Source organism: Neorhizobium alkalisoli (assembly GCF_007829835.1).
Classification (GTDB): Bacteria; Pseudomonadota; Alphaproteobacteria; order Rhizobiales; family Rhizobiaceae; genus Neorhizobium.
The window spans coordinates 220,173-277,843 of record NZ_VIWP01000002.1; the positions used below are offsets into that span (position 1 = coordinate 220,173).

At 60.7% G+C, this 57,671-nt stretch carries 47 protein-coding genes and 3 tRNA genes (2 of these 50 cut by a window edge); 14 read left to right on the plus strand and 36 right to left on the minus strand.

The window, feature by feature from the left end:
* From topA to FHW37_RS06940, 7 genes are all read left to right on the plus strand, one after another.
* Positions 1–1,902, plus strand: partial view of a type I DNA topoisomerase gene (topA, locus tag FHW37_RS06910; RefSeq protein WP_145634314.1) — the 3' portion only. The gene continues 801 nt to the left of window position 1, outside the view; 1,902 of the gene's 2,703 nt are visible here — the last part of the coding sequence; the start codon falls outside the window, past its left edge; its stop codon occupies positions 1,900–1,902.
* A gap of 65 nt (positions 1,903–1,967) precedes the next feature.
* The gene (gene rnr, locus FHW37_RS06915) at positions 1,968–4,250 is read left to right on the plus strand and encodes a ribonuclease R (RefSeq protein ID WP_246690725.1); all 2,283 of its coding nucleotides are present in this window, start codon (positions 1,968–1,970) and stop codon (positions 4,248–4,250) included.
* Between the two features lie 2 nt (positions 4,251–4,252).
* Positions 4,253–4,714 carry a DUF983 domain-containing protein gene (locus FHW37_RS06920; protein ID WP_145634319.1) on the plus strand — a complete coding sequence of 154 codons (462 nt, stop codon included), beginning with the start codon at positions 4,253–4,255 and terminating at the stop codon, positions 4,712–4,714.
* A complete protein-coding gene (locus tag FHW37_RS06925; protein ID WP_145634321.1) occupies positions 4,711–5,406 on the plus strand; it encodes an NUDIX hydrolase in 696 nt (231 codons plus the stop codon). Before FHW37_RS06920 ends, FHW37_RS06925 begins: the two co-directional genes overlap by 4 nt.
* 10 nt (positions 5,407–5,416) lie before the next feature.
* Entirely contained in the window at positions 5,417–6,601 is a 1,185-nt protein-coding gene (locus FHW37_RS06930) for an MFS transporter (RefSeq protein ID WP_145634323.1), read from the plus strand.
* Between the two features lie 89 nt (positions 6,602–6,690).
* Complete coding sequence (rpmG, locus tag FHW37_RS06935; RefSeq protein WP_003547442.1) at positions 6,691–6,858, plus strand: 50S ribosomal protein L33; 168 nt, start codon at positions 6,691–6,693, stop codon at positions 6,856–6,858.
* 224 nt (positions 6,859–7,082) lie between these two features.
* The gene (locus FHW37_RS06940) at positions 7,083–7,376 is read left to right on the plus strand and encodes a hypothetical protein (protein ID WP_145634325.1); all 294 of its coding nucleotides are present in this window, start codon (positions 7,083–7,085) and stop codon (positions 7,374–7,376) included.
* 354 nt (positions 7,377–7,730) lie between these two features.
* On the opposite strand, the gene FHW37_RS06945 is transcribed toward FHW37_RS06940, so the two are convergent.
* Positions 7,731–9,101, minus strand: coding sequence for a PleD family two-component system response regulator (locus tag FHW37_RS06945; protein WP_145634327.1), 1,371 nt, complete (start codon positions 9,099–9,101; stop codon positions 7,731–7,733).
* Positions 9,102–9,116: 15 nt separating this feature from the next.
* Positions 9,117–9,488 (minus strand): response regulator, encoded by a 372-nt coding sequence (locus FHW37_RS06950; RefSeq protein ID WP_145634329.1) that lies wholly within the window; start codon positions 9,486–9,488, stop codon positions 9,117–9,119.
* 132 nt (positions 9,489–9,620) lie between these two features.
* Between FHW37_RS06950 and FHW37_RS06955 the strand changes: the two genes are divergently transcribed.
* A complete protein-coding gene (locus FHW37_RS06955; protein ID WP_145634332.1) occupies positions 9,621–9,929 on the plus strand; it encodes a DUF3572 domain-containing protein in 309 nt (102 codons plus the stop codon).
* 18 nt (positions 9,930–9,947) lie between these two features.
* Entirely contained in the window at positions 9,948–10,601 is a 654-nt protein-coding gene (locus FHW37_RS06960; RefSeq protein ID WP_145634334.1) for a hypothetical protein, read from the plus strand.
* Here the strand turns inward: FHW37_RS06960 and FHW37_RS06965 are convergent.
* Positions 10,593–11,198, minus strand: a complete 606-nt coding sequence (locus FHW37_RS06965; RefSeq protein ID WP_145634336.1) for a GNAT family N-acetyltransferase — start codon at positions 11,196–11,198, stop codon at positions 10,593–10,595. The genes FHW37_RS06960 and FHW37_RS06965 overlap by 9 nt on opposite strands.
* 66 nt (positions 11,199–11,264) lie before the next feature.
* On the opposite strand from FHW37_RS06965, the gene FHW37_RS06970 reads away from it, so the two are divergent.
* Both FHW37_RS06970 and FHW37_RS06975 read left to right on the plus strand, forming a co-directional pair.
* Positions 11,265–12,554, plus strand: a complete 1,290-nt coding sequence (locus tag FHW37_RS06970; protein ID WP_145634338.1) for a DNA polymerase IV — start codon at positions 11,265–11,267, stop codon at positions 12,552–12,554.
* A gap of 141 nt (positions 12,555–12,695) precedes the next feature.
* Positions 12,696–14,084, plus strand: coding sequence for a L,D-transpeptidase (locus tag FHW37_RS06975; protein ID WP_145634340.1), 1,389 nt, complete (start codon positions 12,696–12,698; stop codon positions 14,082–14,084).
* Between the two features lie 242 nt (positions 14,085–14,326).
* On the opposite strand, the gene dnaE is transcribed toward FHW37_RS06975, so the two are convergent.
* Positions 14,327–17,800, minus strand: coding sequence for a DNA polymerase III subunit alpha (dnaE, locus tag FHW37_RS06980; RefSeq protein ID WP_432442831.1), 3,474 nt, complete (start codon positions 17,798–17,800; stop codon positions 14,327–14,329).
* Positions 17,801–19,061: 1,261 nt separating this feature from the next.
* Here dnaE and FHW37_RS06990 point away from each other — a divergent pair.
* Positions 19,062–19,628: a manganese efflux pump MntP gene (locus tag FHW37_RS06990; RefSeq protein ID WP_145635932.1), complete on the plus strand. Its 567-nt coding sequence runs from the start codon at positions 19,062–19,064 to the stop codon at positions 19,626–19,628.
* An 83-nt stretch (positions 19,629–19,711) separates the two neighbouring features.
* Here the strand turns inward: FHW37_RS06990 and FHW37_RS06995 are convergent, their stop codons facing one another.
* The 26 genes from FHW37_RS06995 to FHW37_RS07120 form a co-directional block, all read right to left on the minus strand.
* On the minus strand, positions 19,712–20,395 hold the full coding sequence (locus tag FHW37_RS06995; protein WP_145634345.1) for an ABC transporter ATP-binding protein: 684 nt from the start codon (positions 20,393–20,395) through the stop codon (positions 19,712–19,714).
* 12 nt (positions 20,396–20,407) lie between these two features.
* Entirely contained in the window at positions 20,408–21,715 is a 1,308-nt protein-coding gene (locus FHW37_RS07000; protein ID WP_145634347.1) for a lipoprotein-releasing ABC transporter permease subunit, read from the minus strand.
* Positions 21,716–21,889: 174 nt separating this feature from the next.
* Positions 21,890–23,212 carry a proline--tRNA ligase gene (gene proS / locus FHW37_RS07005; RefSeq protein ID WP_145634349.1) on the minus strand — a complete coding sequence of 441 codons (1,323 nt, stop codon included), beginning with the start codon at positions 23,210–23,212 and terminating at the stop codon, positions 21,890–21,892.
* 581 nt (positions 23,213–23,793) lie between these two features.
* Positions 23,794–24,066: a DUF1467 family protein gene (locus FHW37_RS07010; RefSeq protein ID WP_145634351.1), complete on the minus strand. Its 273-nt coding sequence runs from the start codon at positions 24,064–24,066 to the stop codon at positions 23,794–23,796.
* 130 nt (positions 24,067–24,196) lie between these two features.
* Positions 24,197–24,604: a methylmalonyl-CoA epimerase gene (mce, locus tag FHW37_RS07015; RefSeq protein WP_145634353.1), complete on the minus strand. Its 408-nt coding sequence runs from the start codon at positions 24,602–24,604 to the stop codon at positions 24,197–24,199.
* A gap of 208 nt (positions 24,605–24,812) precedes the next feature.
* The gene (locus tag FHW37_RS07020; RefSeq protein ID WP_145634355.1) at positions 24,813–26,480 is read right to left on the minus strand and encodes a ribonuclease J; all 1,668 of its coding nucleotides are present in this window, start codon (positions 26,478–26,480) and stop codon (positions 24,813–24,815) included.
* An 8-nt stretch (positions 26,481–26,488) separates the two neighbouring features.
* Positions 26,489–27,259 carry a biotin--[acetyl-CoA-carboxylase] ligase gene (locus tag FHW37_RS07025; RefSeq protein ID WP_145634358.1) on the minus strand — a complete coding sequence of 257 codons (771 nt, stop codon included), beginning with the start codon at positions 27,257–27,259 and terminating at the stop codon, positions 26,489–26,491.
* A gap of 2 nt (positions 27,260–27,261) precedes the next feature.
* Positions 27,262–28,704: an NADH-quinone oxidoreductase subunit NuoN gene (nuoN, locus tag FHW37_RS07030; protein ID WP_145634360.1), complete on the minus strand. Its 1,443-nt coding sequence runs from the start codon at positions 28,702–28,704 to the stop codon at positions 27,262–27,264.
* A gap of 18 nt (positions 28,705–28,722) precedes the next feature.
* Complete coding sequence (locus tag FHW37_RS07035; protein ID WP_145634362.1) at positions 28,723–30,234, minus strand: NADH-quinone oxidoreductase subunit M; 1,512 nt, start codon at positions 30,232–30,234, stop codon at positions 28,723–28,725.
* Positions 30,234–32,234, minus strand: a complete 2,001-nt coding sequence (nuoL, locus tag FHW37_RS07040; protein WP_145634364.1) for an NADH-quinone oxidoreductase subunit L — start codon at positions 32,232–32,234, stop codon at positions 30,234–30,236. The genes FHW37_RS07035 and nuoL overlap by 1 nt, the downstream gene beginning before the upstream one ends.
* Before the next feature lie 7 nt (positions 32,235–32,241).
* A complete protein-coding gene (gene nuoK, locus FHW37_RS07045) occupies positions 32,242–32,550 on the minus strand; it encodes an NADH-quinone oxidoreductase subunit NuoK (RefSeq protein ID WP_093003032.1) in 309 nt (102 codons plus the stop codon).
* Between the two features lie 22 nt (positions 32,551–32,572).
* Positions 32,573–33,187 carry an NADH-quinone oxidoreductase subunit J gene (locus FHW37_RS07050; RefSeq protein WP_145634366.1) on the minus strand — a complete coding sequence of 205 codons (615 nt, stop codon included), beginning with the start codon at positions 33,185–33,187 and terminating at the stop codon, positions 32,573–32,575.
* A 128-nt stretch (positions 33,188–33,315) separates the two neighbouring features.
* Complete coding sequence (gene nuoI / locus FHW37_RS07055; protein WP_145634368.1) at positions 33,316–33,804, minus strand: NADH-quinone oxidoreductase subunit NuoI; 489 nt, start codon at positions 33,802–33,804, stop codon at positions 33,316–33,318.
* 39 nt (positions 33,805–33,843) lie between these two features.
* Complete coding sequence (gene nuoH / locus FHW37_RS07060) at positions 33,844–34,887, minus strand: NADH-quinone oxidoreductase subunit NuoH (RefSeq protein WP_145634371.1); 1,044 nt, start codon at positions 34,885–34,887, stop codon at positions 33,844–33,846.
* A 7-nt stretch (positions 34,888–34,894) separates the two neighbouring features.
* Entirely contained in the window at positions 34,895–36,976 is a 2,082-nt protein-coding gene (nuoG, locus tag FHW37_RS07065; RefSeq protein ID WP_145634372.1) for an NADH-quinone oxidoreductase subunit NuoG, read from the minus strand.
* A gap of 58 nt (positions 36,977–37,034) precedes the next feature.
* Positions 37,035–37,694: a helix-hairpin-helix domain-containing protein gene (locus FHW37_RS07070; RefSeq protein ID WP_145634374.1), complete on the minus strand. Its 660-nt coding sequence runs from the start codon at positions 37,692–37,694 to the stop codon at positions 37,035–37,037.
* Positions 37,695–37,699: 5 nt separating this feature from the next.
* Complete coding sequence (gene nuoF, locus FHW37_RS07075; protein WP_145634376.1) at positions 37,700–39,004, minus strand: NADH-quinone oxidoreductase subunit NuoF; 1,305 nt, start codon at positions 39,002–39,004, stop codon at positions 37,700–37,702.
* 3 nt (positions 39,005–39,007) lie between these two features.
* Positions 39,008–39,283, minus strand: a complete 276-nt coding sequence (locus tag FHW37_RS07080; protein ID WP_145634378.1) for a hypothetical protein — start codon at positions 39,281–39,283, stop codon at positions 39,008–39,010.
* Positions 39,284–39,293: 10 nt separating this feature from the next.
* Positions 39,294–40,424, minus strand: coding sequence for an NADH-quinone oxidoreductase subunit E (locus tag FHW37_RS07085; protein ID WP_145634381.1), 1,131 nt, complete (start codon positions 40,422–40,424; stop codon positions 39,294–39,296).
* A gap of 16 nt (positions 40,425–40,440) precedes the next feature.
* Positions 40,441–40,707: a hypothetical protein gene (locus FHW37_RS07090; RefSeq protein WP_145634383.1), complete on the minus strand. Its 267-nt coding sequence runs from the start codon at positions 40,705–40,707 to the stop codon at positions 40,441–40,443.
* Positions 40,707–41,897: an NADH-quinone oxidoreductase subunit D gene (locus FHW37_RS07095; protein WP_145634385.1), complete on the minus strand. Its 1,191-nt coding sequence runs from the start codon at positions 41,895–41,897 to the stop codon at positions 40,707–40,709. The genes FHW37_RS07090 and FHW37_RS07095 overlap by 1 nt, the downstream gene beginning before the upstream one ends.
* A gap of 344 nt (positions 41,898–42,241) precedes the next feature.
* Positions 42,242–42,844 carry an NADH-quinone oxidoreductase subunit C gene (locus FHW37_RS07100; RefSeq protein WP_145634387.1) on the minus strand — a complete coding sequence of 201 codons (603 nt, stop codon included), beginning with the start codon at positions 42,842–42,844 and terminating at the stop codon, positions 42,242–42,244.
* Positions 42,845–42,862: 18 nt separating this feature from the next.
* Entirely contained in the window at positions 42,863–43,444 is a 582-nt protein-coding gene (locus FHW37_RS07105; RefSeq protein WP_145634390.1) for a NuoB/complex I 20 kDa subunit family protein, read from the minus strand.
* Positions 43,435–43,800 carry an NADH-quinone oxidoreductase subunit A gene (locus FHW37_RS07110; protein ID WP_145634392.1) on the minus strand — a complete coding sequence of 122 codons (366 nt, stop codon included), beginning with the start codon at positions 43,798–43,800 and terminating at the stop codon, positions 43,435–43,437. The genes FHW37_RS07105 and FHW37_RS07110 overlap by 10 nt, the downstream gene beginning before the upstream one ends.
* Before the next feature lie 351 nt (positions 43,801–44,151).
* Positions 44,152–44,228, minus strand: a tRNA-Asp gene (locus FHW37_RS07115).
* A 66-nt stretch (positions 44,229–44,294) separates the two neighbouring features.
* Positions 44,295–44,371 (minus strand) — tRNA-Asp (locus tag FHW37_RS07120).
* Between the two features lie 264 nt (positions 44,372–44,635).
* Between FHW37_RS07120 and FHW37_RS07125 the strand changes: the two genes are divergently transcribed.
* Positions 44,636–44,711: transfer RNA gene (locus FHW37_RS07125), tRNA-Val, on the plus strand.
* Positions 44,712–44,798: 87 nt separating this feature from the next.
* On the opposite strand, the gene FHW37_RS07130 is transcribed toward FHW37_RS07125, so the two are convergent.
* The 3 genes from FHW37_RS07130 to gmd all read right to left on the minus strand — a co-directional run bounded on the left by FHW37_RS07130 (position 44,799) and on the right by gmd (position 47,888).
* Positions 44,799–45,719, minus strand: a complete 921-nt coding sequence (locus FHW37_RS07130) for a calcium-binding protein (protein ID WP_145634395.1) — start codon at positions 45,717–45,719, stop codon at positions 44,799–44,801.
* Between the two features lie 77 nt (positions 45,720–45,796).
* Complete coding sequence (gene fcl, locus FHW37_RS07135) at positions 45,797–46,768, minus strand: GDP-L-fucose synthase (RefSeq protein WP_145634397.1); 972 nt, start codon at positions 46,766–46,768, stop codon at positions 45,797–45,799.
* Positions 46,761–47,888: a GDP-mannose 4,6-dehydratase gene (gmd, locus tag FHW37_RS07140; protein ID WP_145634399.1), complete on the minus strand. Its 1,128-nt coding sequence runs from the start codon at positions 47,886–47,888 to the stop codon at positions 46,761–46,763. The genes fcl and gmd overlap by 8 nt, the downstream gene beginning before the upstream one ends.
* 372 nt (positions 47,889–48,260) lie before the next feature.
* Between gmd and FHW37_RS07145 the strand changes: the two genes are divergently transcribed.
* Positions 48,261–49,049, plus strand: a complete 789-nt coding sequence (locus FHW37_RS07145) for a metallophosphoesterase family protein (protein ID WP_145634401.1) — start codon at positions 48,261–48,263, stop codon at positions 49,047–49,049.
* Positions 49,050–49,052: 3 nt separating this feature from the next.
* Here FHW37_RS07145 and FHW37_RS07150 read toward each other — a convergent pair whose 3' ends face one another.
* The 3 genes in view from FHW37_RS07150 to FHW37_RS07160 are tightly spaced (at most 38 nt apart) and all read right to left on the minus strand, a layout consistent with a single transcriptional unit that may run on beyond the window.
* On the minus strand, positions 49,053–49,841 hold the full coding sequence (locus FHW37_RS07150) for an SDR family oxidoreductase (RefSeq protein WP_145634403.1): 789 nt from the start codon (positions 49,839–49,841) through the stop codon (positions 49,053–49,055).
* A gap of 16 nt (positions 49,842–49,857) precedes the next feature.
* Positions 49,858–51,246, minus strand: a complete 1,389-nt coding sequence (locus FHW37_RS07155) for an aminotransferase class I/II-fold pyridoxal phosphate-dependent enzyme (RefSeq protein ID WP_145635935.1) — start codon at positions 51,244–51,246, stop codon at positions 49,858–49,860.
* Positions 51,247–51,284: 38 nt separating this feature from the next.
* A protein-coding gene (locus tag FHW37_RS07160; RefSeq protein ID WP_145634406.1) for a type I polyketide synthase crosses the window boundary here: on the minus strand, positions 51,285–57,671 show its 3' portion. It continues 1,053 nt past the right edge of the window; only the last 6,387 of its 7,440 coding nucleotides appear in the window; its start codon lies beyond the right edge, outside the window; its stop codon occupies positions 51,285–51,287.

The window sequence follows — 57,671 nt, forward strand, 5'->3', positions numbered from 1 at the left end:
GCCGCCTCCTCCAATATCGGCTTCAATGCCTCTCGCACCATGCAGGTGGCGCAAAAGCTGTATGAAGGTGTCGATATCGGCGGCGAGACGGTCGGTCTCATCACCTATATGCGTACCGACGGCGTGCAGATGGCACCGGAGGCGATCGAGGCTGCCCGTGCGGCCATCGTCGACCAGTTCGGCAATCGCTACCTGCCGGAAAAGCCGCGCTTCTATTCCACCAAGGCCAAGAACGCCCAGGAAGCGCACGAAGCGATCCGCCCGACCGATTTCAACCGCACCCCGGATCAGGTCCGCAAATTCCTCGATGCCGACCAGGCGCGTCTTTATGAGCTGATCTGGAAGCGCGGCATCGCCAGCCAGATGGCATCCGCCGAAATGGAACGCACGACGGTCGAGATCCTCGCCAGCAATGGTGCGGAAAAGGCCGGCCTGCGCGCCGTCGGTTCGGTCGTGCGTTTCGACGGCTTCCTTGGCGCCTATATGGACCGCCGCGACGAGGACGACAAATCCGAGGACGATGAAGAAGATGGCCGTCTGCCGGAAATCATTGCCCGCGAAAAGCTCGACAAACAGAAGGTGAATGCCAGCCAGCACTTCACCGAGCCGCCGCCGCGTTATTCGGAAGCATCGCTGATCAAGAAGATGGAAGAGCTCGGCATCGGCCGTCCTTCCACTTATGCCGCAACGCTGAAGACGCTGTCCGACCGCGAATATGTTGTGACCGAGAAGCGCAAGCTGATCCCGCATTCCAAGGGGCGGCTGGTAACGGCCTTCCTCGAAAACTTCTTCACGAAGTATGTGGAATACGATTTCACCGCCGATCTCGAGGAAAAGCTCGACCGGATTTCCGCCGGCGAACTCGACTGGAAACAGGTTCTGCGCGATTTCTGGCAGGATTTCTTTGCCCAGATCGAGGACACGAAGGAACTGCGGGTCACCAATGTTCTCGACGCCCTCAACGAAGCTCTGGCGCCGCTCGTCTTCCCGAAGCGCGAGGACGGTTCGGATCCGCGCATCTGCCAGGTCTGCGGCACCGGCAACCTGTCGCTGAAGCTCGGCAAATATGGCGCCTTTGTCGGCTGCTCGAACTATCCGGAATGCAACTTTACCCGCCAACTGTCGTCCGAAGGCGGCGCGGATGCGGAAGCATCCGGTCTCAGCGAACCGAAGGCGCTCGGCAACGATCCGCATACGGGCGAGCCGCTGACGCTGCGGTCGGGCCGTTTCGGACCCTATATCCAGCGCGGCGACGGCAAGGATGCAAAACGCTCCTCGCTGCCGAAGGGCTGGAAGCCGGAAGATATCGACCATGAAAAGGCGCTGGCTCTGATCAGTCTGCCGCGCGATGTCGGCCAGCATCCGGAGACGGGCAAGATGATTTCGGCAGGGCTTGGCCGTTACGGACCCTTCCTGCTGCATGACGGCTCCTACGCCAATCTGGAATCGATCGAGGACGTGTTTTCGATCGGTCTCAACCGCGCCGTGACCGTGCTTGCCGAAAAGAAGGAAAAGGGTGCCGCAGGCGGTCGTGGCCGCGGCACGCCGGCAGCCCTCAAGGATCTTGGCGAGCATCCGGATGGCGGCTCGATCACCGTGCGTGACGGCCGTTATGGTCCCTATGTCAACTGGGGCAAGATCAACGCGACGCTGCCCAAGGGCATGGATCCGCAGGGCGTGACCATGGAACAGGCGATGGCGCTGATCATCGAAAAGGGTGGCAAGACGCCGGCCAAGGCAGCTAAGGCCAAGTCTTCCGCGGCAAAGACCAAAAAGGCTGCCGCCAAGTCGGATGACGATACGACGGCATCCGCTCCCAAAAAGGCTGCGGCAAAGAAGGCTGCACCGAAGAAAGCTGCGGCCAAGAAGCCGGCCGCCAAGGCGAAGAAGACGGACACGTGAGAGAAACGCGCGAAAGATCGGGACGTCAGCAGAAGCGGGCTGAAAGAGCCGAACGTGGCGGCAAGATCGCCGGCGACAAGCCGGTGATCGTCCAGGGTGTGGTGCCGCCGCGCGACGTGCTGCTCGCTTTCATTGCCGACAATCCCGACAAGGGTTCGAAGCGCGAGATCGCCAAGGCTTTCGGCCTGAAGGGTGAAGCGCGCGTCGAACTCAAGGATCTTTTGCGCACTCTGGAAGAAGACGGGCTCTTGAAGAAGAGCCGCAAGTCGCTGACGCGGCCGGGCGCTCTTCCCCCTGTCACGGTTCTCGACATTACCACCCGCGACAAGGATGGCGACCTGATCGGCCGTCCGGCGGAATGGCCGGATGATGCCGGCGCGGCACCGGCCGTGCTGATCCGCCAGAATTCCGACAACCGGTCGAAGAGCAAGGCGCCTTCCGCCGGCATCAACGACCGGATCCTGGCAAAGATTTTTCCGAACAAGGATCGCTCCGGTCCCGCCTATACGGCGCGTGTGCTGAAAGTTCTCGACAAGCGCCAGAATTCCTCGCTCGGCGTGATCAAAACGATCGCCAACGGAGAAATCCGTCTTCTACCGACCGACCGGCGCGGCGAGGAAATGGTGATCGAGCCCACCGATATCGGCGAGGCCAAGGACGGCGACCTGGTCGAGACGGAAATCGTCCGTTCCGGCCGTTACGGTCTGCCGCGGGCCAAGGTTCTGTCGGTCGTCGGTTCGGTTGCCTCCGAAAAGGCGATCTCGATGATCGCCATCTATGCCCACGGCATTCCGCACATCTTCCCGAAGGACGTGATGGAGGCTGCGGAAGCGGCCAAGCCCGCGACGATGTCGCATCGCGAGGACTGGCGCAAAATACCGCTGATCACCATCGATCCGGCCGATGCGAAAGACCATGACGACGCGGTTTATGCCGAACTCGACCCCTCGCCCGACAATCCGGATGGCGTCATCGTCACCGTCGCGATTGCCGATGTCTCCTGGTATATCCGGCCGGGTGCTGCACTCGACCGCGAAGCCCTGAAGCGCGGCAATTCCGTCTATTTCCCCGACCGCGTCGTGCCGATGCTGCCGGAGCGGATTTCCAACGATCTCTGCTCGCTGCGCGAGCGCGAAGACCGCCCGGCGCTTGCCGTGCGCATGGTGTTTTCCAAGGAAGGCCGCAAGGTCGGCCACACGTTTCATCGCGTCATGATGAAGAGTGCCGCAAAGCTCTCCTACCAGCAGGCGCAGGCGGCGATCGACGGCAAGACCGACGACAAGACCGGACCGCTGCTCGAACCGATCCTGAAGCCGCTCTGGCATGCCTATGCGGTGATGAAGATCGGTCGCGACCGTCGCCAGCCGCTCGAGCTCGACATGCCGGAGCGCAAGATCCTTTTGAAGTCCGACGGCACCGTCGACCGGGTTTTCGTGCCGGATCGGCTCGATGCCCACAAGCTCATCGAAGAGATGATGATCCAGGCGAACGTTGCTGCCGCAGAGACGCTGGAAAAGAAGCGCCAGCCGCTGATCTACCGCATCCACGATGCACCGTCGCTTGCCAAGCAGGAGACCTTGCGCGAATTCCTGTCGACGCTCGGCATTCCGCTTGCCAAGGGTGGCCAAGTGCGCGCCAATTCGTTCAACGGCATTCTGGCCAAGGCGCATGGCACCGCGCATCAGGTCATGGTCAACGAGATGGTGCTGCGTTCGCAGAGCCAGGCGATCTACAGCCCGGAAAATATCGGCCATTTCGGCCTCAACCTGATGAAATACGCGCATTTCACCTCGCCGATCCGCCGTTATGCCGACCTGATCGTGCATCGCGCACTGGTCGGTTCGCTGGGTCTCGGCGAAGGCGGCATCAAGCCGGAGGAAGAGGCGCAGCTCGACGATATCGCAGCGGAAATCTCGACCTTCGAACGCCGCGCCATGGCAGCCGAGCGCGATACGATCAACCGCCTGATCGCGCATCATCTGGCAGGCCGCATCGGCGAGGAATTCCAGGGCCGCATTTCCGGCGTCACCAAGGCCGGCCTCTTCGTGCAGCTGCCGACCTATGGCGCCGACGGCTTCATTCCGGTCTCGACGATCGGCAATGACTATTACATCTATGACGAGGCGCATCAGGCGCTGTCGGGCGAAAAGACCGGACTTGGCTTCCAGATCGGCGATTCGGTGGAGGTGCGGCTGAAGGATGCCGTGCCGCTGGCCGGCGCCCTGCTGTTCGAAATGCTGAGCGAGGGCAAGAAATTGCCGACCGCGACCCGCTCCTTCCACAAGGCGGGGCGGCGTGGCCGCTCGACACCGGGCACAAGGCCACCGCGCGGCAACCGCAGGAGATAGGCATGCGAAGCGATGCGGGCGAGACGGTTTCCTATGGCGGCTCTCCGCAGGCGGAGCGTCCGCTTGGCCGTTCTATCCAGCGCGGTCTTCTCTGCCGCTGCCCGAATTGCGGCACCGGAAAGCTGTTCCGGGCCTTTCTGAAACCGGTCGATCATTGCGCCGCCTGCGGCGAGGATTTTTCGCACCAGCGCGCCGACGACCTGCCGGCCTATCTCGTCATCGTCGTGGTCGGCCATGTGCTGATGGGCGGCTATATGCTGACCGACATGGTCTGGCGAGTGTCTCCGTGGATCCATCTGGCCATCTGGGCACCGCTTGCGGTTCTGGCCGCCATCCTCACCATCCAGCCGATCAAGGGCGGCGTGATCGGCCTGCAATGGGCGACCCGCATGCATGGTTTTGGCGGCGAGGACGATACGTTCGATCCCAAGAATGATCCCGGTCGAGGTGGCCCGATCGCATGACCTTGGCCGACGAGAAAGACGCCACCTCCGCTCTCGATGCGAAGGCACATCGGCCCGTCACGGGTATCAGGCCACGGGATGCCGCTTCGATCATCCTGATCGACTGTTCCGGCGGCACGCCGAAGGTGCTGATGGGCCGGCGCGGCAGCGGCCATGTCTTCATGCCTGACGTCTATGTCTTTCCCGGCGGCAAGCGTGACGCGCGCGACCATGCCCTGCCCTTTGCCGCCGATCTCGATCCGGCCGTGATGGAAAGGCTGTGCCTCGGCCCCGCCGCGCCGATCGCCCCCAGCCGTGCAAGAGCGCTGGCGCTCGCGGCCATGCGCGAACTCTGCGAGGAGACCGGCGCAACCTTCGGCGGAGCGGACGGGCTGCCCGACCTTTCGCGACTGCGCTATGTGGCCCGCGCCATCACGCCGCCCGGCAATGTGCGGCGTTACGATACACGGTTCTTTCTTGCCTTTTGTCAGGAAACCCCCATCGACCTGACGCATTTGGCAGATACGCAGGAACTTCAGGACATTCGCTGGCTTGACATCGGTGCGCTTTCAGGTCTGAAACTGCCGCGCATCACGCAGACGGTGCTGGAGGACGTGAGCGAACTAATGGCTGCTTATCCGGACTTACCTTTCGGAACCCCTGTCTCCTTCTATCTCATGCGTCATGGACGTTTCGTCCGCAGCCGACTGTAAGGAATTTGGAATGCCTCAGCCGACGACAGACGCCAACGGCCATGTTGAAGAGATACATTGGCCGTCGCTGATCGCCGCGATTTCCGCAATCAGTGCCGTCGGGATAGCGATGGGCCTCGGCCTGCCACTTCTCAGCATCATTCTTGAAAAACGGGGCATAGCCTCGACGCTGATCGGTCTCAATGCCGCCATGGCCGGCGTCGCATCGATGATCGCAGCCCCCGTGACGACCATGATCGCCCATCGGTTCGGCGTTGCCAGGACGATGATGCTGGCGATCGTCGTCGCTGCTGCCAGCGCCATCTGCTTCTATTACGCGACCGACTTCTGGATGTGGTTCCCGCTGCGCTTCACCTTCCATGGCGCAACGACGACGATGTTCATCCTGTCGGAATTCTGGATCAACGAGGCAGCACCACCGCGTCGCCGCGGGCTGGTACTGGGCATCTATGCAACGGTTCTGGCGATCGGCTTTGCCATGGGACCGCTGCTCTTTTCCGCGCTCGGCAGCGATGGCATCCTGCCCTTCCTGGTCGGCGCAGCCATCATTCTGCTGGCGATCATCCCGATCTTTATCGCCCGCAACGAAAGCCCGGCGCTGGACGAAAAGCCGGACCGGCATTTCTTCCATTATATCTTTCTCGTGCCGACCGCGACGGCAGCCGTCTTCGCCTTCGGCGCCGTTTCTGCCGGCGGCCTGTCGCTATTTCCGATCTATGCCTTGCGTTCGGCCCTCAGCGAGGCGCAGGCGGCCATTCTGCTCACCGTCATGGGTTTCGGCAACATGGCCTTCCAAATCCCGCTCGGCATGATCTCCGACCGGATGCATGACCGCAGGCCGCTTCTGACAGGCATGGCGGTACTGGGCGTCATCGGTTCGCTCACCCTGCCCTTCCTGGTGCAGAACTGGATGATGATGGCGGTGGTGCTGTTCTTCTGGGGCGGCTGCGTCTCCGGTCTCTACACGATCGGGCTTGCGCATCTCGGCGCGCGACTCAGCGGCGCCGACCTTGCGGCGGCCAATGCAGCCTTCATCTTCTGTTATGCGGTCGGCACGGTTGCCGGTCCACAGGGGATCGGGGCTGCCATCGACATTGCCGGCAATGACGGTTTTGCCTGGGCATTGGCCGGATTCTTTGCATTCTATGTGCTTGTTTCGGCCGCTCGCGTGCTTTTCCGTTCGAAACAGAGTTGACATTTTGATCGCGATTTGTAATTTCGCGCCAGATTTTGCCGTGGGCCCTCCGCGTCCGCGGCTTCATTTTTCTTAGAGGCAGAACAACCATGGCGAAAGCTACGACCATCAAGATCAAGCTGCTGTCGACGGCTGACACCGGTTTCTTCTACGTCACGACGAAGAACAGCCGCACGATGACCGACAAGATGACCAAGACCAAGTACGACCCGGTCGCGAAGAAGCATGTCGAATTCAAGGAAACCAAGATCAAGTAAGATCTGGTTTTCTGTCTATCAGAAGGGCGCCGGCCTCATAGGTCAGGCGCCCTTTCTTTTGCCCGCGATTCAACGGCGATCGCACTGGACGATCCCGGCTCGGCGGTTTTCACTTTTGTGGAATAAGGCTCAAAACGAAAAGCGCCACCGCCCTGTCCGGACGATGGCGCTTCGCAATTGGGGGTCGATCGGCTTGCAATCACGGCACGAGGAACCGCTTTGGCATGCTTGCCGATCGACCGACCCCACGACCCAGGAGATGCGGCGGACCTGAGCATCATGGGGTATCGGCGTCCCTTGCGGGAACCTTTGTTTTCGTTGAGGCCAAAATTGCGCAAAACGAAAAGAAAATCAACACATTCTTAACCGGAGCCACAACTCCACTTGTTTATTGGTTAAAATTCGCCACGAAAGCATTCGCGTTCTCTTCTTTTTCAATGTTGTTTTTAAAGAACTCCCTCATCAAAGGGATTTTCAACTTGCCAAAACGCAATTTTACGCCAAGAAACGCGAAATAATATTTGCGGACATCGCCCGATCACGGCACCGACGAAGCTGACTTAGCTTCACCTTCAACTCACATGCGCCCTGCAAGTAACCGCATTCGACTTCCGACTTGTTTGCAAGATTTGCCAGGAAAGGCTGTCATGGAACTTTTTTATTTCGGATCACCACAAAATCATACCTGTGAAAAGTGATCCTGCGGTGTCAGAAATGAATGGGTGCACAGGCATGCAAGGCGCTCCGCAGCCAAAAATCCCGACACAATATTAGAAATCTTAAATGATTCTTTTTTACGTCACTCGGGCGAAGAGCCCGGAACGTTGCGAAAACCAACAATCCGCCAACTTGGTTTCGATGCCGGACAGCACTCAGGCCGCGGCGGCAACGACCTTGTTGCGCCCGCTGTTCTTCGCTTCGTAAAGCGCCCTGTCCGCCTGCTTTAGCAACTGTTCGGGAGTCTCGGCGCCGGCAAGGTTGCAGGCGATACCAAGCGAGGCAGTGATGCTTAGCTTGGCGCCCGTGCTTTTGATCAGGAAGGGCGTGCGCTCGATGATGTCGCGCAGGCGCTCGGCAATGGCTGCGGCCTGTTCTGCATCCGTATCCGGCATGACAACGACGAATTCCTCGCCGCCGAAACGGCAGGCGAGATCGGCACCGCGCACCGTCGAGCGGATGCGCATGGCGAATTCCTTCAGCACTTCGTCGCCGGCGTCATGGCCATAGGTATCGTTGACCGCCTTGAAGCGATCGATATCGGTGATGCAGACCGAAAGCGGCCGACCGCGGGCGGCGGCGCGGTTGAACAGGACTTTCAGGTGATTGTCGAGATAACGGCGGTTGCTGAGGCCGGTCAGGCCATCGGTGACCGCAAGTTCGATTGTCTGGCGCATGCTGAGCCGCAGACGGTCGTTGTAACGCTTGCGCTTGATCTGGGTCAGGACGCGGGCAACCAGCTCGTTCGGATCGATGGGGCGGATGATATAGTCGTTGACGCCGAGATCGAGCGCCCGGACGATGATCTCGTCATCACCGAGTTCCGTCACCAGAAGCACCGGCAGGAAACGGGTGCGCTCCAGCGAGCGCAGCTGCGAGCAGAGACGCAGCGGATCGTAATCGTCGAAATTGGCGTTGACGATGACGAGGTCGAATGTGTTTTCGGCCGCCTCGAACAGGGCTGCCTGCGGATCGGAGATGGCATTGACCTCGGCGATCGGCTTCAGCGCCTTGATGATGCGCTCCTGAGAGCTTCCGCGTCCATCGACTAGCAGAACCTGGCCGATATCCTCCTGCCCTTCCACGCCCTTCAGCATGTCCTGCAGGGCAAGGTTATGGGCGGTGTCGGCGCGGATGCGTAGCTCGTCGCTCAACGTCTTCAGCCGGACGAGGCTTTTGACACGCGAGATCAGCTGCAGGTCGTTGACCGGCTTGGTCAGAAAATCGTCGGCACCGGCTTTCAGGCCTCGGACGCGGTCGGACGGCTGGTCGAGCGCGGTGACCATGACGACCGGAATATGGGCGGTGCGCGGATTGGCCTTCAGGCGCTCGCAGACTTCGAAACCGTCGATGCCGGGCATCATGATATCGAGCAGGATGACATCGACATGGTGGCTGTTACAGATGTCCAGCGCCTTGTAACCGTCATCGGCGGTGAGCACGTCGAAATATTCGGCGAGCAACCGTGCCTCGAGCAATTTCACATTGGCGGGGATATCGTCGACGACAAGGATACGCGCTGTCATGGCTGGGTTCCGATCCTATGCATCGCCGAGATAGGTCTTGATCGTCTCGATGAATTTCGGCACCGAAATGGGTTTCGAGACATAGGCTTCGCAGCCTCCCTGGCGAATGCGTTCCTCATCGCCCTTCATGGCGAAGGCGGTCACCGCAATGACCGGAATAATATGCAGCTCATCGTCTTCCTTGAGCCAGCGGGTGACTTCCAGGCCAGAGACTTCCGGCAGCTGGATATCCATCAGAATGAGATCCGGACGATGCTTGCGGGCGAGATCGAGCGCTTCCATGCCGTTGCGCGTCTGAATGGTCTCATAGCCCGAGGCCTCGATCAGATCGCGGAAGAGCTTCATGTTCAGCTCATTGTCTTCGACAATCATGACCCGTTTGGGCATTGCGATCCGTTCCTTAAATCGCGCCTTGCAAGCGTGTTTTCGGTATATAAGCTCCCGGGAAAGTCGATTCCCCGGGGCGTCATCCGGTTACGGTAAGGCGATTTGGTTGAAAAAGAGGTAACTTAGCTGGAAATGCAGAGAGATGGCAGAATTGGCAAAGTAGATGCAGGCCAGGCGGAGCAGACCGCGGCTGCAATCCTCGGCTGGCTGGCCGGCGAGCCGGATATGCTCGGCCGTTTCCTGGCACTCTCCGGCCTGCAGGCAGACCAGCTGCGGCACGCGGTAAATGACTCCGGCTTTCTGGCCGGCATGGTGGATTTCCTGATGAGCCACGAGCCGACGCTGATGGCCTTTTGCGAGGCGACCGGCACCAAGCCGGAAACCGTGGCCGCGGTCTCGCTTTATTACACGAGGCCCGGCCTCGATTCGGGCCAGTATTAAATTCGGAGCAGTTTTGCGATGAGCGAGATCCTCGACCTTTCCCATGTCACCCTCTCCGACCGGCCGCTGATCGTCTGCGACGTCGATGATGTCGTTCTCAACTTCGCCGCACCCTTCCAGGATTTTTTGCGCGAAAGCGGGCATGAGCTTTTGCCACGCTCGTTCCGGCTGACCGGCAATATCGTCTCGATCGCCACGCAGGAGGCCATGGCCGAACTCGAGGTGAAGCGGACGATCGGCGCCTTTTTCGAGGCGCAGGAGACCTGGCAGACGCCATTCGACCGTGTTGGCGAGACGCTGGAAAGCCTTGCCGAGGATGCCGACGTGCTCTTCCTCACCGCCATGCCGCCACGGTTTCAGGAGGCAAGACGCCGTCTTCTCGACCGGCTCGGCCTCACCTTTCCGCTGATCGCCAGCGAAGCGCCGAAGGGGCCGATCATGAAGCGGCTGCATGCCGAGCGCGCCCTGCCCTCGGTCTTTATCGACGACATGGCGCATAATCTTCACTCGGTGCGTGACCATGTGAGCGACAGCCTGATCATACACATGATGCCCGATTCGCCGCTGCACCTGCTTGCGCCGAAACCGGACGACAGCATCGTGCGCGCCATGGACTGGCCACATGCAGGCGAGCTTATCAACACCCATATCGGCCGTGCCTCTTCACGCTAAAACTCCTTCCGGAGCCAGAGACAGACGCATGAGCGGCCGTCCCGCCTTGCGAAGCGCAACTTCGACAAACCCCGCCGCCTTGAAGACCGCCGCAGAGCCGACATAGAGGCCAAGTGACTGGGATGTTTTGGCATTTTCGATGGGACAGCCTTCGATGAGCCTCGCGCCGGAGGCGCGGGCAAAATCCACTGCGGCGGCCAGGATGCGATGGCTATTGCCCTTGCCGCGATGGCGCCGGCCGATGAAAAAGCAGCTGACGCCCCAGACGCCATCGTCACCCGCATCCTCCGGCTCAAGCGGGCGCGAAACGGTGCGCGGGGAATTCCATTGCGGCACATCGGAACGCGGGCCGACCTGAACCCAAGCGGCCGGCTGGCCTTCGACATAACCGATAATACCGGGCGGCGGACCTGCCTCTATTCTCTTGCGGATATGGTCTTTCTTTTCGCCGGCATCGAGCAGGTCGCGCTCGGCGCGCGGCAAGCGAAAATAGGTGCACCAGCAGCCATAACAGGCGCCCGACGGACCGAATAGCGTGACGAAGTCGTCCCAGCGATCCGGTGTCAGTGGATAGGCTTCGAACTCCCTCATCGGCATGCCCCCAGCTCTTGAGATGAACGAGCTTAGGGCTTATTGTTCCGATGTTCAACCTTTGTTCCTGAGATGACAGCTGTATCTGACAAGACATCCGGTTTCTGCCGCGACTGCCTGACGGAGCAGAAGGCAGGTTCGCGCCGTTGCCGCGCCTGCGGCAGCCCGCGCCTACTCTATCACGATGAGCTTTATGACCTGACGTTGGCGCATATCGACTGCGACGCGTTTTATGCGACCATCGAGAAACGCGACAATCCGGAACTGGCCGACAAGCCTGTGATTATCGGTGGCGGCAAACGCGGGGTCGTCTCGACTGCCTGTTATATCGCCCGCATCAGCGGTGTGCGCTCCGCCATGCCCATGTTCAAGGCGCTGGAACTCTGCCCCGACGCGATTGTCATTCCGCCGAATATGGAAAAATATGTCAGTGTCGGGCGGCAGATGCGTCAGATGATGATGGAGCTGACGCCACTGGTGCAGCCGCTGTCGATCGACGAAGCCTTTCTCGAACTCGCCGGCACAGAGAAGCTGCACAACGACCCGCCGGCACGCATTCTGGCAAAATTCGCCAACCGGGTGCAGAAGGAACTCGGCATCAGCATCTCGGTCGGGCTTTCCTATTGCAAATTCCTGGCCAAGGTGGCGTCCGACCTGCAGAAGCCCCGCGGTTTTTCGGTGATTGGACAGGCGGAAGCGCTGTCCTTTCTGGCACAGCGGCCGGTGACGACCATCTGGGGCGTCGGCAAGGCGTTCAACGCGACGCTGGAGGCGGATGGCATCCGCATGATCAGCCAGTTGCAGACCATGGAAGAGAGCGACCTGATGCGGCGCTATGGCACGATGGGCCAGCGCCTCTATCGCCTCGCCCGCGGCATTGACGATCGCGAGGTGCATCTCAACGACCCGGCAAAAAGCGTTTCCGCCGAGACCACGTTTTTCGACGATATTTCCCGTTATGACGATCTCGTGCCGATCCTGCGCAGGCTTTCGGAAAAAGTGTCGGCCCGACTGAAGAAACAGGGCGTTGCTGGCCATACGGTCGTGTTGAAAATGAAGACCGCCGACTTCAAGAGCCGCACCCGCAACAAGAAGCTGGAAGACCCGACGCAGCTTGCCGACCGGATTTTTCGCACCGGCCTGTCGCTGATGGAGCGCGAGACGGATGGCGCGAAATTCCGCCTGCTCGGCATCGGCGTCACCGATCTCTGTGACCCACAACGTGCCGATCCGCCGGATCTGGTCGACCACCAGGCCGGACGCCGGGCGGCGGCGGAAGCGGCGATGGACAAGCTGCGCGACAAGTTCGGTAAGGCGGCGGTCGAGACCGGTTATACGTTCGGCAACAAGCGGCGCGACTGACGACCGGAACCGCTGACCTGCATCAATGAAACGTGATGATTTTTGTCCATCACGCGAAATCGATTCGCCCTCTGGCAAATCTTCCTTAAACCTCATTCGCGAAAATGCGCATCAAATGTATTGCGTATAAGAGGTCGGTGAATGTTGCGTCGCCTGGTTGTTGGTTTGGGTCTTCTGTCGGCGACGATGCTGTCGCAGACGGTTTTTGCGGCAGACGGCCGCACTCTGCAGATCATTGTCTCCAAGGACAAACAGCAGATGGTCGTTTACGACGGTGAAGCCGTTGTCGCGACCACCAGGATTTCCAGCGGCAAGGCCGGCCATACGACGCCGAGCGGCATCTTCTCCATTCTGGAGAAGGAAAAATATCACGAATCGAACATCTATTCGAACGCGCCCATGCCCTGGATGCAGCGGATCACCTGGTCCGGTATCGCGCTGCATGAAGGCGTCGTGCCGAATCACCCCGCCTCGCATGGCTGCGTGCGCATGCCGGGCGCTTTTGCGCGCTCGCTCTATGATATGACCGCCAATGGTGCGCATGTGATCATCACCGATGCGCCGGTGACGCCGCAGCTGATCGACGATGTCGTTCTGTTCAAGCCGCGCAAGAGCGCGCCGACCGGCCCGCTTCTTCCCGATGTCGAACTGCGCACCTCCTCGATCAAGGCCGATCCGAAGCCGGTGCAGGTAGCTATGAATGTCGCGCCCGAAAACCCGCTTGGCAGCCCCATCGGCAAGACCAGCAGCGATGCTCCGGCAGCCCAGCCAGGGACGCCGGCTGCGACAAAGGCCGATGGTGGAAAGATCCTGCGCATCCTGATCACCCGCCGCGGCGATCGCGAGACGCTGATGGACGCCCAGGTTCTGCTGGAAAGCATGGGTTTCGAAACCGGCGGTTCCGACGGTTATCTCGGCCCCCTCACCCGCTCCGCCATAACCGGCTTCAAGCGCTGGAAGAACCTTTCCCAGAAGGGGCCGCTAATCAGCGGCGAATTCCTCGACGCGCTTTATGCAGCCGCAGACAAGCCGAAGCCGCCGGCCGGCCAGATCATGGTGCGCCAGAATTTCGAGCCGATGTTCGAAGCGCCGGTCGGGATCAAGGCGCCGGAAGTGGCGCTTGGCACACATCTCTTCACCGTCACCGATGTCAACCGCCAGGAAGAGACGGCCGAATGGCATGCGGTGACGCTGCCGAACCAGCTTTCCGACGCGACGATGAAACGCCTCGGCATCACGCTGCCGAGCGATTCGTCGCTATCGGGTGCCGCCCGCGCCGCGCTCGATCGGATCGAGATCCCGGACGACATCCGCGAAAAGATCGAGACCGCGATGGCCGATGGCACGTCGATCACCATCAACGATCAGGGCCTTGGCCCGGATACCGGCAAGGGCACGGATTTCATCACCATCACCCAGCCGGAACAGCAGGTCGCCGAAGCCGATACGAGCTATGACGAGCCGGTGGAACAGCCGCGCCCGGCCAAGCGCAGCAGCAACAAGCAGTACCGGTCGATCGGGCTTTATTGATTTTCTTGCCGAGTGATTGCCAACGCAGAGGCTGAGGCCGCGCAGCAGGCTCCCAATAATCTCCCCCCTGTGGGGGAGATGTCACGAAGTGACAGAGGGGGGTGAGCAACAGTGCAGCGAATTCAAGGTGAAACGAGTACTCGGGGTTAACCCCCTCTGCCCTGCCGGGCATCTCCCCCACAAGGGGGGAGATCGATATGCCGCCCGTTCTGTGCTCAAACGGCAGTGGTCAACGACCGCCCTCAGCTCAGAAGCTCGACATCCAGCACCCCGGGTGCCGCCTTCAGCGCCGCAGCAATTTCCGGTGAAAGCCGGTATTTTTCCGTCAGTTCCACCTCGATCTCGCGCTTGCCGTCATCCTTGATAACGATGAAGGAAACGAGGCCATCGCCGCGGGCGTTCAAGTGGCGGGCGACGGTGCGCATCGGGCCGGAATCCCGCACATAGACGCGCAGGGCCTTCTGCATCTGAACCGACTTTTCTTCGAGCGACTGAGCCGTCTGGATGCGCAGGCCGATGCCTTCCGGCCGCTCTTCGGCCTGGACGGTGATGACCAGCGATTTGCCGGGCTCGAGCAGATCGCGATATTGCGCGAGACCTTCCGAAAACAGCACCGCCTCGAACTGACCGGAGGAATCGGAGAAGGCGACGATGCCCATCTTGTTGCCGGTGCGGGTCTTGCGCTCCTGACGGGAGGTCACCGTGCCCGCAAGACGGCCGGCGGTCGCGCCCTTGCGGACAGCGCCGGAGAAATCGGCAAAAGTCTGGACGCGCAGTTTGGCGAGAAGCGGCGCATAGGTGTCGAGCGGATGCGCCGAGAGATAGAAGCCGAGAACCTGATATTCGCGCATCAGCTTTTCGGAGGGCATCCAGGGATTGAAGGTCGGGAAGACCAGTGCTTCGGGGCCGGACGCCGAGCCGGAGCCGAACATGTCATGCTGGCCGCTGACCTTTTCGCCCTGGGCGCGCTGGGCATAACCGATGATGCGGTCGAGACCGGCGCTCATTTCGGCGCGGTCGCGGCCGAAGCAGTCGAAGGCGCCGGCGGAGATCAGGCTTTCCATGACACGCCGGTTGATCTGCTTCGGATCGATCCTGAGGCAGAAATCCTCGATGCCGGAAAATTCCTTGTCGCCGCGCACTTCGACAATGTGTTCGACAGCCGATTCGCCGACGCCCTTGATCGCCGCGAGCGCGTAGAAAATGCAGTTGTCGCCCGTCTCGAAACGGCGGAACGAGGTCTGTACCGAGGGCGGGATGACCTTGATGCCGAGCCGGACCGCATCTTCGCGGAAATCGACCAGCTTTTCCGTATTGGCCATATCGTAGGTCATAGACGCGGCGAGAAACTCGACCGGGTAATGCGCCTTCATGAAGGCTGTCTGATAGGAGACGATGGCGTAGGCGGCGGCGTGCGACTTGTTGAAGCCGTAGTTGGCGAATTTTGCCAGAAGGTCAAAAATCAGGTCGGATTGCGGCTTGGAGACGCCGTTCTTGACGGCACCCTCGACGAAGCGGGTGCGCTGCTTGTCCATCTCCTCCTTGATCTTCTTACCCATGGCGCGGCGCAGAAGATCGGCCTCGCCGAGCGAATACCCAGACAGGACCTGGGCGATCTGCATGACCTGCTCCTGGTAGACGATAACGCCCTGGGTTTCCTTCAGCAGGTAATCGATCATCGGATGGATCGATTCGATCTCTTCCTCGCCATGCTTGCGGGCATTGTAGACAGGGATGTTTTCCATCGGGCCCGGACGGTAGAGGGCGACGAGCGCGATGATATCCTCGATACAGTCGGGCTTCATGCCGATCAGTGCCTTGCGCATGCCGGCACTTTCCACCTGGAACACGCCGACCGTCTCGCCGCGCGACAGCATGTCATAGGTCTTCTTGTCGTCCAGCGGGATCTTTGCCAGATCGATCTCGATATCGCGCTTGCGGCAATAATCGACGGCGGTCTTCAGCACCGTCAGCGTCTTCAGGCCGAGGAAGTCGAATTTGACGAGGCCTGCCTGTTCCACCCATTTCATGTTGAACTGGGTGACCGGCATGTCCGAGCGCGGGTCTCGATACATCGGCACCAGTTTCGACAGCGGCCGGTCGCCGATGACGATGCCGGCGGCGTGGGTCGAGGCGTGGCGGTAAAGGCCCTCGATCTTCTGGGCAATATCGAGAAGGCGGCCGACGACTGGTTCCTTCTCGACCTCTTCCTGGAACTTTGGTTCTTCCTCGATCGCCTTCGATAGAGGTGTCGGATTGGCCGGGTTGTTCGGCACCAGCTTGCAGATACGGTCGACCTGGCCATAGGGCATTTCGAGCACGCGGCCGACGTCGCGCAGGGCCGCGCGGGCCTGCAGCGAACCGAAGGTGATGATCTGCGCCACCTGCTCGCGACCGTATTTGCGCTGCACGTAACGGATCACCTCTTCGCGGCGATCCTGGCAGAAGTCGATGTCGAAGTCGGGCATCGACACGCGGTCTGGATTGAGAAAGCGTTCGAACAGGAGCGAGAAACGCAGTGGATCGACGTCGGTAATGGTGAGCGCATAGGCGACCAGCGAGCCTGCACCCGAACCACGGCCGGGGCCGACCGGAATGTTCTGGATCTTTGCCCATTTGATGAAGTCGGCAACGATCAGGAAGTAGCCGGGAAACTTCATCTTCTCGATGACGGAAAGCTCGAAATCGAGCCGCTCGCGATAATCCTTTTCGGTAAAGCCGGCGGAAAGGCCAAGCTCGGCCATGCGGCTTTCAAGGCCTTCGATCGACTGGCGGCGCAGCTCGTCCGCCTCGGCGCGTTCGGCCTCTTCCGGATCGGCGGTCGCGCCGGTGAAGCGCGGCAGGATCGGATTGCGGGTTTTCAGGATGAACGAGCAGCGTTTGGCGATCTCGACAGTGTTTTCCAGCGCTTCGGGAAGATCGGCAAACAGCTTTGCCATTTCGGCGCGGCTTTTCAGATAATGATCCGGCGTCAGGCGGAAACGGTTGTCATCCGAGACGATGGCATTGTGCGCCACAGCCATCAGGGCGTCATGCGCGTCGTAATCGCCCTTGGTCGGGAAAAACGCCTCATTGGTCGCGACCAGCGGCACGTCGTTCGTGTAGGCGAGATCGATCATCTTGCGCTCATGGCGGCGATCCCAGGAACCGTGGCGCTGCAGTTCGAGATAAAGGCGATCGCCGAAAAGTTCCTTGAGCGACAGGAGACGGGATTGTGCGAGCGCCGTATTGCCGTCTCTCATCGGAATATCGACGGGACCGCCGGCTGCACCGGTCAGCGCGATCAGGCCTCCGGTACCCGCCTCCTCCAGCCAGGAGCGACGGATGTGGACGGCGCTATGCCCCTCGCCGCCGAGATAGGCGCGGCTGACGATATCGACGAGGCGTTCATAGCCGGCCGCATCCGCCGCCAGCACAACGATTGCCGGCAGCTTGGCGAGCTGCTGGTGGCTGCTGCGGCGTTCGTCGCTCTGGTCTTCCATGTCGATCGACAGCTGGCAGCCGATGATCGGCTGCAATCCGTCACCGATCGCCTTCTGGGCGAATTCGAGCGCGATGAAGAGATTGTTCGTATCGGTGACGGCAAGCGCGGGCTGGTCGTCACTCAGGGCCTTGGCCAGGATCTTCTTGAGCGGCAAGGCGCCCTCAAGAAGCGAATAGGCGGAATGGACACGCAGGTGCACGAATTGCGGCGTCGTGCCAGTTGCCCCTGCCATAGATTTACCGCCCGCAGCGTCTGCCATATCCGCACATTACCCATTTCATGAATCGGGGCATTTTCGGATGTGCGACAAGAGGAGTCCAGTTCGGATTTCCTCTCTCAACGTCTTTCAGGCTTTGAGCCGTGCCAAAAGCCTGAAAGACAAGGGTTTTTACATGACCAGCATGATCATCGAAAGGCTGGCAACAAAGGTCGCGATGGAAGCGAATGCGGCAATATCACGAAGAAGGTCAGTCATCGTCGTCTCCCGTGTTCTCTTGTGTTTTTAATTTGTTCTCTTTTTGTACGAGAGTCAACAAGAGAACGAAACAAGAATACAGGAAGCCGCAGGATGGTTAACCGCGTGCCTTTTGCGGCACGGATGTCTCCCTTGGCGATCGTAAGATTTTCAGTTTCGGCCGGGACACGTCGGGTGCCTCGAATTGATTTTTTATAGGTGACACGCGACGTGCCCCGTTCGGTGGTTTTTCCGCGCAACTCCGGTCCGTCTGCGGCGATCCAAGCCTCTTTCGAGACCAGCTATCGCATGTGTGCGACACACGCACGTCCCTCCTTGTTCAGGCGAGAGGCAGACCATTTTCTGCGCAGCCCCCGGTTCCGCGCCTGCATCACAGCGCTCGACCGGATCACCGGTCCCACCTCGCCGGCGATGCGTGCCGGTGTAGCCGAAGCGGGACGAGGAGGATTTTAGGGGGGGCGGGAATGAGGTGAAGGTAAAATCGTGCAAGGTGTTGGTTTTGCTGGATGGGGTGTTCTGAACTTCCCCATATTTGCGCACCTCTGTGTGTGCGTCTGCCCCTCACCCTAGCCCTCTCCCCGCTTGCGGGGAGAGGGGACCTGCCCTGCGCTGGCTGGTGGGAAGGTCATCGTCGCGCTTTAAATGAGGATCGAGCGGGCGCGGCATACCCTTCTCCCCGCGAGCGGGGAGAAGGTGGCGGCAGCCGGATGAGGGGCCGTCGCATGAGAGATGCGTGGCAGCAGAATAAAGGACGACAAGCCATCCCCGCCACCTCAGTTGCAAATGCCTCTCAATACCATAACAAACTGTTTTTATTGACTTATTTCGAACGACTCGCTATCTGGACCGCATCGGGGAGTAGCAACCGCCTGTTCGGCGGGACTGCGTCAACATGATCGCGATCTCTTTCGCGTGGCGCCGTCAGCCTGAAAAGGCCATGCGAGACCGTTGGTGGCAGCGTCCTTGGGGCAAGGGCGTGGTCATGCCATCCAACCAGAGCCCGAACACGAGTTATGCCATGTCTCCGTTCACGATTGCCGCGCTTGCCGTCGGCATGTCCATCGATGCGTTTGTCGCCTCCGTCAGCCGCGGTGCTGCCTTCAAACGCCCTCCCCTGAAAGAAGCGCTGCGCACCGGCATCGTCTTCGGCGTCGTCGAGATGATCACGCCGCTGATCGGCTGGCTCGCCGGCATCGTCGCCAGCCAGTATGTCCAGACCGTCGATCACTGGATCGCCTTCATCCTGCTCGCCATCGTCGGCGGCCGCATGGCGATGGAAGGTTTTTCGCGTAGCGAGACGGAAGAGGTTTCGGCCGATAGCCGCTCGCTGGTCATTCTGATGGCGACCGCGATCGGCACCAGCATCGATGCCATGGCGGTTGGCGTTTCGCTTGCCTTCCTGCAGGTGAATATCGTCATCGTGGCGATCGCCATCGGCTTTGCCACCTTCGCCATGTCGACCGGCGGCATGCTTCTGTCGCGCCTGATCGGCCCGCGTTTCGGCAAATGGGCCGAAGTGGTCGGCGGCGTCGGGTTGTTCTGCCTGGGCACCTCGATCCTGGTGGATCATCTGACGGCCGGATAATTTCGAACCAACTGCAATAAAAAAGGCCTGCGGCCAACACAAAGGCCGCAGGGCTTTTTTGTCTGAAGCGAAATCAGCGGAGTTTAGAACTCCACCACCTTGCCGCCCTCGATCGTCACGCGACGGTCCATGCGGGCGGCGAGTTCGTGGTTGTGGGTGGCGATCAGCGCAGCCAGGCCCGACTGGCGCACCAGCGCTTCCAGCGCATCAAAAACGTAGGATGCGGTTTTCGGGTCGAGATTGCCGGTCGGTTCGTCGGCCAGCAGCACGCGCGGTGCATTGGCGACGGCGCGGGCGATGGCGACGCGTTGTTGCTCACCGCCGGAAAGCTCTGCCGGACGATGTTCGCCACGATGGCCGATCCGCATGTAATCGAGAAGCTGGCTTGCCCGCTCGCGGGCATCGGCCTTGGACAGGCCACCGATCAGCTGCGGCATCATGATGTTCTCTACCGCCGAGAATTCCGGCAGGAGATGATGGAACTGATAGACGAAGCCGACTTCGGAACGGCGGATCGACGTGCGCTCCTCGTCCGACAGGCCATTGCAGGAACGGCCGCCGATCGAGACGTCACCGCCATCGGGATGTTCCAGCAGGCCGGCGAGATGAAGAAGGGTCGATTTGCCGGTGCCCGAAGGGGCGACGAGCGCGACGATCTCGCCGCTCGACAGCGAAAAATCGGCGCCTTTCAGGATCGAGAGCGTCGTCTCGCCCTGGCCATAATGCCTCTCGACGCCGGAAAGCTGCAGGACGGGTTTGCGTGCCATGAATTCTGCCGATTACTCGTAACGGAGGGCCTGGACGGGGTCGAGCCTGGAGGCCCGCCACGCCGGGAAAATGGTGGCGATGAAGGAAAGGACCAGCGCCATGATGACGACCGTAAAGGTCTCGCCAAAACTCATCTCGGCCGGAAGCTGGCTGAGGAAATAGAGTTCCGGGTCGAACAGGATCGTGCCGGAAACCCAGGAAAAGAACTGGCGGATCGATTCGATATTGAGACAGACAAGGACGCCGAGCAGGACGCCGGCAATCGTGCCGACAATGCCGATCGCAGCCCCGGTCATGAAAAAGATGCGCATGATCGCGCCGGAGCTGGCGCCCATCGTCCGCAGGATGGCGATATCCGAGCCCTTGTCCTTCACCAGCATGATCAGGCCGGAAATGATGTTGAGCGCGGCGACAAGCACGATCAGCGTCAGGATCATGAACATCACGTTGCGTTCCACCTGCAGCGCCGAGAAGAAGGTCTGGTTGCGCTGGCGCCAGTCGGTGATGAAGATTTGGCGCCCGGCGGCCGCCTCGATCTTCGGCCTCAGCTCATCGACATTGTCGGGATTGTCGATGAACAGCTCGATCGACTGGACGATGCCTTCGGCATTGAAATAGAGCTGAGATTCCTCGAGCGGCATGTAGATGATCGTCGCATCATATTCCGACATGCCGATCTCGAATATGCCGGAGATCGTGTAGGACTTGACGCGCGGGTTGACGCCCATGGGGGTCACGTCGCCTTCCGGCGAAATCAGCGTGATCTGGTCGCCGGCCGAAAGGCCGAGCTGGTTTGCAAGCCGCGAGCCGACAAGGACGCCCTGCCCCGAGGCAAAACCGACGATATCGCCGGATTTGATATTGCCGGCGACTTCCGTCAGCTTTTCGAGATCTTCCGGGCGCACGCCGCGCACCAGCGCCCCGGAACCGGCGCCGCCCTTGCCCGAGGCCAGCGTCTGGCCCTCGACCAGCGGCAGCGCCATCTTGACGCCGGGCACGGCTGCGAACTTCTTCGTGAGTTCGGCGTAATCGTTGAGCGGCGAATCGATCGGCTGGACGATCATGTGGCCGTTAATGCCGAGAATGCGGGAGATCAGCTCGGTGCGAAAACCGTTCATGACAGCCATGACGATAATCAGCGTCGCGACGCCGAGCATGATGCCGATGAAGGAAAAGCCGGCGATGACGGAAATGAAGGCTTCCTTGCGCCGCGAGCGCAGGTAACGCCAGGCGACCATGCGCTCGAAGGCCGAAAACGCGCCGGCCTTTGGCGACCGTTCCGCTTTTTCCGCCTTGTCCTCTGCCGCGACGCTCGCCATCCGCAATTTTCCCTGAATGCTAAGTCCGCCGCGGAAGATTTCCCGCGGCGGTGTTCCGATATGCCTGACGGACCTGTCGCGAGGCTCGCCTTTCAGCATCGCGCTTTCAAGCACGATGCTGAAACTTCAAAAGATTAGCGCGTCCTTTGTGCGTCCGAACGGACGCACGGCGCGCTAGCCGGTGATGCGGTTCATGGCGGCTTCCACCGTCATGACTTCGCGGGCACCGGTCTTGCGGTCCTTGACTTCCACTTCGCCGTTTGCGGCGGAGCGGGGTCCGACGATCACCTGGACCGGCACGCCGATCAGGTCGGCCGTGGCGAACTTGGTGCCGGCGCGGTCGTCCGTGTCGTCATAGAGCACGTCCTTGCCTGCCTTGCCGAGATCGCCATAGAGGCCTTCCGAAATGCGGTCGCAGGCCTCGTCGCCGGGCTTCATGTTGATGACCACGACATCGAAGGGCGCAACCGAGGCCGGCCAGATGATTCCGTTCTCGTCATGCGATGCTTCGATGATGGCGGGAACAAGGCGGGTCGGGCCGATGCCGTAGGATCCCATGTGGACAAGGTGTTCCTTGCCGTCCGGTCCCTGCACCTTGGCGCCCATCGGCTCGGAATATTTGGTGCCGAAATAGAAGATATGGCCGACTTCGATGCCACGGGCCGAGAGGCGGTCGCTTTCCGGGATCGCGTCGAAAGCGGCTTCGTCGTGCATTTCGGAGGTTGCGGCGTAGACCGACGTCCACTTGTCGAAGATCGCCTGCATGCCGGCAACATCGTCGAAATCGACGTCTGCAGCGGGAATGTCGAAATTCACGAAGTCACGGTGCGAAAACACTTCCGACTCGCCGGTTTCGGCCAGAATGATGAATTCATGGCTGTGATTGCCGCCGATCGGGCCGGTATCGGCGCGCATCGGAATGGCACGCAGGCCAAGCCGATCGAAAGTGCGCAGATAGGCCGCGAACATCTTGTTATAGGAATGGACGGCGTCTTCCTTGTTCAGATCGAAGGAATAGGCGTCCTTCATCATGAACTCGCGCGAGCGCATGGTGCCGAAACGCGGACGGATCTCGTCGCGGAACTTCAGCTGGATATGGTAGAGGTTGAGCGGCAGGTTCTTGTAGGACTTGACGTAGGACCGGAAAATATCGGTCACCATTTCCTCATTGGTGGGGCCGTAGAGCATCGGACGCTCCTGGCGGTCCTTGATGCGCAGCATTTCCTTGCCATAGGCGTCGTAACGACCGCTTTCCTGCCAGAGCTCGGCCGACTGCAGGGTCGGCATGGAAAGCTCGATGGCGCCGGAGCGGTTCTGCTCCTCGCGGATGATCGCATTGACCTTGTCAAGCACACGCTTTCCAAGCGGCAGCCAGGAATAAATGCCCTGGCTCTGCTGCTTGATCATGCCGGTGCGCAGCATCAGCCGGTGGGAAACGATTTCCGCTTCCTTGGGGTTTTCCTTGAGGATGGGCATGAAATAGCGGGAGAGACGCATGGACTTTTCCGGGGTTGACGGCCGTATCCGCGTGAGGTGTCTCAAAGGGATTCGGCCGGTAAAGCTTCAGGTTTGCGAGCGTTCATAGCCGTTCAGGCCGTATAAGGGAACCCACCAGAGAACCCATCGGCGCAAGCTCGCCAACAACCAGATACAGCTGGGTGCCATGCTGCACTGCAATAGACTCTGGCGCGCGCAACCGGCTGGAAATGCTGGGATCTCGAGGCAAGCCTGCGACATTTTCGTCAACAGGATTTTTTTATCAAACTGTGACGAAATTGCAAAAAAACTGAGTGACAAAGCCCATCTGGTGGGCTACGTTCAGCTCACAAAAGAGGCAAGGAGTTCAAATTCTTGCCAATTCGCGGTCAAGTCTTGGGAGGATCAGATCTTAGGCGCGCTCAGTCGCTGCCCCGGCAACGGTTAAGGATCACGCGAAACTGAAAAACAAGGCTTAACCGCCTTGTTTTTTTTTGCCTTTATGGTGGCCACCGTTGCGGGGCTCTTCTACTCCGGCACTCATGACAGGATCATGACTGTTTTATCCGGCCGCAGCGCTTCACGATCTTTTCAGTCAAAATTCAGTTGCCGAAATCCGGCAGAATGTTCGGAATATCGGCAATGCCGAAGCCGAAATAGGTCGTTACGCCGTAATAACCAAGATGGATGGCGATCGAGATCACGGTCGTCATCAGAAGCACGCGGCCGCCGCGAAATGCTTTTGGCGCACTTTCGACCGTGCCCAGCATCACTTCTCCATCCTCCTCCTGGCTGCGGTAACCGAGCGGCAAGACGATGAACAGAACCGTCCACCAGATGATGAAGAAGACGGCGGCGACGGTCAGCAGCGACATGCGACTTTTCCCAGTTCTGCGGCAATTGTGAGCAAGGGGTGGCAGATGCCCGTTGAGACGGGGCTGGAAGTGTCTGCCAGAATGATTCCGGAAAACCGGCCAAGCGCATGAAATTGAATCGCTTCCGGGATCAAGGCACCTGCTCCAGCTCAAGCAGGACGCCGTTGAAATCCTTGGGGTGCAGGAAAAGCACGGGGTAACCGTGGGCACCAGTCTTCGGATTGCCGTCACCCAGCACGCGCGCTCCAGCCGAGGTAAGACGGTCACGCGCAGCAAGAATGTCGGCGACTTCGTAGCAGATGTGGTGCATGCCGCCGGACGGGTTCTTTTCGAGAAAGGCTGCGATCGGCGAGGCCTCGCCGTAAGGCTCCAGCAGTTCGACCTTGGTGTTCGGCAGCTCCACGAAAACGACCGTCACGCCGTGATCGGGCAAGATTTGTGGCTGGGAGACGGCGGCGCCCAGCGTGTCGCGATAGGTCGCGACCGCTGCCGAAAGGTTCGGCACGGCGATGGCGATGTGATTGACCCTACCGAGCATGGCTCCTCCTCCGTGCGCGTATTTTTAGTCGGTGGCCCCCAGGCCCCTCATCCGGCTGCCGCCACCTTCTCCCCCCTTGCGGGGCGAAGGGTATGCCGGTCTCGCTCGCTTCCCCTCGGCCGTTCTTGGGGCAAGTCCCCTCTCCCCGCCTGCGGGGAGAGGGTTAGGGTGAGGGGCTACCACCCCAAACACCCGCCCCCAAAAAAACTCAGACCTTCGTCACAAACACCGTAACAACCGGCTTCTTGCCCCAAGCCTGGTTGGCGGCCGAGCGCACCGCGCGGCGGACAGACTCTCGCAAAACGTCGAGATCCTTGCGGCGGGCGCGCGGAATGCTTTCGACGGCGCCGAGGATGGCGTCATAGAGCGTATCCTCCATATCCTCGCCCTCCTCGTCGAATTCCGGCAGGCCGAAAGCGACGACGTCAGGGTCGTTGAGGAAATCGTAGCGGCTGTCGAGCACGACGTTGACCGAGACATGGCCGGCAAAGGACAGTTTGCGGCGGTCGCCGATGCCCATTTCCTCGAAATCGCCGATCAGCTTGCCGTCCTTGAAGACGCGGCCATGCGGCGCATCGTCGATGACTTCGGCCGGGCCGGGAGCGAGACGCAGGATATTGCCGTTGCGGACACGCGGGATGGACTTGATGCCGGCAGAGGCACCGAGGGCGGCCTGGGCCGTCAGGTGCGCGGCCTCGCCATGGACGGGCACGAGAATTTCCGGCCGGGTCCATTCGTACATTTTCAGAAGTTCGTTGCGGCGCGGGTGGCCGGAAACATGCACCAGCGCATCGCCATCACCGACAATCTTGACGCCCTGTTCGATCAGGGCGTTCTTGATATCGAGGATTGCCTTTTCGTTGCCGGGAATGGTGCGTGAGGAAAACACGACCGTATCGCCAGCGGTGAAGGCAACGTTGCGCATCTCGTCGCGCGAAATCTTTGCGAGTGCTGCGCGGGGCTCGCCCTGGCTGCCGGTCAGGATGACGACGACCTTGTCGCGCGGTATATAACCGAATTCGTCTTCGGCGATGAACGGCTTGATGCCTTCCATGATGCCGATATCGCGAGCGACGGCCACAACGCGCTTCAGCGAGGAGCCGAGCAGCAGGACTTCGCGGCCGGCAGCGTCGGCCGCCTGGGCGATCGAGCGGATACGGCCGACATTCGACGAGAAGGTGGTGATCGCCACCCTGCCCTCAGCCTCCTCGATGACCTTGCGCAGGCCTTCGGAGACTTCCTCTTCCGACGGCGAGACACCTTCGCGCATGGCGTTCGTGCTGTCGCACATCAGCGCCAGCACGCCTTCGTTGCCGATCGCCTTGAAGCGGCTTTCATCGGTGAGCGGCCCGAGCGACGGTGCCTGGTCGATCTTCCAGTCGCCGGTATGGACGACATTGCCGAGCGGCGTGCGGATGACGAGCGACATCGGCTCGGGAATGGAGTGGTTGACGCCGACCGCCTCGACTTCGAACGGACCGATATTCACCCGGTCGCCAGCCTTGAAGATGGTGATCGGAATTTCCGCCCGCGTGCCTTCGTAATTGCGTTTGGCTTCCAGCATGCCGGCCGTAAACGGCGAGGCATAGACCGGAACGTTGAGGCCCGGCCAGAGATCATTCATCGCGCCATAATGGTCTTCGTGCGCGTGGGTGATGATCATCGCCTTGATGTTGTTCTTCTGGGTGGCGAGATAGCTGATATCGGGCAGGACGAGATCGACGCCCGGCAGTTCCGGGCCGGCGAAGGTGACGCCGCAATCGACCATGATCCACTGGCGCTTCTCCGGCGTACCATAGCCGTAGAGAGCGAGGTTCATGCCGATCTCGCCCACGCCGCCAAGCGGCAGAAACACCAGTTCTTCCTGTTTAGCCATATTTCTTCTTATTCCGTCCTTGCAAAGAATACATCACCGGCTGCGATCGGCTTCAAAACGCCGTCCCCGCTGTCGAGTTGCAGAAATCCGCCTTCATCGATACCTGCGAATGTTCCAACAAGCGAGCGGTCAGGAAGGTTCACGGTGATTTTCTCACCGATTCCGCATGCGACATTCCGCCAGCGCCGGACGATCTCGGTTGTGCCACGGCCCTCATCAAAGGATTCCAGAACCTCCGCCATCTCTCTGAAAAGATGCGCGAAAAGTTCTTCCGGCGACACTGCGGCGCCGTGATCCGCCAGCCTTGTGACACCATAAGGGGCGCTATCGGGCATATGGCGGATGTTGATGCCGATGCCGATCACCAGCGCCCGGCGACCATCCGGCAACCCCTCGCCTTCGAGAAGAATGCCGCAGGTCTTTGCCCGGCCGATCAGGATATCGTTCGGCCACTTGACCTCGAGCGGCGCGGATCCCGGCGGCAGAACCGAGCGAATTGCGGCATGCACGGCAACGGCGACGCCAAGCGGCAGAGCACCCAGTTTTTCCGGCGGCGCCGGGTCGATCAGAAGCAGCGAGGCATAAAGATTGCCCGGTTCGGAGGTCCAGGCGCGACCGCGCCTGCCACGTCCGGCCGTCTGGCGGCCGGCTGTTACCCATAACAAACCGGAATCGCCCGCGCGAGCGCGGGCGAGACATTCGGTATTCGTCGATCCGGTTTCGGCCAGCGCCTCATGCCGGAATTCATCCAGCGTCAGACGCCTCTTTGCAGCGGCCATCCTCAGAAGAAGGATTTGGCAGCGGCATCCGCAGCAGCGCCGAGCGAGCCGCCGATCAGCACATAACCGAGGATGAAGAGACCGGAGAGGCCGACGACGAGACGCAGCTCACCGGACACCGTGGCGAATTCGCGCTTGGCCGGATCGAACCACATCAGCTTGACGATACGCAGGTAATAATAGGCACCGACGACCGAGGCGAGAACGCCGATGACCGAAAGCGCATAGAGCTTGGCTTCCATCGCAGCGGCGAAAACAAAATACTTCGCGAAGAAGCCGGCGAGCGGCGGGATGCCGGCCATCGAGAACATCATCGCCGACAGGATCAGCGACATGAACGGCTTGGTCGTGGAAAGGCCGGCGAGATCGTCGATCTCCTCGACCATCGTGCCATCGGGAAGGCGCATCGCCATGATGCAGGCGAAGGTGCCGAGCGTCATGGCCATGTAGATCGTCATGTAGAGGACGACGCTCGATACGCCTGCCTGGGTACCGGCAGCAAGACCAACCAGCGCATAACCCATGTTACCGATCGAGGAATAGGCCATCAGGCGCTTGATGTTCTTCTGACCGATTGCCGCGAACGAACCGAGCAGCATGGAAGCGATCGACACGAAGACGATGATCTGCTGCCAGTCGTGGACGATCGGCTGAAAGGCATCGGAAACGACGCGTACGAGGATTGCCATGGCGGCAATCTTCGGACCGGAGGCGAAGAAGGCGGTGACCGGGGTCGGTGCACCTTCGTAAACGTCCGGCGTCCACATGTGGAACGGAACGGCCGAGATCTTGAAGCAGGCGCCGGCCAGAACAAAAACCATGCCGAAGACAAGGCCGAGGCCGCGCGGCTGCGACGAGAGAACCGAGGCGATCTCGTCGAAACCTGTATTGCCGGTGAAGCCGTAGACCAGCGACATGCCGTAAAGCATCATGCCGGAAGACAGCGCGCCGAGAACGAAATATTTCAGACCCGCTTCCGTCGAGCGGATGCTGTCGCGGTTGAAGGCCGCGACGACATAGAGCGCCAGCGACATCAGTTCGAGGCCGAGATAGAAGGCGATCAGGTCGTTGGCCGAGATCAGCAGCATCATGCCGAGCGTCGCCAGAACCATCAGCACCGGAAACTCGAACTTGTTGAGTTCGTAACCCCGGGCGCTGGTGATGGACATGACGATCGCCGTCAGCGAACCGATCAGCGCCACGACCTTCATGAAGCGTGCGAAACTGTCGAGCTTGAAGGCGCCGCCAAAGGCTTCACCCTCTCCGGTCCCGAAGATCAGAACGAGGCCGGCGACCGCGATCAAGGCGATCGCAAGGCCGGTGACCAGCGAGGAAGACTTCTCGCCCGAGAAGACGCCGACCATCAGGAGAGCAAGCGCTCCCAGGGCCAGGATGATCTCCGGCAGTACGAAAGACAGACTTTGAGACAAGATTTCAGCGGTCATATCGAAAAAGTCCTGTCGTCAGTTCGAAGGCGTCGCGGGATCGACCGTCGAGGAGACGGCTGCACGATACTTGGTGATAAGCTGGTCAACCGAGGCTGCGGAAGCATCGAAAACCGGCGCGGGGTAAATGCCGAAGAAGATGGTCACGAAAATCATCGGCCAGACGATGAACTTTTCGCGCAGGTCCAGATCTTCGAGCGCCAGCATGGCCGGCTTCACGGCCTTGCCGAACACAACCCGGCGATACAGCCAGAGCATATAGGCGGCAGAGAGGATGACGCCGGTGGCGGCAACCAGGGCAACCCAGGTATTGACGCGGAAGATACCGACCGTGGTCAGGAATTCGCCGACGAAGCCGGACGTGCCGGGCAGACCGACATTGGCCATGGTGAAGATCATCAGCGCGAGGGCATATTTCGGCATCGTGTTGACGACACCGCCATAGTTGGAGATCTCACGCGTGTGGGTGCGTTCGTAGACGATACCGACGCAGAGGAAGAGCGCGCCCGAGATGACGCCGTGCGACAGCATCTGGAAGATCGCGCCGTGGATACCCTGCTGGTTGACCGCGTAGATACCCATCGTCACGTAGCCCATGTGGGCGACCGAGGAATAGGCGATCATCTTCTTGATGTCGGTCTGCATCAGCGCCACGATCGAGGCGTAGACGATGGCGATGACCGACAGGGTGAGGATGAGCGGCGTAAAGTAGTCGGATGCCAGCGGGAACATCGGCAGCGAGAAGCGCAGGAAGCCGTAACCACCGAACTTCAGGAGCAGAGCCGCAAGGTCCATCGAGCCAGCCGTCGGTGCTTCGACGTGGGCGTCGGGAAGCCAGGTGTGGAAGGGCCACATCGGAACCTTCACCGCGAACGAGACGAAGAAGGCGAGCCAGAGCCACATCTGCATTCCCGGCGAGAACTGGTGTGCCAGAAGGGCCGGAATGGAGGTCGTGCCGACTTCGACATAGCAGGCGATGATGGCAATCAGCATCAGCACCGAGCCGGCCAGCGTATAGAGGAAGAACTTGAACGAGGCATAGATGCGCCGCGGTCCGCCCCAGACACCGATCATCAGGAACATCGGGATCAGGCTTGCTTCGAAGAAGACGTAGAAGAGCACGATATCGAGCGACGTGAACACGCCGACGATCAGCGTTTCCAGAACGAGGAAGGCGATCATGTAATCGCGGACGCGATACGTGATGGCTTTCCAGCTGGTCAGCACGCCGAAAGGCATCAGGAATGCCGCCAGGACGACGAACAGGACCGAGATCCCGTCAACGCCGACATGGTAGGACATGCTGTCGCCAATCCAGCCGTAGCGCTCGACCATCTGGAAGTCGGGATTGTTGCCGTCAAACCCGATCCAGACGAAGAGCGAGACGAAGAACGTCACCAGCGTCGTCACGAGCGAGATGATCATGATGTTGCGGCGCCCGTCTTCCCCCTGGTCATTGGTCAGGAGGAGGAGCAGCACGCCCACCATGGGCAGGAAAATGACCGTTGAAAGGATCGGCCAATCGGTCATCAGAGTGCACTCCCAAACATCATCCAGGTAACAAGACCAGCGACACCGAGCAGCATCGCGAACGCGTAGTGATAAAGGTAACCGGTCTGGATGCGCACCACCCGGTCAGCAATGTCGATGACCCGGGCGGCAATGCCGTTCGGCCCGTAATAATCGATGGTTCCAATGTCGATGCGCTGCCACATGAAGCGGCCGAGCGCCTTGGACGAGCGGACGAACAGGAAGTCGTAAAGCTCGTCGAAATACCACTTGTTGAGCAGGAACTGGTAGAGGCCCTGCTGCGAGGCGGCGAGACGCTTCGGTGTTTCCGGCGACTTGATGTAGAAATACCAGGCCGTGACGAAACCGAGCACCATGGCGATGAAGGGGCTGAGGGCCACCAGCGCCGGAACATGGTGGAACTCGTGCAGGAGCTCGTTGTGTTCCGAGGTGAACAGCGCGCCCTTCCAGAATTCCGAATATTCCTCGCCGTAGAACATGCCTTCGAAGACGAAGCCCGCAACGACCGCGCCGATGGCGAGGATGTAGAGGGGCACGAGCATGACATTCGGGCTCTCATGCACATGGTGCATGACTTCGTGGCTCGCACGCGGCTTGCCGAAGAAGGTCAGGAAGATCAGGCGCCAGGAATAGAAGCTGGTGAAGGCGGCCGCGATGACGAGCATCGTGAAGGCGAAACCAGAGACCGGCGAATGCGAGGCATAGGTCGCCTCGATGATCACGTCCTTCGAGAAGAAGCCGGCAAAGCCGATCGGCGTGAACGGGATGCCGACACCGGTAATGGCGAGCGTGCCGATCATCATCATCGCGAAGGTGATCTTGATGTGCGGACGCAGGCCACCCATGTGACGCATGTCCTGCTCGCCGTCCACGGCATGGATGACCGAGCCGGCGCAAAGGAACAGGAGTGCCTTGAAGAAAGCGTGCGTGAAGAGGTGGAAGATGGCCGCGCCATAGGCGCCGACGCCGAGCGCCACGAACATGTAACCGAGCTGCGAGCAGGTCGAATAGGCGATGACGCGCTTGATGTCGTTCTGCACCAAACCGACCGTCGCTGCGAAGAAGGCGGTGATCGCGCCGATGATGGTGACGAAGGTCAGCGCATCCGGCGACAGTTCGAAGATCGGCGACATGCGGGCGACGAGGAAGACGCCGGCGGTGACCATGGTTGCGGCGTGAATGAGGGCCGAGACCGGGGTCGGGCCTTCCATCGCGTCCGGCAGCCAGGTGTGCAGCAGGAACTGCGCCGACTTACCCATGGCGCCCATGAAGAGCAGCAGGCAGACGACGGTGATCGCACCGGACTTGGTGAGCGACATGCCGAAGAAGGTCGCGATGACCTTACCCGCCTCAGGCGAGCCTTCCGCCGGAAGATAGCTGGTGGCGGTGGCGAAGATCGTTTCGAAATTGACCGAGCCGAACAGAACCAGGACGCCGGCAATGCCGAGCAGGAAGCCGAAGTCGCCGACGCGGTTGACGATGAAGGCCTTCATCGCGGCAGCCGAAGCCGAGGGCTTGGTGTACCAGAAACCGATCAGCAGATAGGAGGCGAGACCGACGCCTTCCCAGCCGAAGAACATCTGGGCCAGGTTGTCGGAGGTCACCAGCATCAACATGGCGAAGGTGAAGAGCGACAGATAGGCGAAGAAGCGCGGCCGATCCGGATCGTGATGCATATAGCCGATCGAGTAGATATGGACCAGCGTCGAGACCGAGTTGACGACGACCAGCATGACGGCCGTCAGCGTATCGATCCGGAATGCCCATTCGACATCGATGGTGCCGGACTGGATCCAGCGCAGCACCGATACGCGGATCACCTCGCCAGCCTCGCCATGCGACAGCGCGACGTCGAAGAAGACGATCCAGGACAGGACGGCGGCGATGATCATCAAGCCGCTGGTGACGTATTCCGAAGCCTTGGCGCCGATCTGGCGGCCGAGCAGGCCGGCGATCAGGAAGCCGATCAGGGGAAGGAAGACAATTGCCTTATAGATCATGACCCGATCAGCCCTTCATCATATTGACGTCTTCGACCGCGATCGAACCGCGGTTGCGGTAGAAGACGACGAGAATTGCAAGACCGATCGCCGCTTCAGCAGCCGCCACGGTCAGAATGAACAATGCGAAGACCTGGCCGACGATGTCGTTCAGGAAGGAGGAGAAGGCCACCATGTTGAGGTTGACCGAGAGCAGGATGAGCTCGACCGACATCAGGATGATGATGACGTTCTTGCGGTTCAGGAAGATGCCGAAGACGCCGATCGTGAAGAGAATGGCGCTGACCGTGAGGTAATGGGAAAGTCCGATTTCCATTTTTCTAATCCTTGCTCCCGCCTCAGAGGCCCTGGCCCGGCTTGACCTTGACCACCTCAACGGCGGTTTCCGGCGTGCGGGCGACCTGTCTGGACACGTTCTGGCGGTGGATGTTCTGGCGGTGACGCAGGGTCAGCACGATCGCGCCGATCATTGCCACCAGCAGAACCATGCCGGCGATCTGGAAGAAATAAACATAGTTGGTGTAGAGCACGTCGCCCAAGGCGGCGGTGTTGGTCCGCTCGGCCGGATTGGGGATCGGCATGGTGATCGCCTTGGCGGCCTGCGGCGACAATACGCTGCCGCCGATCACGACAATCAGTTCTGCCGCAACGATCAGGCCGACCAGAATGCCGACCGGCGCATATTGCAGGATGCCCGAGCGCAGTTCGGCAAAGTCGATATCCAGCATCATGACGACGAAGAGGAACAGAACCGCGACGGCGCCGATATAGACGACCAGCAGGATCATCGCCAGGAACTCGGCCCCCGTCAGGAGGAAGAGGCCCGCCGAATTGAAGAAGACCAGGATCAGGAAGAGCACCGAGTGAACGGGATTCTTGGCCGAAACGACCATGAACGCCGATGCCACCGCGATGAACGCGAAAATATAGAAAAAGATAGCCTGCAGACCCATAGTGGTGCCTTCTTGTCCCTCACCCGGACCGAGGCGCCTGCCCCAGTCCGTCAGAAACCCGGCGTGAACACACCGGGACCGGTCATATTGTCTTCCGGCGCCCTGTCAGCACCGGCATGCTGCCCCTCTTAGCGATAGGGCGAATCCATCGCGATATTGCGGGCGATCTCACGTTCCCAGCGATCGCCGTTGTCGAGCAGACGCGCCTTGTCGAAATAAAGTTCCTCACGCGTCTCGGTCGAGAATTCGAAATTCGGGCCTTCGACGATCGCATCGACCGGGCAAGCCTCCTGGCAGAAGCCGCAATAAATGCACTTCACCATGTCGATATCGTAACGCACCGTGCGGCGGGTACCGTCATTGCGGCGCGGGCCGGCTTCGATGGTGATCGCCTGAGCGGGACAGATGGCTTCGCACAGCTTGCAGGCAATGCAGCGCTCCTCCCCGTTCGGATAACGGCGTAGCGCATGCTCGCCACGGAAGCGCGGCGAAACCGGGCCCTTTTCGAAGGGATAGTTGATCGTCGCCTTCTGCTTGAAGAAGTATTTCATCGACAGGAAGAAGGCGCCGACGAATTCCTTCAGGAAGAGCGAATTGATAGCCTGAGCAATAGCCATCTTATTCTCCAATGATGCCGAGGAAACGGATGGTCATGATCACGCCCATCCCATCAGCTTCAGCACGAATGCAACAATGACGACCATGGCGAGCGAGATCGGCAGAAAAATCTTCCAGCCGAGGCGCATGAGCTGGTCATAGCGGTAGCGCGGCACGAATGCCTTCACCATGGCGAACATGAAGAAGACGAATGCGGATTTCAGCACGAACCAGACGATGCCCGGAACCCAGTTGAGGATCCAGATATCGACCGGCGGCAGCCAGCCACCGAGGAAGAGGATCGTGGTCAGCGAGCACATCAGGACGATGGCAGCATATTCGCCGAGCATGAACATCATGTACGGGGAAGAGCCGTATTCGACCATGAAGCCGGCAACCAGTTCCGATTCCGCTTCCGGAAGGTCGAAGGGCGGACGGTTGGTCTCGGCCAGCGCCGAAATGAAGAAGATGATGAACATCGGGAAAAGCGCCAGCCAGTGCCAGTCGAGGAACGAGGCAGGCAGGCCCATCATCGTGCCGAGGCCGTCATGCTGGGCGTTGACGATGTCCGTCAGGTTCAGCGAGCCGACGCAGAGCAGGACGGAGACGATGACGAAGCCGATCGAGACTTCGTAAGAAATCATCTGTGCTGCGGAGCGGAGCGCGCCGAGGAACGGGTATTTCGAGTTCGAAGCCCAGCCGCCCATGATGATGCCATAGACTTCGAGCGACGAGATCGCGAAAATATAGAGGATGCCGACATTGATATTGGCGATCACCCAGCCCTGGTTGAACGGAATGACCGCCCAGGTGGCGAGCGCCAGCGTCGTTGCGACGAGCGGGGCCAGAAGGAAGACGCCCTTGTTGGCGCCGGCCGGAATGACCGGTTCCTTCAGCACGAACTTGATCAGGTCGGCGAAGGACTGGAACAGGCCGAAGGGGCCGACGACGTTCGGGCCCTTGCGCAACTGTACTGCCGCCCAGACCTTACGGTCGGCCAGCAGGATGTAGGCGATCGAAACAAGCAGCAAGACCAGAACCAGCAGCGACTGCGCGACCATGATGATCGCAGGCCAGACATAGGTCCAAAAAAACGAATCCATGTTCATATTACTCCGCCGCAGCCTGGAATTTGTTGCGGGCCAAAGCCGAGCACTCAGCCATGACGGCCGATGCACGGGCAATCGGGTTGGTCAAATAGAAGTCCTTGATCGGGGTCGCAAACGCGGTGCGCGTCATATCCCCAGCCTTCTGGCCGAGCGTCGCGACCTCGTTCACCGAGCCGGCAGCGATCTCGTCGATCGCAGCAAAATGCGGATAGGCCTCATAGAGTTTTCCACGCAGTGCTGAGAGAGAATCGAACGGCAGCTTCTTGCCGAGAACGTCGGACAGCGCGCGCAGGATCGCCCAGTCTTCGCGGGCATCGCCTGGTGCGAAGCCGGCGCGGTTACCCATCTGGACGCGGCCTTCGGTATTGACCCAGGTGCCGGACTTTTCCGTGTAGGTCGCGCCGGGCAGGATGACGTCGGCATGGTGGGCGCCGTTATCGCCATGGCTGCCGATATAGACGGTGAACTTCGCACCCTTGGTGGTGAAGTCGAGTTCGTCTGCACCGAGCAGGAAGAGAACGTCCATGTTGGCGAGCATGCGGGCTGCGTTTTCGCCCTTCTCGCCTGGTACGAAACCGAGATCGAGGCCGCCGACGCGCGAGGCTGCGGTGTGCAGGACGCCAAAGCCGTTCCACTCTTCGGTGAGCGCACCGACAGAACCGGCGAGCTGGGCAGCGGCGGCCAGAATGGCTGCACCGTCCGGACGGGAGAGAGCCCCCTGCCCTACGATGATCATCGGGTTCTTCGCAGCGGTCAGCTTGTCGAGGAAGGAGTTCTTGCCGGATGCGAGATCGGCGAGGGTTTCCGGACCGGCGCCGAGATAGTCATAGGCATAACGCAGTTCGCCGGCATCGCCGATCACGCCGATCGGGAAGTTGCCGCGACGGAAGCGCTTGCGGATACGGGCGTTGAGGACGGCTGCCTCGAAGCGCGGGTTCGCGCCGATCAGAAGAAGCGCGCCAGCCTGCTCGATGCCGGCAATGGTCGGGTTGAAGATGTAGCTCGAACGGCCAAGCGACGGATCAAGCGCCGTCCCGTCCTGGCGACAGTCGAGATTGTCCGAACCGAGCGAACGGATCAGCTCTTTCAGAGCATACATTTCTTCGACGGAGGCGAGGTCACCGGCGATCGCGCCGATCTTGCCGGCCGACGTGGCGGAAACAGCAGACTTGATGGCGCCAAAGGCTTCGGCCCAAGTGGCAGGCTGCAAGCGGCCGTTCTTGCGGACGTAAGGACGGTCGAGGCGCTGGGTCTTCAGACCATCCCAGATGAAGCGGGTCTTGTCGGAGATCCACTCTTCGTTCACGTCGTCATTGACGCGCGGCATGATGCGCATGACTTCGCGGCCGCGGGTATCGACGCGGATGGCCGAGCCGACGGCGTCCATGACGTCGATCGATTCAGTCTTGTTCAGTTCCCACGGACGGGCAGTGAAGGCGAAGGGCTTGGAGGTGAGCGCGCCGACCGGGCAAAGGTCAACGACGTTACCCTGCAGCTCGGAGGTCATCGCCTGTTCGAGATAGGTGGTGATTTCAGCATCTTCGCCGCGGCCGATCAGTCCGAGTTCGGAAATACCGCCGACTTCTGTGGTGAAGCGGACGCAGCGCGTGCAGTGAATGCAGCGGTTCATCACGGTCTTGACCAGCGGGCCGATATACTTGTCTTCGACCGCACGCTTGTTTTCGGTGTAACGCGACGAGTCGATGCCAAAGGCCATGGCCTGGTCCTGCAGGTCGCATTCGCCGCCCTGGTCGCAGATCGGGCAATCCAGCGGGTGGTTGATCAGCAGGAATTCCATCACGCCTTCGCGGGCCTTCTTGACCATCGGCGTGTTGGTGAAGACTTCCGGAAGCTCGCCATTCGGGCCGCCGCGAATATCGCGCACGCCCATGGCGCAGGAGGCCGCCGGCTTCGGCGGGCCACCCTTCACTTCGATGAGGCACATGCGGCAGTTGCCCGCCACCGACAGACGCTCATGGAAACAAAAACGCGGAACTTCGGCACCGGCTTCCTCGCACGCCTGCAGCAGCGTGAAATGATCCGGGACCTCGATTTCCTTGCCGTCTACCTTCAGCTTTGCCATCGTATCACTTACGTCCTGTGTTCAATCCCCGGAGCCTTGAGGCCCGCGGACATGTCCCTCATTTCAACAGCGCCTGCGCCTGGCCGACCCAGTCGTCCCGCGCGATGCGCCCGTCGAAACCCAATTCCCCGTCGAAGCGGGCGATATCCTCGGCAGTCCAGGCCGCAATCTGCGCCAGGCTTGCCACGCCCTTTTCCTTCAACACCTTCTCGACCTTCGGACCGACGCCCGAAATCTTCTTCAGATCCATGCCCGCAGACTTGGCAGGGCGTGGGCGTGCGGCCGTTACAGGCGCCTCGGCCTTTTTCGGAGCAGCAGCCTTGGCCTTTACAGCCACCGGCGCCTTTTCCTCAGCCTTGGCGGCAGGCTTTGCGGCCGCCTTGCGCTTCGGCTTTGCGACTGCAGCTACCGGTTCGGCAACTTCGGCCTTCGGTGCGGCTTCGGCTTTCGCCGGAACCTTCTGCTCTGCCTTGGCCTGTTCAGCCGCAGCATTTGCCCGGTTGGCCTGTTCCATCATCGTCTGGACAGCACCGAAAAAGACGCCGGCCATCTGATTGGCGATGCCGAAACCGATCGTCGTCGCTGCGACCATGGCTGCGGCCGGATTGGCCAGCAGCGGGTTCATGGCGAGCATGTCGGCATAGTCCGGAAGACGCGCAGAGCCCGCGGCCGGCTTTGCCGTCCCCTGCCCTTCGCGATGTCTTCCGGCTTCGACCACGTTAATTACTCCGCAGCTTCAAGAACGGCGCCGTGCGACGTCGCGTTATGGGTGTACTGATCGATGCGTGCCTCGATCTCCGGGCGGAAATTGCGGATGAGGCCCTGGATCGGCCATGCGGCAGCATCGCCGAGCGCACAGATCGTGTGACCTTCGATCTGCTTGGAGACCTGCAGAAGCATGTCGATTTCGCGCTTCTGGGCATTGCCCTTGACCATGCGCTCCATCACGCGCCACATCCAGCCGGTGCCTTCGCGGCACGGCGTGCACTGGCCGCAGCTTTCGTGCTTGAAGAAGGCGGCGAGACGGGCAATCGCCTTGATGACATCGGTCGACTTGTCCATGACGATCATGCCGCCCGTGCCGAAGGAGGATTTTACGTCACGCATGCCGTCGAAATCCATGATCGCATCCATCATGTCTTCGCCCTTGACGATCGGGCAGGACGCGCCGCCGGGAATGACGGCCAGGAGATTGTCCCAGCCGCCGCGGATGCCACCGGCATGCTTTTCGATGATCTCACGGAAGGTCAGACCGAGCTGTTCTTCGAAGGTGCAGGGCTTGTTAACATGGCCGGAGACCATGAACAGCTTCGTGCCGACATTGTTGGGCCGGCCCATCGACGAAAACCAGGTCGCGCCGCGACGCAGGATGGTCGGGGCCACCGCAATCGACTCGACATTGTTGACCGTCGTCGGGCAACCATAAACGCCCATATTGGCCGGAAACGGCGGCTTGAGACGCGGCTGGCCCTTCTTGCCTTCGAGACTTTCGAGCAGAGCCGTCTCTTCGCCGCAGATATAGGCGCCGGCGCCGTGGTGGACGACGATGTCGAAATCCCAGCCGTTCTTGTTGTTGTTGCCGAGCAGGCCGGCATCATAACATTCATCGATTGCCGCCTGCAGCGCTTCACGCTCACGCATGTATTCGCCGCGGACATAGATGAATGCCGTATGCGCGCCCATGGCGAAACCGGCGACCAAGCAGCCTTCGATCAGCGTATGCGGATCGTTGCGCAGGATCTCGCGGTCCTTGCAGGTGCCGGGCTCGGATTCGTCGGCGTTGACGACGAGGTAATGCGGACGACCATCGCTTTCCTTCGGCATGAAGGACCATTTCAGGCCGGTCGGGAAGCCGGCGCCGCCACGACCGCGAAGGCCGGACGCCTTCATCTCGTTGATGATCCAGTCGCGGCCCTTCTCGATGATGATCTTGGTGCCGTCCCAGTGCCCACGGCTCATGGCGCCCTTCAGGGACTTGTCCTTGAGGCCGTAGATATTGGTGAAGATGCGATCCTGGTCTTTAAGCATGGCTTATTCCGCCGGTTCTTCGATGATGTCCAGACGCTTTTCGATGCGCGAAAGACGCGCATCCTGACGTCCGAGAGTTTTGTAGATGTTGGAAATGTCGCCGCGAGCGCCATTCATTTCCAAGGACAGGCCATTGATTTCCATCGACAAGCCTCGAACCTGTGACGTCAGGGACTCCAATCGACCATCTACTTCAACGAGCTTGTGCTCGATGTTGGACAGCCTGCCCTGCATCGACTTCAAAACCTCGTAGATCAGATCGTTGGTGACTTCCGCCATCTGTCCTTCCTCAGCGTGGCTTCTTGCCGAAGACTTTAATGTATTCGGCTTCGCCGCCCTTGGCGAGCGCCTTGGCCTGTTTGACCCAGTCGTCGCGATCGATGCGGCCCTTGAAATTCAGATAGCCATCGACCCATTCGCGCTCGGCCTTTTTCCAGCCGGCGATCTGGGCGTAGGTATGAATGCCGAGTTCATTAAGGATGCCGGCGATCTTCGGGCCGACGCCGGAGATCAGTTCCAGATTGTCCGGCGTTTCCGGCTTGTCGATGCCCTTCGGGCGGTTCTTGTCCTCAAGCGACGGCTTCTCGGTCTTCGCAGCGGCAGGCGCCTTGGCAGCCTTCGGCGCGCCTTCCATTTCGGTCGCCTTGGCATTCGCGGCAGCGGCAGCCGGTGCGGTTGCCGGGGTTTTCAGCTTCGGGTCGGTCTCGGGCGCCGTGTCCTTCGGACGGGCGGCTTCCGCCGGCGGAACCGCGGCAGCAGGCTCGGCCGGAACTTCCGGCTGCGGCTCGAGATTCGTGCGGACCGGCTTGATGTCGTCGAGCAGGGTCAGCGCGCCGCCTTCGGGTGCGGAGAGATGGCGATCGATCTGCGGGCCGGGCTTGATCTCGCTGCCCTTGCCGGCTTCGAAAGCGTCGATGATTTCTTCCAGACGTTCCGGCGTCAGATCTTCATAGGCATCCTTGAAGATGATGACCATGGGAGCGTTGACGCAGGCGCCCTGACATTCGACTTCTTCCCAGGAAAGCGTGCCGTCGGCATTGAGCGCGAAGGGATCGTGATGGATCTTCTTCTGACAGACCTTCATCAGATCTTCCGAGCCGCGCAGCATGCAGGGCGTGGTGCCGCAGACCTGGATATGGGCGCGGGTGCCGACCGGCTTCAGCTGGAACTGGGTGTAGAAGGTCGCAACCTCGAGCACGCGGATATAGGCCATGCCGAGCTTGGCCGCGACATGCTCGATTGCGGCGCGCGTGACCCAGCCGTCCTGCTCCTGTGCCCGCATGAGCAATGGGATGACAGCGGACTGCTGCCGGCCTGCCGGGTATTTCCTGATCGTTGCCTCTGCCCAGACGGTATTTTCCTCGTTAAAGGCGAAATTACCCGGCTGAAACTGGTCTTCGGCTAGTCGACGAACGGACATTCTTTTCCACGCCCTATCAGTTTATCACACCACACCGCGATCTCGTGAGCGTCACGAATTCGCAGGCATAGGCGATCTTGTCTTTCTGCATGAACACAATGGTCTTGGTGCCGATCGGCACCGAGGTCTTGATTTCATACCCTTCGGAGAGCAGCTGGCTCATCGTCTTTGATCCGCCGCTTGCGGTCGAGCCGCCCTCGTCCGTCGCCTGCGCAAATGCGGCAGGCACGCTCAAAAGAGCCCCGGCGAAAACAGATACAACAAACGCAAGCAAACGCGGCATCAGCGATCCACCTCGCCGAACACGATATCCAGGGAGCCCAGAATGGCCGAGACGTCGGCCAGCTGGTATCCGCGACAGAGGAAATCCATCGCCTGGAGATGCGCATAACCCGGAGCCCGGATCTTGCAGCGATACGGCTTGTTGGAGCCATCCGCCACGAGGAACACGCCGAACTCGCCCTTCGGCGCCTCGACCGCGGCGTAAACTTCGCCGGCCGGAACGTGGTAGCCTTCGGTATAGAGCTTGAAATGGTGGATCAGCGCTTCCATCGAACGCTTCATCTCGCCACGCTTCGGCGGAACGACCTTGCCGTCCGTCGAGGAATAAGGGCCGGTCTTGGCGTCGCCCAGCAGGCGGTTGACGCACTGCTTCATGATCTTGCAGCTCTCGCGCATCTCGATCATGCGGATCAGGTAACGGTCGTAGCAATCGCCGTTCTTGCCGATCGGGATGTCGAAATCGAGCTCGCTGTAGCACTCATAAGGCTGCGACTTGCGCAGATCCCATGCAGCACCCGAACCACGCACCATGACGCCTGAGAAACCCCAGGCCCAGGCATCTTCCAGCTTGACGATGCCGATATCGACATTGCGCTGCTTGAAAATGCGGTTGCCGGTCAGGAGATCGTCGATATCGTCGAGCTTCTTCGGGAATTCATCGCACCACTTGCCGATATCCTCGACCAGTTCCGGCGGCAGGTCCTGGTGGACGCCACCCGGACGGAAATAGGCAGCGTGCATGCGCGCGCCGCAGGCACGCTCATAAAACACCATCAGCTTTTCGCGCTCTTCGAAACCCCAGAGCGGCGGCGTCAGGGCGCCAACGTCCATGGCCTGCGTCGTGACGTTCAGGAGATGCGACAGGATACGGCCGATTTCGGAATAGAGAACGCGGATCAGCTGGCCACGGATCGGGATCTGGATGTCCAGAAGCTTTTCGACCGCCATGGCATAGGCATGTTCCTGGTTCATCGGCGCGACGTAGTCGAGACGGTCGAAATAGGGAACGGCCTGGAGATAGGTCTTCGTCTCGATCAGCTTTTCGGTGCCGCGATGCAGAAGGCCGATATGCGGATCGACCCGCTCGACGATCTCGCCGTCCAGCTCCAGCACGAGACGCAGAACGCCGTGCGCCGCAGGATGCTGCGGTCCGAAATTGATGTTGAAGTTCCGGACGTTGTGTTCCGTCATTTCAGCGCTCCGCGCTTGTCAAGAATGGGCAAAGCCCGACTACATGCTTCATCGTCATTTCATTCATTCCCGAAACAGGCTGGCCGCAAACAGGTTGCCCCGAAACAGACCGACCCAGGCAGGCGAGAGAAACAGGCGCTGCATTTGCGATAGACATATACGACAACCCCTCCTCCCTTCCTTGATCTCGCTCCCATTCCGCCTCAGCTCCCCCGACATTCTGTGTACAAAATGTCGCATTGACCCGAAATGGAGTTGATCGATATCAAGTGACACTCAAAAATGCCCTGCCCGCCTAACTCCCTGCAACTTCAACAACTTACTGCATGCGGTTGAGATCAAATTCAGCTTTTGGCCTTCTCGTCTCCGGGCAGAACGTAATCCGTACCCTCCCAAGGCGACAAGAAGTCGAAATTGCGGAATTCCTGACGCAGTTCAACGGGTTCGTAGACGACTCGCTTGACGCTGTCATCATAGCGAACCTCGACAAAACCAGTGGTCGGAAAGTCCTTGCGCAGCGGATGCCCTTCGAAACCATAGTCCGTCAGAATACGGCGCAGATCCGGGTGGCCGGTGAACAGGATGCCGTAGAGATCCCAGGCTTCGCGTTCGAACCAGTCGACACCGGGATAGACGGAGCAGGCGGACGGAACGGGCTCTTCCTCGGCGGTCGCGACCTTGACGCGGATGCGGACATTCTGCTTCGGCGACAGGAGATGGTAGACGACATCGAAACGCTTTGCGCGCGCCGGATAGTCGACACCACAAATGTCGATGAAGCTGACAAAACCGCATTTCGGATCGTCACGCAGGAACGTCAGAAGCTCGACGATGCTGTCACCATTGGAGACGAGCGTCAGCTCGCCATAGGCGATAACGGCATCTTCCACGAGGGCGGAACGCGCCTCGCGGATATAGGTGGAAAGCTCGGTAAGGGCTTCGGTCATGATATCCTCCTCCAGCCCTCAGCGTTCGATCGTACCGGTGCGCCGGATCTTCTTCTGCAGCAGAAGCACGCCGTAAAGCAGCGCCTCTGCCGTGGGGGGACAGCCCGGCACGTAGATATCGATCGGCACGACGCGGTCGCAACCGCGCACAACCGAGTAGGAATAGTGGTAATAGCCACCGCCATTGGCACAGGAGCCCATGGAAATGACGTAACGCGGCTCCGGCATCTGGTCGTAGACCTTGCGGAGCGCAGGCGCCATCTTGTTGGTCAGCGTGCCGGCGACGATCATCACGTCCGACTGGCGCGGCGAGGCGCGCGGCGCAAAACCGAAACGCTCGACGTCGTAACGCGGCATAGACAGCTGCATCATTTCCACGGCGCAGCAGGCGAGACCGAACGTCATCCACATCAGCGAGCCGGTACGGGCCCAGTTGATCAGCTCGTCCGTCGAGGTGACGAGAAAACCCTTGTCGGCGAGCTCATTGTTGATCTCGCCGAAGAACGCATCATCGCTGCCGACCGGCTTGCCGGTATTGGGATCGATGATCCCCTTGGCCTGTGGCGCGACGAGAGTGCTGCCGCTATCGACTACTCCCATTCCAGCGCTCCTTTCTTCCATTCATAGATAAAGCCAACGGTGAGAACACCGAGGAAGACCATCATCGACCAGAAGCCGAACCAGCCGAGGTCACCGAAGGATACGGCCCAGGGGAACAGGAAGGCGACTTCCAGGTCGAAGATGATAAAGAGAATAGACACGAGATAGAAGCGGATGTCGAACTTCATGCGGGCGTCATCGAAGGCGTTGAAGCCGCACTCGTAAGCCGAGAGCTTTTCGGAGTCCGGCGCCTTGTAGGCCACTGCGAAGGGTGCGACGAGAAGTGCAATTCCGATCACCATGGCAATTGCTATAAAGATCGCAATCGGGACATAGGATGCGAGGAGGTCACTCATTGTATTCGATCCCTGCTTGCCAGAAGCGCCGGGCGGCGCTTTGGAATCAATGCGCGGCAAGCGAACGTGCATTGCAACACGCCGTGACTAGCGCAGCCGACGCCCCCGTGCAAGCCCCTTGCCCCCTGCAACCAACGCCAAAATTCGACACAATTCTGCGACGATTGGGGCCGGAACGGGAGGCGCATTCCCACTCCCCTTGGATAGCAGGCGATCCAGCATGGAACACCGCGCAAACGGGGCTCGGGGACAATATTTTGCACCCTGAAAAAACTGTCGGATTTTTTTCGAAAAAGACGAACGACAACCCCGGAGGGGAAGCGAAAAAGCGGAGGAATTGGAGAAGGGAAATGGCGCGAGTGACGGGGCTCGAACCCGCGACCTCCGGCGTGACAGGCCGGCACTCTAACCGACTGAGCTACACCCGCGCATAATTTCCGCCTTGCGGCAGAGCCTTTCGCGTTTCCGCTAAGGCAGAGTTTCGAGGCGTTTGATGGCGCGAGTGACGGGGCTCGAACCCGCGACCTCCGGCGTGACAGGCCGGCACTCTAACCGACTGAGCTACACCCGCATCATCAACAAGGGATCAGATCCCTCCGTCTTGCGGCCTCGACCGCTTGACTGTGAGCGGCTAACTAAGTGGTTCATGTTCGGGTGTCAAGCGCGTTTCAAGACAAAAGAATGACGCTTCCAATCTTTCTTCTCCCCTCCCCCATCGTCTGTGGGTTTCGCCATTTTTTTCAAAAAAACATCATGAAAGCTCTTGCGGTTTTCCGCCGACCCGCATAGATCACAGCCACCGACGCGGCGGCCTCAACGGCCCATCACCGCGGAAGGGCGATTAGCTCAGTTGGTAGAGCGCCTCGTTTACACCGAGGATGTCGGGAGTTCGAGTCTCTCATCGCCCACCATTTTCTCTCCGAAAATCAAAACACAACTGCAAAACGGCTTCAGCGCGTTTTCGCCTTCAAAAGCCGCCAAACGGCTTTATTTCCCCGTCACAGCAGAAAATAGTCCTTCGTGACATCGTGCTGGCCCTGCAGCCGAATCCACAGATCCGTATAACCGTCACCATCCGTATCGGCGGCGATCGCCGTGCCGGTGGCGAACTTGTGGAAACGCAGCTCGCCCGCCTCGCCGGAAAAGCGGTCTGTTCCGATAAAATGGAAATCCTGGCGGCCGGCCTTGCCGATGTCGGCATCCATAAAGCGCAGATCGATCTTGTCGTGTTCCTTGAGGCTGAAATCCTGGATCGTCTGCCATTCGACGGAAACCGATTCGATGGCCGACTTGAACACGAACAGGTCGGCGCCTGCGCCGCCATAAAGATCGTCCTGGCCGCCACCGCCGTAAAGCATGTCCTTGCCATCACCGCCGCGCAATGTGTCGTCATCAGCGCCGCCGTAAAGCTTGTCGTTACCGCCGCCGCCAACAAGGATATCGTTGCCTTCCCTGCCGTAGAAAACCTCGTTGCGGCCATTGCCATAGATCTCGTCGACACCTGATGTGCCCGAGAAGGTCGCAGGAATGGCCGGGGCGCGGGAGACCTCCTTGACGTCCCGCACACCGAGGACGATGTCGAGATCACTGCCGTTACCCGCGCTGTCGATCGCGTGGACCGTCAGCTTGTAATAGGCATGATAGCCATCGGCATCGTAGTCGAAGGTCCGTGATGCACGGATCTGGCTGCCGGACAGATAAAAATCCTCCCTGCCGCCTTCCTCGCTCACCACCGTTGCGACGTCTGTCAGGGGATCGGTGGAATAACGCACCAGCGTCTGATCGACAATCATCAGGGATACGGCGTCACCTTCCGGATCATCGACATGCAGCGCCGCCCAGAGAGAACCGGCCGCCCGGCCTTCGAGATTCAGCCCGCTATAGGCAATCGTCATCGTTGGAGCTTCGTTGACAGCCATGACTTGTCCTCCCGTCGACCGTCAGGACATTCTGACCATGGACAGGAAGGCTGGCAAGAGATGCACGCGGGTTCGGCTTAAGCCGCACTCTCCCGGCTGCGTTCCGTGAACTCGCCCTTGAGAAAGGCCGCATAGGCATTCGCCACGCCATCCCTCAACGCGATGGACGGCTTCCAGCCGAGCGCACGCAGCTTTTCGGCGCTCATCAGCTTGCGTGGCGTACCATCGGGCTTGGAGAGATCGTGGGCGATACTGCCCTTGAAACCGACGACATCGCAGACGAGCTGCGTCAGCTCCAGGATCGTGACGTCCTCGCCGGAGCCGACATTGACATGGGTTTCGGCGGAATAATTCTTCATCAGATGGACGCAGGCATCGGCGCAATCGTCGACATGCAGGAATTCGCGGCGCGGTGTGCCCGTGCCCCAGACGGTGATTTCCGCCTGGCCGTTCACCTTGGCCTCATGCGCCTTGCGAATCAGGGCCGGCATGACATGGCTCGATTTCAGATCGAAATTATCGCCGGGGCCATAGAGATTGGTCGGCATGGCCGAGATAAAATCGGTGCCGTGCTGGCGGCGAAAGGCCTGGCAGAGTTTGATGCCGGCAATCTTGGCGATCGCATACCATTCGTTGGTTGGCTCCAGCGAACCGGTCAGAAGCGATTCCTCGACGATCGGCTGTTCGGCGAATTTCGGGTAAATGCAGGACGAGCCGAGGAACATCAGCTTTTCTACGCCAGCCTTGTGGGCAGCGTTGATGATGTTGGCTTCGAGAATCATGTTCTCGTAGAGAAAGTCGGCCGGATAGGTGTCGTTCGCCAGAATGCCACCGACCTTGGCGGCAGCAAGAAAGACCGCATCCGGCCTGTTCTTCTCCATCCAGGATTCGACATCGGACTGACGGGTCAGATCGAGCTCGGCGCGCGTCGCGGTCAGGACCGTGCAATCTTCCGAGGCGAGACGGCGGGTAATGGCTGCCCCCACCATGCCGCGATGACCCGCGACATAGACTTTCTTTCCCGACAGGTCGTAAAGCGCCTCAGGCATGCGGCAGGCCCTTGTTGCCGCCGGACAGCGGCACGTTGCGGGCCATGATCTTCAAATCTTCTCGCACCATTTCGGCGACGAGCTGATCGAGCTTGGTTTCATGGGTCCAGCCGAGCTTTTCCAGCGCCTTGGCCGGATTACCGATCAGGAGATCGACCTCGGTCGGGCGGAAATAACGCGGGTCGATTTCGACGACGCATTGGCCGGAGGTCGAATCATAACCCTTCTCGTCGACGCCCTCGCCCTTCCATTCGATCGGCATGCCGACCTTGGCGAAGGATTTTTCGACGAAGGAGCGCACGGTATGGGTCTCGCCCGTTGCCAGAACGTAATCGTCGGGCTGATCCTGCTGCAGCATCAGCCACATGCCGCGCACATATTCGCGGGCATGGCCCCAGTCGCGCTTGGCATCGAGGTTGCCGAGATAAAGCCGATCCTGCAGGCCGAGATGGATGGCGGCCGCCGCGCGGGTGATCTTTCGGGTGACGAAGGTTTCGCCGCGGATCGGGCTTTCGTGGTTGAACAGGATGCCGTTCGAGGCATGCATGCCATAGGCCTCGCGATAGTTCACGACGATCCAGTAGGCATAGAGTTTTGCCACCGCATAGGGCGAACGCGGATAAAACGGTGTCGTTTCGCTCTGCGGCGTCTCGCGCACCTTGCCGTAAAGTTCGGAGGTGGACGCCTGGTAAAAGCGGGTCTTCTCCACGAGGCCGAGAAGGCGGATCGCTTCCAGCAGGCGCAGCGTGCCGGTGCCGTCGGCATTGGCCGTGTATTCCGGCGTCTCGAAGGAAACCTGGACGTGGCTCTGGGCGGCGAGATTGTAGATCTCGTCCGGCTGGGTTTCCTGCACGACACGAATGAGGTTGGTCGAATCGGTCATGTCGCCGAAATGCAGGATGAAGCGCGGATGATCGATATGCGGATCCTCGTAGAGGTGCTCGATCCGGTTCGTGTTGAACGACGACGAGCGGCGCTTGATACCGTGGACCGTATAGCCCTTTTCGAGCAGCAGTTCCGCCAGATAGGCACCGTCCTGGCCGGTCACGCCGGTGATCAGGGCTGTCTTGCCGCTGTTCTTGTCGCCGCCCTTGCCGATACCCTTGGCACTCGCTGTCATCATTTCCCCCTAAGGAACCATTTGCCGCATGTAAGACGCCGTATAGAGCGCCGCAATCTTGCGGGAATCTTATCAAAGGCGCGAAGGGCGGGAAACAGCAGCCGGTGATTATGGGCCGATCGCCTCTATTTTGGCGGAAAGGCCATGTTTATCAGCTATTCTCCTGCCTATCCGGCGATAAGCATGGCGGAAAAATACCAAGCCGGTCGGCGCAGTTTCGGGACGAGGCCGGAGGCAGACACTGGCGCGATTCGCTTTCGCTTGATGGTGCGGCGCACCATTTGGCGCAGCCTCTTGTTAAGCTTCCGTTAGGCAACCATTTCCCATTGTCATATCTCACTTGAAATTTTCGCCACACAGCGATCGGAAAACATGCGCAAGGTCATCGGTTGGCTTTCCCGGACCAAGACAAGCCAGGCGGCGCCATCGCGTCGCCGACGGATTGATCTTGGCGAACGGCCGGCTCCCTATCCCATCTATGCCATTGGCGACGTCCATGGCTGCCTCGACCTCCTGCAGCGTGCCGAAGCCAGGATCGCCGCCGATATCGCCGCCACGGGCCGCGCCGGGCTTGTCGTCCTGCTCGGGGACTATATCGACCGTGGACCTGCCTCTGCCCAGGTACTCGATCATCTGATCGCACCCAGCGCACTCGGGCTGAAGCGGCTGCCGCTCTGCGGCAATCACGACGACCTCTTTCAGCGTTTTCTCGCTGATCCGGATGCAGGTGCCGATTGGCTCGGCCTTGGCGGCGAGCAGACGCTCAAATCTTATGGAATCGATATTCACAACGGCACGTTTCGCCAGAGAAGCCGGGCGGGCACGCTGAAGGCGCTGGTCGATGGCACGGTGCCGGAGATCCACCGGCAGTTTCTGGCCGGCCTGCCGGTCAGCCTCAAGGTCGGCGATCTGTTCTTTGTGCATGCCGGCATTCGGCCGGGCATTCCGACGGAAGACCAGAGCGAGAACGACATGCTTTGGATCCGCGAGCCTTTCCTCTCGGACGGGCCAAAACTGCCGCATCTGATCGTCATCCACGGCCATACGCCGCATGATGCCCCCTCGCCCGGCCCGCAGCGCATCGGCATCGATACCGGCGCGTTTTATTCGGGCGTGCTGACGGTGCTGCGTATCGATGGCAGCCAGGTCGCGTTCATCTGAGCCTTACCGTTTATGGCGCGGCCGGAACCAGGCGAAGACGAAGGGTTTGATCAGCGGGCCGAACAGGCCGAGCATGGTGATCGAAAAGCCGAAATAGAGTTTTGCGCGGCCACGATCGGTGGCGACTACGATCTTTTCCGCGACCGATACGGCCGACCAGGGCGGTGCGGCGCCCATCAGGGCACGTGCCTCGGGCGGGCGTTTCGGCAGCTCGTTGACGAATTGCGGCGTATCGGTATCGGGCGGGAAGCAGATCGAGACGGAGACGCCGTGCATGGCCGCTTCCGTGCGCAGGGCCTCGGCAAAACCGGCCAGAGCCGATTTCGAGGCGCAATAGGCGGAATAGCCGGGAATGCCGATCAAAGCCGCGCCTGAGGAAACGATCATGATCTTTCCGCGCCCGCGCGCACGCATGCCGGCATAGGCGGCGCGCACGGCATTGGTGGTGCCGAGAAGATTGACGTTGATCTGCTGCGCGAAAACCGATCCAGCCTGTTCATCGAAACGGCCGGGTTCGACCATGCCGGCCGAAGCGATAAGAATATCGCAGGGGCCGAAACGCGATTCGCAGGCAGCGAAAGCCGCCGAGATTTCGGCTTCGATGGAAATATCGGCGGACTGGATGGCGACTGTGCCCTGCCCCGCAGCAAGCGTGGACGACAGGTCACGCGCGGCAAGCTCGAGCTGGTCGAGATTGCGCGCGATCAGGGAGACGTTTGCGCCGCGGCGGACATAGATGCGGGCGACCTCAAGTCCGATGCCGCTCGATCCTCCCGTGACGACAACGTGCATCGCGCCACCTTGCCGATCAGGAATTGTCGGGCGTCTGCAGCATCGGCGAGAGCTGCATCATCTTTTCCATGTCGAGCGAGGCAAGGCCGAAATTCCGCTCCTGCAACGCCTTCAGCCGCTTCGCCGTCGCCTGGACGGCATAACGGATCTGCTCTTCGGTATGATTGCAGGTGATGAAGAAGCGCAGGCGCGCCAGACCTTCCGGTACGGCCGGATGGATGATCGGCAGCGCATTGATGCCGTCTTCGAGAAGTTCGTTCGACAGCTGCACGGAGCGCAGGGAATCGCCGACAAGAACGGGCACGACGGAAACACCGACGCTGAGGCCGGTATCGAGGCCGGCTTCCTCGGCGCATTTCTTGAAGAAGGCACCGTTCTGTTTGAGCTTTTCGGTCCGCTCCGGCTCGCTGGTCAGGATGTCGAGACCGGTCTTGGCCGCCGTGGCAAGCACCGGTGCGAGACCGACGCTGTAGACGAAACCGCCGGCTTCCGCCTTGAGGATGTCGGCGAGCGCCTGGGAACCGGCGATATAACCGCCGCAGCTCGAGCTCGTCTTCGACAGCGTGCCCATCCAGATATCGACGCTCTTCGGATCGATGTCGAAATGTTCGAACGTGCCGCGGCCGGTCTTGCCGAGAACGCCGAGCGCATGCGCCTCGTCGACCATCAGCCAGAAGCCGTAACGCGAGCGCAGCTCAAGCAGGCCCGGAAGGTCGGCAATATCGCCGTCCATCGAATAAACGCCTTCGACGATGACCAGCACGCGGCGGAAATCGGAAGACAGGGTGCGCAGAACCGTTTCCAGGTTTTCGACGTCGTTGTGGCGGAACAGGCGGCGGGTAGCACCTGACAGCTTGATGCCGGCAAGCGCGCTGTTGTGGATGAACTCGTCATGCACGACGAGATCCTGCGGGCCGACAAGGCAGCTGATCGCTGCGACATTGGTCAGATAACCGCTGACGAAACAGACGGCCGCATCAACGCCGTAGACTTCAGCCAGCTTTTCCTCGAGCGCGGCATGGACCGGACGCTCGCCGGCAACCAGACGGCTCGCGGAAGCGGAAATGCCGTAACGGTCGATCGCCGCCTTGGCATTTTCCGTCACCTTCGGATCGGTATTGGTGCCGAGATAGTCGTAGGAGGCGAAATTGATGAATTCCTTGCCGCCCATTGCCGTCGTCGCACCGGCTGCCCGGTCATGCGAACGGTAGAAGGGATTGTCGACGCCGATCATCTCGCCGGCTTTGCGCTGGACGGTGACGCGCTGATATTCCGGAAGCTTGTCGAAGGAGACGGGCTCGCGCAGCGGCTGTTTCGGCTGGCGGTTCAGGCGGGCGGACCGATTACGACCGCTCGCCTCCTTGGCCTGACGCATCTGTTCGAGGAAATCCTTCTTCCCCCCCATGCTGTGCGTGGAGGGGTTTTGATCCGGATCTTTGCTGGTCACTGTGCGGCTGCTTTCTGCTGCGTCGTCGTCGAGTGGCTCTTCACAAGCCGATCGAGAACTTCATCGTGAACGGCTTCCTCCTCGCCGTTACGCTTTGCTACGCGTTCACGCAAGCGGCTTACGACATCACTCACAGTCGTATCCTCGCCGACACCGCTCAACGGAATGTCAAAACCGGTCTTCTGCTGGAAGCTCATGCCGAGTTCCATCGCCATCAGGCTGTCGAGGCCGATATCCTTCAGGACCTTTTCAGGCGTGACGGTATCTTCGGCAACGCGCAGGATCGTGGCGATTTCCGAGGCGACGAGCGCGTGCAGGAGAAGCTGGGCTTCTTCCGCCGACTTGCCGCGGATCAGGTCTTCCAGATCGATCCGGTCGCCGTCGCTTGCCGTCTGCTGGTTACCGGCAGCCCGGATCGCCGTCTCGAAGATCGCGGCATTGGCAATCGGCAGCATGCGGACGGCGGCCCAGTCGACTTCGGCGATCATGACGGCTGCGGCGTCGATCGTGCCGGTATCGGTCTGCATGTAACGCTCGACCTGTTCCAGCGCGTCGCGGGCCTTCATCGCCTTCTTGCCGATACGCTTGGCAAGCAGATCGTTGACCTCGGCATTGCGGGCGAGGAAGCCGGTATCGGCAATCGCGCCGAAGCCGACTGCGAGACCTGCCTTGCCGGCCGCGCGACGGGCGCGGACGAGGCCTTCGAGATAACCGTTGGCGATGACGTAGTTCGCCTGGCCCGGATTGCCGAGCATGGTCGTGGCGGACGAGAAGAGCAGGAAGAGTTCCAGCTCGTCACCGGCCGTCAGGCGGTCGAGAAGTTCGGCACCCTTGACCTTGACGTCAACGACTGGCTTGTTGCGCTCGGGCGTCAGGTTGGTCAGAAGCGCATCGTCCAGAACCATGGCGGCGTGGATGACACCCTTGATCGGGGTCTTCTTGCGCAGCTCGGTCAGCAGCGCCGAGAGCGATGCTTCATTGGTGATGTCGCAGGCATGGACAGTCGCAGTGACGCCCTTTTCCTGCCACTTGGCGATTGCTGCCAGCGTTTCCGCATCGGCAATGCCGCGGCGCGAGCAAAGCGCGATGCGCTTGGCGCCCTTGGCAACGAGCCAGTCGGCAGCAACGAGGCCGAAGCCGCCGATACCGCCGGCCACCAGGAAAGCGCCCTCGTCATCAAGACGGATTGCCTGTCCGGGTGCGGCCACAACCTTGTCCTTGCCGGAAACCGGCGGACGGATGACGATCTTGCCGATATGGCCGGCATTCTGCATCAGCCGGAAGGCACTGCCGATCTCATCGTAACCGAAGGCACGGTAAGGCAGCGGCGCAAGTTCGCCCTCGTCGAACAGCCTGCCGATCTCGCCAAAGATCTTCTTGGTGATGGCCGGCAGGTTGACCAGCAGCTGGTCGGCGTCGATGCCGAAATAGCTGATATTGCGGCGGAACGGACGCAGGCCGATCTTGCGGTCGGAATAATAGTCGCGCTTGCCGAGTTCGAGGAAGCGGCCGAACGGCTTCACCAGTTCCAAGCTGCGTTCCATCGCTTCGGAGAAGAGCGAGTTGAGGACCAGATCGACGCCCTCGCCGCCTGTGACGCCGCGCACCTTGGCGACGAAATCGAGCGAACGCGAATCGAAGACATGGTCGGCACCCAGCGCCTGCAGGAAGCGGCGCTTTTCCACCGTTCCGGCCGTGGCGATGACGACGGCACCCTTGAGCTTGGCGATCTGCAGCGCGGCGAGACCGACACCACCGGCAGCGCCGTGGATGAGGATCGTTTCACCGGCTTCGATATGGCCGAGCTGGACCATGGCGTAATAGGCGGTCAGGAAGGCAACGGGAACGGTCGCGGCAGCCTCGAAATCGAGACGGGCCGGGAATTTCGTCACACCGTCGCGGCGAACCTTGACGTGGGTCGAGAACGCGGCCGGGCCGATGCCCATGACCCGGTCGCCCGGAGCGAGATCGGTGACGGCGGAGCCGACTTCGACGACGCGGCCGGCCATTTCCATGCCGATCGTGGCGCCGGCAAAACCGTCTTCCAGCGCTTCTTCCGGCAGAAGGCCCATGGCCCACATGACGTCGCGGAAGTTGAGGCCGGCTGCTTCCATGGCGATGACGACTTCGTCTTCGGCCGGAACCGGCAGCGCACAGCTTTCCCAGACGATGCTGTCGACGCGGCCGGTCGTGCCCTGACGGATGGTCGCGGCACGGAAATCCGTTTCGGCGATATCGGTGGAGCGGAACGGACCGGCAGCAGCGCGGATTTCGGCCAGAGTACCGTCGCGCAGCACCCATTCGCGGTTGGCGACCGAGGACGCCAGGATGGCGGCCAGATGCGCGCCGAGATTCTCGTCTTCCAGTTCGACATCCAGCATATGGATTTCGACGGCGTCATATTCATTCTGAAGAACGCGGGCAAAAGTCCAGAGGCCGGCATTGGCCTCGTCGCTTGCCTTGTCGGCCAGCGGCGAACCACCGGGGGCGACGATCATCAGACGCGGCTTGTCGGCAGCCGAATGCGCAGTTGCCCATTTCGTCAGGCTTTCCGCATACTGGCGGAAGCGCTCCATGCGGGCGAGCGAAAGCTCGGCCGGATCGCGATCGGCCAGACGTTCGCCGAGGTAGGCGAACTGCAGCGGCGCGGCTTCGGAAGCTTCGAGCGCCTTGGCAAAGGCGGCCTCACCAGCCGTCGCATCTATCGTGATGCGATCCTTGCCGAGCGTTGCGGCATGGGTCGGCGTTTCGGTGATGGCAACCAGCGTCTTCGGCAGCACCGGAACGGCGGCTTCCTGCACCGTTTCGGATGCAGCGGCAGCAACGATCAGGCCACCCTGCGCAAGCAGAGCTTCTTCGGCAGACGAGAGCGGGAAGCCGAGATCGGCGACCAGATCCTTGATCTGCTGCACGGTACCGAGCGTGCCGACCGGGAATTCCGGCGACTGGCTTGCGGCGAACCAGCCTTCGGAAAGACCAAAGGCAAAGTCGTTGAATGCGGACGGTGCACGATCGACGAAGACCAGGGCAGCGCCCTGGGCAGCAGCGGCACGCAGGCCGGAGCGGATATCTTCATCGGCCTTGAGCAGGTTCTGGCTTTCGATACCGGCAGCCAGGATCGCGTCGATCGTGGTGAGGCCGGCAATGCGCTTCGGCTCGATGACCGAAACATGCGCATCCTGATCGAATTCCAGTTCCAGCGCACGGCGAACGCCTTCACGCGGCTCGGCAATGACCAGGACCGCGCCCTGATCGGCAGCCAGCGACGCCAGACGGCGGCTGACGGAAGCCGACGTCGTGCCGAGTTCGAGCATGGTGCGGATCGGCCGGCCTGCAGAGCGGCAGACCTCTTCCAGCACGTCGAGCGCCTTCAGCGAACGGGCCTGACCAAGCGGCGAATGGACGAGAACGTGGTCGAGCGTCGCTTCGCTGAAATTACGAAGGTCGACGGCTTCGTCCTCGCCACGCAGAAGCGTGACCGAGAGGTGTTCAAGTGCATCGCGATAGGCGTTGTGGACCAGAACGGCCTCGGCGATACGGCCGGAATCCTCGCGGTAGATTTCCTGGATCAGCTCGCCAACCGGCGGGAAGCTGAATTCCGACGGAATGCGCCAGCCGCCTTCGACGGGCGAAGCGATGCCGGCATCTTCCAGAATGTAGAGACAGCTTGCGAGGAAGGAGCGGAAATTAGCGTCACCGGCAAATTTCTGCGGCGATACCAGACCATCCTTGGAGGCAAGCGTCAGGCCGATCTCGTGGCAGGCGCGATAGATCGCCGCGTCGAGCATCAGCGAGGCATTGTCCTGCTGCTGTTCACCGGCGCGGTTCAGCACCAGAGCATCTTCCAGGCGAACCGGAGCAAGCGGCATCGGCAGCGTGGTCGGCACCGTCTCGTAGTGGAAGGCGACCGAGGCAAGGCTGTGATGACGGCGCAGCGCCGTGCGGCGGAAGCGGCAGTCTTCGAACACGACGACCTGTTCGCCGTCTTCGCCGAACATGCGGAAATTGACCTTGATCGAGAAGCTGCTGAAGCGCTCGATCTCGATGACGGCACGGCTGATCGCCTTACCCTTGCCGGTGACGCGGACGGAGCCGAAGCGCACCGGAATATAGGGCGAGCCCGCTTCGCTGCCCGAAAGCTGATCGAACAGGGCAACGAGGCCGTGGAAGACAGCGTCAACCGAGAACGGGTTGAGATTGTAGCCGATATAGGGATGCGCGGGTACAGCCGCCGACTTCAGCTCGACTTCGACGATGTTCCCGCCGAAGGCGACAGCCTTGGACAGGAGCTGGAAACGCGGGCCGTATTGCAGGCCGAAGCGCTCTGCCGTCTCGTAGACTTCGGCAGAACCGAGAATGGTGCCCTCGCCTTCATGCGCGCGCCAGGCCTGACGGTCGCTGGAATGCTCGACCGGCTTGCGGCAGCGGGCAACGGCATGGACGGTCCAGTCGTCGCTGCTGAGACGTTCGCGCGAGCGGATCTCGATGTCGCCGGTTTCCGGCGAGATCAGCGTCGACAGTTCGAGCATGCGGTCGGGCCGCAGCTCGAGCGGGCGGACGATCTCCATGTTGGAGATCTCGACCTCGTCGGCGTTGAAATGCGCCTGTGCGGCGGTGACAGCGATTTCGACGAAACCACTACCCGGAAGGATCGCACGCGAATCGACGACGTGCTCGGCCAGATCCGGGAAGAGCTGGGCGTCGATATGGTTTTTCCAGTGCGAACCGTTCGGGTCGTTGCGCCAGCCGAGCAGCGAATAGCGGCTCTTGTGGTCGCGACCGAAAACGTCGATCTCGTCGGTCGTGCCCGGCATTTTCAGGGAGACCGGCTCGAGCGGCAGTGCCGGCAGTGCGGCAAACGCATTGCGCTTGCCGGCATGGCGCGACTGGGCCGGAGCGACGCCATTGGCGATCGCGCGGGCAAAGGCCTGCGAGACCGGATCACGGCCGGCAATCGGCGCTTCGCGCTGCAGGGTGCCGATCACGACAGCCGGTTGCTGCTCGCTCTTGGCGATTTCGCTGACATAGTTCGACAGGATCGAGCGCGGCGAGATCTCGATGAAGAGATTGCAGCCGAGATCGATTGCCGCTTCGGCAGCCGACTTGAACAGGACCGGGTCGCGGACATTGCGCCACCAGTATTCGGCATCGAGACCACGGCCATCATAGATGCCGCCGGTCACGGTCGAAACGAAGTTGCATTCGCCGCTCTTCGGCTCGATGGTCGGCAGGTCAGCGAGGAATGCGTCGCGGGCGCTGTCGATGATCGGGTGGTGGAACGGGTAGTTGATGTCGAGGATGTGGACGACGGTCTGCGACTTGCGGGCCGCATCACGGAAGGCCTGAATTTCGGCAACCGGGCCGGAAATCGTCACCGAATTCGGCGAGTTGACGGCAGCAACGCAGATGTGGTCGAGGCCATGCTTGCGGGCGAAAGCCTGAGCTGCCTCTTCGCTCATCACGATGGCGGCCATCTTGCCCTGGCCTGCGAACAGGTCCTGCGACTTGGAACGCTTGGCAACGATCGCAACGGATTCGGCAGCCGTCAGGGCCTTGGAGGCATAGGCTGCTGCGATTTCACCGACCGAGTGGCCGAAGACGACATCGGGGCGCACGCCGAGAGCGGCGAGGCAATCGGAGATCGAAGCCTGGATGGCGAACAGAAGCGGCTGGGCGATCTTCGTATCGGCCAGGCGGACGTTCAGATCTTCCGCGAAGAGAAGATCGCTCAGCTTTTCGCCAAGGTAATATTCGAACAGTGCGCTGAAGGCCTGGAAGCACTGGCGGAAATGCCGGTTCTCACGATAGGCCTCGACACCCATGCCTGCCCATTGCGCGCCGTTGCCGGCGAATACGAAGGCAAGCTTGCCGACATGGCCGGGGGCTTCGCCGCGCTCGCCCTCGGAGGCGGTGCCGGTCAGATGGGCTTCGATGGCACGCAGGACGCGGTCTTCCGACTTTGCCTCGACGGCAAAGCGGTGGCGCATCGGATCGCGGTTGGCGGCCGAAGCGGCAACGATCTGGCGTGCCTTGGCGACATCGGCGCGTTCGAGCGCGGACTTGTAGCTTTCGAGCAGCGAGGTCAGCGCGCTGGCGCTATGGGCGCTGGCGAGGAACAGCGTGTTGTTGTCGGACTTGGCCGGAACCTCCGGCGCTTCGGCCGGCTCCGGATCGCCGATGACGACGTGGGCATTGGCGCCGCCGAAACCGAAGGAGTTGATGCCGGCGAGACGATTGCCCTTGCCCGGCAGAAGCTTGATCGCCTGCATGTTCACACGAACATTGAGATCGGCGAAATCGATGTCTTCGTTGACCTTGTCGATATGCAGCGTGGCCGGCAGGTAATCGTTTTCGAGCGCGATCATCGCCTTCAACAGGCCGAA

Excerpts from the sequence above, each read along its gene's own strand:
- nuoG (WP_145634372.1), bottom strand. The coding sequence starts at position 36,976 with ATGGCAAAGCTGAAGGTAGACGGCAAGGAAATCGAGGTCCCGGATCAT.
- FHW37_RS07020 (WP_145634355.1), bottom strand. The coding sequence starts at position 26,480 with ATGGCTAAACAGGAAGAACTGGTGTTTCTGCCGCTTGGCGGCGTGGGC.
- FHW37_RS07095 (WP_145634385.1), bottom strand. The coding sequence starts at position 41,897 with ATGACGGAACACAACGTCCGGAACTTCAACATCAATTTCGGACCGCAG.
- FHW37_RS06930 (WP_145634323.1), top strand. The coding sequence starts at position 5,417 with ATGCCTCAGCCGACGACAGACGCCAACGGCCATGTTGAAGAGATACAT.
- FHW37_RS06925 (WP_145634321.1), top strand. The coding sequence starts at position 4,711 with ATGACCTTGGCCGACGAGAAAGACGCCACCTCCGCTCTCGATGCGAAG.
- FHW37_RS06945 (WP_145634327.1), bottom strand. The coding sequence starts at position 9,101 with ATGACAGCGCGTATCCTTGTCGTCGACGATATCCCCGCCAATGTGAAA.
- FHW37_RS07000 (WP_145634347.1), bottom strand. The coding sequence starts at position 21,715 with ATGGCGAGCGTCGCGGCAGAGGACAAGGCGGAAAAAGCGGAACGGTCG.
- nuoK (WP_093003032.1), bottom strand. The coding sequence starts at position 32,550 with ATGGAAATCGGACTTTCCCATTACCTCACGGTCAGCGCCATTCTCTTC.
- nuoF (WP_145634376.1), bottom strand. The coding sequence starts at position 39,004 with ATGCTTAAAGACCAGGATCGCATCTTCACCAATATCTACGGCCTCAAG.
- FHW37_RS06955 (WP_145634332.1), top strand. The coding sequence starts at position 9,621 with ATGCAGAGAGATGGCAGAATTGGCAAAGTAGATGCAGGCCAGGCGGAG.
- proS (WP_145634349.1), bottom strand. The coding sequence starts at position 23,212 with ATGCGTCTCTCCCGCTATTTCATGCCCATCCTCAAGGAAAACCCCAAG.
- dnaE (WP_432442831.1), bottom strand. The coding sequence starts at position 17,800 with ATGGCAGGGGCAACTGGCACGACGCCGCAATTCGTGCACCTGCGTGTC.
- FHW37_RS06975 (WP_145634340.1), top strand. The coding sequence starts at position 12,696 with ATGTTGCGTCGCCTGGTTGTTGGTTTGGGTCTTCTGTCGGCGACGATG.
- FHW37_RS07085 (WP_145634381.1), bottom strand. The coding sequence starts at position 40,424 with ATGTCCGTTCGTCGACTAGCCGAAGACCAGTTTCAGCCGGGTAATTTC.
- FHW37_RS07080 (WP_145634378.1), bottom strand. The coding sequence starts at position 39,283 with ATGGCGGAAGTCACCAACGATCTGATCTACGAGGTTTTGAAGTCGATG.
- nuoN (WP_145634360.1), bottom strand. The coding sequence starts at position 28,704 with ATGACCGCTGAAATCTTGTCTCAAAGTCTGTCTTTCGTACTGCCGGAG.
- fcl (WP_145634397.1), bottom strand. The coding sequence starts at position 46,768 with ATGCCTGAGGCGCTTTACGACCTGTCGGGAAAGAAAGTCTATGTCGCG.
- FHW37_RS06990 (WP_145635932.1), top strand. The coding sequence starts at position 19,062 with ATGTCTCCGTTCACGATTGCCGCGCTTGCCGTCGGCATGTCCATCGAT.
- nuoI (WP_145634368.1), bottom strand. The coding sequence starts at position 33,804 with ATGGCTATTGCTCAGGCTATCAATTCGCTCTTCCTGAAGGAATTCGTC.
- FHW37_RS07100 (WP_145634387.1), bottom strand. The coding sequence starts at position 42,844 with ATGACCGAAGCCCTTACCGAGCTTTCCACCTATATCCGCGAGGCGCGT.
- FHW37_RS07110 (WP_145634392.1), bottom strand. The coding sequence starts at position 43,800 with ATGAGTGACCTCCTCGCATCCTATGTCCCGATTGCGATCTTTATAGCA.
- FHW37_RS06970 (WP_145634338.1), top strand. The coding sequence starts at position 11,265 with ATGACAGCTGTATCTGACAAGACATCCGGTTTCTGCCGCGACTGCCTG.
- rpmG (WP_003547442.1), top strand. The coding sequence starts at position 6,691 with ATGGCGAAAGCTACGACCATCAAGATCAAGCTGCTGTCGACGGCTGAC.
- FHW37_RS06995 (WP_145634345.1), bottom strand. The coding sequence starts at position 20,395 with ATGGCACGCAAACCCGTCCTGCAGCTTTCCGGCGTCGAGAGGCATTAT.
- FHW37_RS06965 (WP_145634336.1), bottom strand. The coding sequence starts at position 11,198 with ATGCCGATGAGGGAGTTCGAAGCCTATCCACTGACACCGGATCGCTGG.
- FHW37_RS06920 (WP_145634319.1), top strand. The coding sequence starts at position 4,253 with ATGCGAAGCGATGCGGGCGAGACGGTTTCCTATGGCGGCTCTCCGCAG.
- FHW37_RS06940 (WP_145634325.1), top strand. The coding sequence starts at position 7,083 with ATGCTTGCCGATCGACCGACCCCACGACCCAGGAGATGCGGCGGACCT.
- FHW37_RS06950 (WP_145634329.1), bottom strand. The coding sequence starts at position 9,488 with ATGCCCAAACGGGTCATGATTGTCGAAGACAATGAGCTGAACATGAAG.
- FHW37_RS07025 (WP_145634358.1), bottom strand. The coding sequence starts at position 27,259 with ATGGCCGCTGCAAAGAGGCGTCTGACGCTGGATGAATTCCGGCATGAG.
- FHW37_RS07035 (WP_145634362.1), bottom strand. The coding sequence starts at position 30,234 with ATGACCGATTGGCCGATCCTTTCAACGGTCATTTTCCTGCCCATGGTG.
- FHW37_RS07130 (WP_145634395.1), bottom strand. The coding sequence starts at position 45,719 with ATGGCTGTCAACGAAGCTCCAACGATGACGATTGCCTATAGCGGGCTG.
- FHW37_RS07155 (WP_145635935.1), bottom strand. The coding sequence starts at position 51,246 with ATGGGGGGGAAGAAGGATTTCCTCGAACAGATGCGTCAGGCCAAGGAG.
- FHW37_RS07150 (WP_145634403.1), bottom strand. The coding sequence starts at position 49,841 with ATGCACGTTGTCGTCACGGGAGGATCGAGCGGCATCGGACTTGAGGTC.
- nuoL (WP_145634364.1), bottom strand. The coding sequence starts at position 32,234 with ATGATCTATAAGGCAATTGTCTTCCTTCCCCTGATCGGCTTCCTGATC.
- FHW37_RS07010 (WP_145634351.1), bottom strand. The coding sequence starts at position 24,066 with ATGTCGCTGCTGACCGTCGCCGCCGTCTTCTTCATCATCTGGTGGACG.
- FHW37_RS07145 (WP_145634401.1), top strand. The coding sequence starts at position 48,261 with ATGCGCAAGGTCATCGGTTGGCTTTCCCGGACCAAGACAAGCCAGGCG.
- FHW37_RS07105 (WP_145634390.1), bottom strand. The coding sequence starts at position 43,444 with ATGGGAGTAGTCGATAGCGGCAGCACTCTCGTCGCGCCACAGGCCAAG.
- FHW37_RS07090 (WP_145634383.1), bottom strand. The coding sequence starts at position 40,707 with ATGCCGCGTTTGCTTGCGTTTGTTGTATCTGTTTTCGCCGGGGCTCTT.
- FHW37_RS07050 (WP_145634366.1), bottom strand. The coding sequence starts at position 33,187 with ATGGGTCTGCAGGCTATCTTTTTCTATATTTTCGCGTTCATCGCGGTG.
- mce (WP_145634353.1), bottom strand. The coding sequence starts at position 24,604 with ATGCTCGGTAGGGTCAATCACATCGCCATCGCCGTGCCGAACCTTTCG.
- FHW37_RS06960 (WP_145634334.1), top strand. The coding sequence starts at position 9,948 with ATGAGCGAGATCCTCGACCTTTCCCATGTCACCCTCTCCGACCGGCCG.
- nuoH (WP_145634371.1), bottom strand. The coding sequence starts at position 34,887 with ATGGATTCGTTTTTTTGGACCTATGTCTGGCCTGCGATCATCATGGTC.
- gmd (WP_145634399.1), bottom strand. The coding sequence starts at position 47,888 with ATGACAGCGAGTGCCAAGGGTATCGGCAAGGGCGGCGACAAGAACAGC.